General features: G+C 59.0%; 63 protein-coding genes, 1 tRNA gene, 1 pseudogene and 1 riboswitch (2 of these 66 running past the window's edge). Of the genes and pseudogenes, 31 read left to right on the top strand and 34 right to left on the bottom strand.

Annotated elements, in window-relative coordinates; translation table 11 throughout:
• The 3 genes from M5B98_RS00890 to M5B98_RS00880 form a co-directional block, all read right to left on the bottom strand.
• Positions 1-464, bottom strand: partial view of an MdtA/MuxA family multidrug efflux RND transporter periplasmic adaptor subunit gene (locus M5B98_RS00890; protein ID WP_248741452.1) — the start only. 844 nt of this gene lie to the left of the window's left edge; the window shows 464 of its 1,308 coding nt (coding positions 1-464); its start codon is at positions 462-464; the stop codon falls past the left edge of the window.
• A gap of 175 nt (positions 465-639) precedes the next feature.
• On the bottom strand, positions 640-1,140 hold the full coding sequence (tpx, locus tag M5B98_RS00885) for a thiol peroxidase (RefSeq protein WP_102621372.1): 501 nt from the start codon (positions 1,138-1,140) through the stop codon (positions 640-642).
• Positions 1,141-1,272: 132 nt separating this feature from the next.
• Positions 1,273-1,716, bottom strand: coding sequence for a polyketide cyclase (locus M5B98_RS00880; protein WP_248741451.1), 444 nt, complete (start codon positions 1,714-1,716; stop codon positions 1,273-1,275).
• A gap of 131 nt (positions 1,717-1,847) precedes the next feature.
• Between M5B98_RS00880 and M5B98_RS00875 the strand changes: the two genes are divergently transcribed.
• Positions 1,848-2,273, top strand: a complete 426-nt coding sequence (locus tag M5B98_RS00875) for a YciI family protein (RefSeq protein ID WP_085708233.1) — start codon at positions 1,848-1,850, stop codon at positions 2,271-2,273.
• Between the two features lie 60 nt (positions 2,274-2,333).
• On the opposite strand, the gene M5B98_RS00870 is transcribed toward M5B98_RS00875, so the two are convergent.
• The 4 genes from M5B98_RS00870 to M5B98_RS00855 all read right to left on the bottom strand — a co-directional run bounded on the left by M5B98_RS00870 (position 2,334) and on the right by M5B98_RS00855 (position 6,399).
• Positions 2,334-3,005 carry a DUF3313 domain-containing protein gene (locus tag M5B98_RS00870; RefSeq protein WP_248739542.1) on the bottom strand — a complete coding sequence of 224 codons (672 nt, stop codon included), beginning with the start codon at positions 3,003-3,005 and terminating at the stop codon, positions 2,334-2,336.
• Between the two features lie 140 nt (positions 3,006-3,145).
• Positions 3,146-4,120, bottom strand: coding sequence for a hypothetical protein (locus tag M5B98_RS00865; protein WP_085708235.1), 975 nt, complete (start codon positions 4,118-4,120; stop codon positions 3,146-3,148).
• Positions 4,121-4,249: 129 nt separating this feature from the next.
• Positions 4,250-4,729 carry a DUF934 domain-containing protein gene (locus M5B98_RS00860; protein ID WP_248741450.1) on the bottom strand — a complete coding sequence of 160 codons (480 nt, stop codon included), beginning with the start codon at positions 4,727-4,729 and terminating at the stop codon, positions 4,250-4,252.
• On the bottom strand, positions 4,726-6,399 hold the full coding sequence (locus tag M5B98_RS00855; RefSeq protein ID WP_248741449.1) for a nitrite/sulfite reductase: 1,674 nt from the start codon (positions 6,397-6,399) through the stop codon (positions 4,726-4,728). Before M5B98_RS00855 ends, M5B98_RS00860 begins: the two co-directional genes overlap by 4 nt.
• Before the next feature lie 326 nt (positions 6,400-6,725).
• On the opposite strand from M5B98_RS00855, the gene ccoN reads away from it, so the two are divergent.
• On the top strand, positions 6,726-8,153 hold the full coding sequence (gene ccoN / locus M5B98_RS00850) for a cytochrome-c oxidase, cbb3-type subunit I (protein WP_248741448.1): 1,428 nt from the start codon (positions 6,726-6,728) through the stop codon (positions 8,151-8,153).
• A 15-nt stretch (positions 8,154-8,168) separates the two neighbouring features.
• Positions 8,169-8,390, top strand: coding sequence for a cbb3-type cytochrome c oxidase subunit 3 (locus tag M5B98_RS00845; RefSeq protein WP_248741447.1), 222 nt, complete (start codon positions 8,169-8,171; stop codon positions 8,388-8,390).
• Positions 8,391-8,437: 47 nt separating this feature from the next.
• On the opposite strand, the gene M5B98_RS00840 is transcribed toward M5B98_RS00845, so the two are convergent.
• Positions 8,438-8,929: a hypothetical protein gene (locus M5B98_RS00840; protein ID WP_248741446.1), complete on the bottom strand. Its 492-nt coding sequence runs from the start codon at positions 8,927-8,929 to the stop codon at positions 8,438-8,440.
• 115 nt (positions 8,930-9,044) lie between these two features.
• Complete coding sequence (locus M5B98_RS00835) at positions 9,045-9,554, bottom strand: GNAT family N-acetyltransferase (protein ID WP_248741445.1); 510 nt, start codon at positions 9,552-9,554, stop codon at positions 9,045-9,047.
• 387 nt (positions 9,555-9,941) lie between these two features.
• Here M5B98_RS00835 and M5B98_RS00830 point away from each other — a divergent pair, with 387 nt between their 5' ends.
• The 4 genes and pseudogenes from M5B98_RS00830 to M5B98_RS00815 all read left to right on the top strand — a co-directional run bounded on the left by M5B98_RS00830 (position 9,942) and on the right by M5B98_RS00815 (position 13,869).
• A complete protein-coding gene (locus tag M5B98_RS00830) occupies positions 9,942-10,313 on the top strand; it encodes a DUF6124 family protein (RefSeq protein ID WP_248741444.1) in 372 nt (123 codons plus the stop codon).
• A 185-nt stretch (positions 10,314-10,498) separates the two neighbouring features.
• Positions 10,499-11,800, top strand: a complete 1,302-nt coding sequence (locus M5B98_RS00825) for a hypothetical protein (RefSeq protein ID WP_248741443.1) — start codon at positions 10,499-10,501, stop codon at positions 11,798-11,800.
• 426 nt (positions 11,801-12,226) lie between these two features.
• Positions 12,227-12,549, top strand: a pseudogene (locus tag M5B98_RS00820) (DUF6124 family protein).
• Between the two features lie 186 nt (positions 12,550-12,735).
• A complete protein-coding gene (locus M5B98_RS00815) occupies positions 12,736-13,869 on the top strand; it encodes a hypothetical protein (protein WP_248741442.1) in 1,134 nt (377 codons plus the stop codon).
• Positions 13,870-13,975: 106 nt separating this feature from the next.
• On the opposite strand, the gene M5B98_RS00810 is transcribed toward M5B98_RS00815, so the two are convergent.
• The 13 genes from M5B98_RS00810 to M5B98_RS00750 form a co-directional block, all read right to left on the bottom strand.
• Positions 13,976-14,953, bottom strand: coding sequence for a LysR family transcriptional regulator (locus M5B98_RS00810; RefSeq protein ID WP_248741441.1), 978 nt, complete (start codon positions 14,951-14,953; stop codon positions 13,976-13,978).
• A gap of 69 nt (positions 14,954-15,022) precedes the next feature.
• On the bottom strand, positions 15,023-15,955 hold the full coding sequence (locus M5B98_RS00805) for a peptidylprolyl isomerase (RefSeq protein WP_263859836.1): 933 nt from the start codon (positions 15,953-15,955) through the stop codon (positions 15,023-15,025).
• Between the two features lie 11 nt (positions 15,956-15,966).
• A complete protein-coding gene (locus M5B98_RS00800) occupies positions 15,967-16,434 on the bottom strand; it encodes a YbjN domain-containing protein (RefSeq protein WP_248741439.1) in 468 nt (155 codons plus the stop codon).
• 29 nt (positions 16,435-16,463) lie between these two features.
• A complete protein-coding gene (locus tag M5B98_RS00795) occupies positions 16,464-17,093 on the bottom strand; it encodes a DNA repair protein (protein WP_248741438.1) in 630 nt (209 codons plus the stop codon).
• A 17-nt stretch (positions 17,094-17,110) separates the two neighbouring features.
• A complete protein-coding gene (locus tag M5B98_RS00790; RefSeq protein WP_248741437.1) occupies positions 17,111-18,808 on the bottom strand; it encodes a putative porin in 1,698 nt (565 codons plus the stop codon).
• A gap of 39 nt (positions 18,809-18,847) precedes the next feature.
• Entirely contained in the window at positions 18,848-19,552 is a 705-nt protein-coding gene (locus M5B98_RS00785; protein WP_248741436.1) for an energy transducer TonB, read from the bottom strand.
• A gap of 3 nt (positions 19,553-19,555) precedes the next feature.
• Complete coding sequence (locus tag M5B98_RS00780; RefSeq protein ID WP_007955109.1) at positions 19,556-19,981, bottom strand: ExbD/TolR family protein; 426 nt, start codon at positions 19,979-19,981, stop codon at positions 19,556-19,558.
• Between the two features lie 11 nt (positions 19,982-19,992).
• The gene (locus M5B98_RS00775) at positions 19,993-21,792 is read right to left on the bottom strand and encodes a DUF2341 domain-containing protein (RefSeq protein WP_248741435.1); all 1,800 of its coding nucleotides are present in this window, start codon (positions 21,790-21,792) and stop codon (positions 19,993-19,995) included.
• 15 nt (positions 21,793-21,807) lie between these two features.
• Entirely contained in the window at positions 21,808-23,403 is a 1,596-nt protein-coding gene (locus M5B98_RS00770) for a ShlB/FhaC/HecB family hemolysin secretion/activation protein (RefSeq protein WP_248741434.1), read from the bottom strand.
• A 73-nt stretch (positions 23,404-23,476) separates the two neighbouring features.
• Entirely contained in the window at positions 23,477-24,088 is a 612-nt protein-coding gene (locus M5B98_RS00765; protein ID WP_114882629.1) for a transposase, read from the bottom strand.
• Between the two features lie 205 nt (positions 24,089-24,293).
• The gene (locus M5B98_RS00760; protein WP_248742148.1) at positions 24,294-25,502 is read right to left on the bottom strand and encodes a DSD1 family PLP-dependent enzyme; all 1,209 of its coding nucleotides are present in this window, start codon (positions 25,500-25,502) and stop codon (positions 24,294-24,296) included.
• Between the two features lie 74 nt (positions 25,503-25,576).
• On the bottom strand, positions 25,577-26,905 hold the full coding sequence (locus M5B98_RS00755) for a D-arabinono-1,4-lactone oxidase (RefSeq protein ID WP_248742147.1): 1,329 nt from the start codon (positions 26,903-26,905) through the stop codon (positions 25,577-25,579).
• 76 nt (positions 26,906-26,981) lie between these two features.
• Positions 26,982-27,335 (bottom strand): c-type cytochrome, encoded by a 354-nt coding sequence (locus M5B98_RS00750; RefSeq protein ID WP_248741433.1) that lies wholly within the window; start codon positions 27,333-27,335, stop codon positions 26,982-26,984.
• A gap of 266 nt (positions 27,336-27,601) precedes the next feature.
• Between M5B98_RS00750 and M5B98_RS00745 the strand changes: the two genes are divergently transcribed.
• A complete protein-coding gene (locus M5B98_RS00745) occupies positions 27,602-29,227 on the top strand; it encodes an NADP-dependent glyceraldehyde-3-phosphate dehydrogenase (RefSeq protein WP_248741432.1) in 1,626 nt (541 codons plus the stop codon).
• Between the two features lie 46 nt (positions 29,228-29,273).
• Positions 29,274-30,314, top strand: coding sequence for an FUSC family protein (locus M5B98_RS00740; RefSeq protein WP_248742146.1), 1,041 nt, complete (start codon positions 29,274-29,276; stop codon positions 30,312-30,314).
• Between the two features lie 3 nt (positions 30,315-30,317).
• Here the strand turns inward: M5B98_RS00740 and M5B98_RS00735 are convergent, their stop codons facing one another.
• Positions 30,318-31,211, bottom strand: coding sequence for a DMT family transporter (locus M5B98_RS00735; protein WP_248741431.1), 894 nt, complete (start codon positions 31,209-31,211; stop codon positions 30,318-30,320).
• 139 nt (positions 31,212-31,350) lie between these two features.
• Between M5B98_RS00735 and M5B98_RS00730 the strand changes: the two genes are divergently transcribed.
• Entirely contained in the window at positions 31,351-31,788 is a 438-nt protein-coding gene (locus M5B98_RS00730) for an Lrp/AsnC family transcriptional regulator (protein WP_007955121.1), read from the top strand.
• A gap of 40 nt (positions 31,789-31,828) precedes the next feature.
• Positions 31,829-32,155: a YceK/YidQ family lipoprotein gene (locus M5B98_RS00725; RefSeq protein WP_248741430.1), complete on the top strand. Its 327-nt coding sequence runs from the start codon at positions 31,829-31,831 to the stop codon at positions 32,153-32,155.
• 72 nt (positions 32,156-32,227) lie between these two features.
• On the opposite strand, the gene M5B98_RS00720 is transcribed toward M5B98_RS00725, so the two are convergent.
• Complete coding sequence (locus M5B98_RS00720) at positions 32,228-32,899, bottom strand: Bax inhibitor-1/YccA family protein (protein WP_027613775.1); 672 nt, start codon at positions 32,897-32,899, stop codon at positions 32,228-32,230.
• A gap of 122 nt (positions 32,900-33,021) precedes the next feature.
• Here M5B98_RS00720 and M5B98_RS00715 point away from each other — a divergent pair.
• Positions 33,022-33,109 (top strand) — tRNA-Ser (locus tag M5B98_RS00715).
• A gap of 35 nt (positions 33,110-33,144) precedes the next feature.
• A complete protein-coding gene (locus M5B98_RS00710) occupies positions 33,145-33,918 on the top strand; it encodes a hypothetical protein (protein WP_248741429.1) in 774 nt (257 codons plus the stop codon).
• Positions 33,919-34,056: 138 nt separating this feature from the next.
• Here the strand turns inward: M5B98_RS00710 and M5B98_RS00705 are convergent, their stop codons facing one another.
• Positions 34,057-35,367 (bottom strand): ArnT family glycosyltransferase, encoded by a 1,311-nt coding sequence (locus M5B98_RS00705; RefSeq protein WP_318654170.1) that lies wholly within the window; start codon positions 35,365-35,367, stop codon positions 34,057-34,059.
• A gap of 335 nt (positions 35,368-35,702) precedes the next feature.
• A complete protein-coding gene (locus tag M5B98_RS00700; protein ID WP_248741427.1) occupies positions 35,703-36,224 on the bottom strand; it encodes an AidA/PixA family protein in 522 nt (173 codons plus the stop codon).
• Positions 36,225-36,590: 366 nt separating this feature from the next.
• Here M5B98_RS00700 and M5B98_RS00695 point away from each other — a divergent pair, with 366 nt between their 5' ends.
• From M5B98_RS00695 to M5B98_RS00675, 5 genes are all read left to right on the top strand, one after another.
• Positions 36,591-36,980, top strand: a complete 390-nt coding sequence (locus M5B98_RS00695) for a hypothetical protein (RefSeq protein ID WP_248741426.1) — start codon at positions 36,591-36,593, stop codon at positions 36,978-36,980.
• Between the two features lie 29 nt (positions 36,981-37,009).
• Positions 37,010-37,660 (top strand): SMI1/KNR4 family protein, encoded by a 651-nt coding sequence (locus tag M5B98_RS00690; protein WP_248741425.1) that lies wholly within the window; start codon positions 37,010-37,012, stop codon positions 37,658-37,660.
• Positions 37,661-37,737: 77 nt separating this feature from the next.
• Entirely contained in the window at positions 37,738-38,091 is a 354-nt protein-coding gene (locus M5B98_RS00685) for a hypothetical protein (RefSeq protein WP_248741424.1), read from the top strand.
• 87 nt (positions 38,092-38,178) lie between these two features.
• On the top strand, positions 38,179-38,364 hold the full coding sequence (locus M5B98_RS00680) for a hypothetical protein (RefSeq protein WP_248741423.1): 186 nt from the start codon (positions 38,179-38,181) through the stop codon (positions 38,362-38,364).
• Between the two features lie 77 nt (positions 38,365-38,441).
• Entirely contained in the window at positions 38,442-38,822 is a 381-nt protein-coding gene (locus tag M5B98_RS00675; RefSeq protein ID WP_248742145.1) for a c-type cytochrome, read from the top strand.
• Positions 38,823-38,838: 16 nt separating this feature from the next.
• On the opposite strand, the gene M5B98_RS00670 is transcribed toward M5B98_RS00675, so the two are convergent.
• The 5 genes from M5B98_RS00670 to M5B98_RS00650 form a co-directional block, all read right to left on the bottom strand.
• Entirely contained in the window at positions 38,839-39,336 is a 498-nt protein-coding gene (locus M5B98_RS00670; protein ID WP_248741422.1) for a hypothetical protein, read from the bottom strand.
• Between the two features lie 97 nt (positions 39,337-39,433).
• Positions 39,434-40,138 (bottom strand): alpha/beta fold hydrolase, encoded by a 705-nt coding sequence (locus tag M5B98_RS00665; protein ID WP_248741421.1) that lies wholly within the window; start codon positions 40,136-40,138, stop codon positions 39,434-39,436.
• Positions 40,139-40,246: 108 nt separating this feature from the next.
• Positions 40,247-40,765 (bottom strand): G/U mismatch-specific DNA glycosylase, encoded by a 519-nt coding sequence (gene mug, locus M5B98_RS00660; RefSeq protein WP_248741420.1) that lies wholly within the window; start codon positions 40,763-40,765, stop codon positions 40,247-40,249.
• A gap of 73 nt (positions 40,766-40,838) precedes the next feature.
• Positions 40,839-41,738: a pirin family protein gene (locus M5B98_RS00655; RefSeq protein ID WP_248741419.1), complete on the bottom strand. Its 900-nt coding sequence runs from the start codon at positions 41,736-41,738 to the stop codon at positions 40,839-40,841.
• 84 nt (positions 41,739-41,822) lie between these two features.
• Complete coding sequence (locus M5B98_RS00650; RefSeq protein WP_114882599.1) at positions 41,823-42,260, bottom strand: DoxX family protein; 438 nt, start codon at positions 42,258-42,260, stop codon at positions 41,823-41,825.
• A 169-nt stretch (positions 42,261-42,429) separates the two neighbouring features.
• Between M5B98_RS00650 and M5B98_RS00645 the strand changes: the two genes are divergently transcribed.
• From M5B98_RS00645 to M5B98_RS00600, 10 genes are all read left to right on the top strand, one after another.
• On the top strand, positions 42,430-43,338 hold the full coding sequence (locus M5B98_RS00645; RefSeq protein WP_248741418.1) for a LysR family transcriptional regulator: 909 nt from the start codon (positions 42,430-42,432) through the stop codon (positions 43,336-43,338).
• A 34-nt stretch (positions 43,339-43,372) separates the two neighbouring features.
• Positions 43,373-43,579, top strand: a riboswitch (cobalamin riboswitch).
• A 91-nt stretch (positions 43,580-43,670) separates the two neighbouring features.
• The gene (locus M5B98_RS00640; RefSeq protein WP_248741417.1) at positions 43,671-45,608 is read left to right on the top strand and encodes a TonB-dependent receptor plug domain-containing protein; all 1,938 of its coding nucleotides are present in this window, start codon (positions 43,671-43,673) and stop codon (positions 45,606-45,608) included.
• Positions 45,608-45,967: a (2Fe-2S) ferredoxin domain-containing protein gene (locus tag M5B98_RS00635; protein ID WP_248741416.1), complete on the top strand. Its 360-nt coding sequence runs from the start codon at positions 45,608-45,610 to the stop codon at positions 45,965-45,967. Before M5B98_RS00640 ends, M5B98_RS00635 begins: the two co-directional genes overlap by 1 nt.
• On the top strand, positions 45,964-46,881 hold the full coding sequence (locus tag M5B98_RS00630; protein WP_248741415.1) for an ABC transporter substrate-binding protein: 918 nt from the start codon (positions 45,964-45,966) through the stop codon (positions 46,879-46,881). The genes M5B98_RS00635 and M5B98_RS00630 overlap by 4 nt, the downstream gene beginning before the upstream one ends.
• Before the next feature lie 199 nt (positions 46,882-47,080).
• On the top strand, positions 47,081-47,275 hold the full coding sequence (locus M5B98_RS00625; RefSeq protein ID WP_248741414.1) for a hypothetical protein: 195 nt from the start codon (positions 47,081-47,083) through the stop codon (positions 47,273-47,275).
• Entirely contained in the window at positions 47,272-47,598 is a 327-nt protein-coding gene (locus M5B98_RS00620; RefSeq protein WP_248741413.1) for a low molecular weight protein tyrosine phosphatase family protein, read from the top strand. The genes M5B98_RS00625 and M5B98_RS00620 overlap by 4 nt, the downstream gene beginning before the upstream one ends.
• Positions 47,599-47,644: 46 nt before the next feature.
• Entirely contained in the window at positions 47,645-48,076 is a 432-nt protein-coding gene (locus tag M5B98_RS00615) for a bleomycin resistance protein (RefSeq protein WP_114882586.1), read from the top strand.
• 18 nt (positions 48,077-48,094) lie between these two features.
• Positions 48,095-49,132: an alpha/beta hydrolase family protein gene (locus tag M5B98_RS00610; RefSeq protein WP_248741412.1), complete on the top strand. Its 1,038-nt coding sequence runs from the start codon at positions 48,095-48,097 to the stop codon at positions 49,130-49,132.
• Between the two features lie 66 nt (positions 49,133-49,198).
• Positions 49,199-49,522, top strand: coding sequence for a gamma-glutamylcyclotransferase (locus tag M5B98_RS00605; RefSeq protein ID WP_248741411.1), 324 nt, complete (start codon positions 49,199-49,201; stop codon positions 49,520-49,522).
• A complete protein-coding gene (locus tag M5B98_RS00600) occupies positions 49,497-50,186 on the top strand; it encodes a phytanoyl-CoA dioxygenase family protein (protein WP_248741410.1) in 690 nt (229 codons plus the stop codon). The genes M5B98_RS00605 and M5B98_RS00600 overlap by 26 nt, the downstream gene beginning before the upstream one ends.
• Before the next feature lies 1 nt (position 50,187).
• Here M5B98_RS00600 and M5B98_RS00595 read toward each other — a convergent pair whose 3' ends face one another.
• Positions 50,188-50,631 (bottom strand): hypothetical protein, encoded by a 444-nt coding sequence (locus tag M5B98_RS00595; protein WP_248741409.1) that lies wholly within the window; start codon positions 50,629-50,631, stop codon positions 50,188-50,190.
• A gap of 130 nt (positions 50,632-50,761) precedes the next feature.
• Here M5B98_RS00595 and M5B98_RS00590 point away from each other — a divergent pair, with 130 nt between their 5' ends.
• On the top strand, positions 50,762-51,685 hold the full coding sequence (locus M5B98_RS00590) for a helix-turn-helix domain-containing GNAT family N-acetyltransferase (protein ID WP_248741408.1): 924 nt from the start codon (positions 50,762-50,764) through the stop codon (positions 51,683-51,685).
• Positions 51,686-51,756: 71 nt separating this feature from the next.
• The gene (locus M5B98_RS00585) at positions 51,757-52,206 is read left to right on the top strand and encodes a hypothetical protein (RefSeq protein ID WP_248741407.1); all 450 of its coding nucleotides are present in this window, start codon (positions 51,757-51,759) and stop codon (positions 52,204-52,206) included.
• A gap of 166 nt (positions 52,207-52,372) precedes the next feature.
• Here the strand turns inward: M5B98_RS00585 and M5B98_RS00580 are convergent, their stop codons facing one another.
• Positions 52,373-53,917 (bottom strand): hypothetical protein, encoded by a 1,545-nt coding sequence (locus tag M5B98_RS00580; protein WP_248741406.1) that lies wholly within the window; start codon positions 53,915-53,917, stop codon positions 52,373-52,375.
• A gap of 167 nt (positions 53,918-54,084) precedes the next feature.
• Between M5B98_RS00580 and M5B98_RS00575 the strand changes: the two genes are divergently transcribed.
• Positions 54,085-54,579 carry a metallophosphoesterase family protein gene (locus M5B98_RS00575; RefSeq protein WP_248741405.1) on the top strand — a complete coding sequence of 165 codons (495 nt, stop codon included), beginning with the start codon at positions 54,085-54,087 and terminating at the stop codon, positions 54,577-54,579.
• Positions 54,580-54,978: 399 nt separating this feature from the next.
• On the opposite strand, the gene M5B98_RS00570 is transcribed toward M5B98_RS00575, so the two are convergent.
• A protein-coding gene (locus M5B98_RS00570; protein WP_248741404.1) for a hypothetical protein crosses the window boundary here: on the bottom strand, positions 54,979-55,130 show its final stretch. The gene runs 1,714 nt beyond the window's last position; 152 of the gene's 1,866 nt are visible here — the last part of the coding sequence; the start codon falls outside the window, past its right edge; its stop codon occupies positions 54,979-54,981.

Below are 55,130 nucleotides of genomic sequence, written 5' to 3'. Positions count from 1 at the left end.
ACCTGAGCGTTTTTCAGCTGAGCCTGATTCTGCAGCAAGGTGCCTTCAGCCTGAAGCAAGGCGTTCTGGTACGGACGTGGGTCGATCTCTGCCAGCAGGTCACCGGCCTTGACCATCTGCCCTTCTTCGAAATAGATCTTCACCAGCTCGCCGCCGACCCGACTGCGCACGTTGATGGTATTGAGCGCGGTCACGGTGCCGAGCGCCTTGTAGTACAGCGGGAAGTCACCAGTCACCGCCGGCGCCACGCGCACCGGGATCGGGCCTGCCGCCCCGCCGAAGCCCGGACGCATCATCCCCGAACGACCGGTATGACCGGCCGCGGCTTTCTCGCCGCCCTCCTTGTGGGTCGATCCGGCAGGCCAGAATTTCCAGCACAGGCCGGCGATGACCAGCAGGACAAGCAGGCTCAGCAGCCAGCGACGGGAGTTTCGGGAAGACGATTGCATGGAGTGATTAACCATTGGGCGCGTGGGCTTCTTTTACGGGAGGCTGAACGATAAGCACTGGTGGGGGTAAAGCAAAGCAGCTTTACCGGCAATTTACCTTCAACTTACGTTTCAAGGTGTGAGCCAAAACACTGATACACAAATGAAAACGGCCTGGACAGGGCCAGGCCGTTAACAATTGTAAAAGCGCTTATTTCAGAACGGACAATGCCGCTTCGTAGTTAGGCTCTTCTGCAATTTCCTTGACCAGTTCGCTGTGCAGGACGTTGTCGTTTTCGTCCAGAACAACCACCGCACGGGCAGTCAGGCCTTTCAGCGGGCCGTCAGCGATGGCCACGCCGTAGTTCTGGATGAATTCGGCGCCACGCAGGGTCGACAGGTTCTGTACGTTTTCCAGGCCTTCGGCGCCGCAGAAGCGGGCCTGGGCGAATGGCAGGTCAGCCGAGATGCACAGCACCACGGTGTTGGCCAGTTCGTTGGCCTGAGCGTTGAACTTGCGCACGGAAGTGGCGCAGGTCGGGGTGTCGACGCTTGGGAAGATGTTCAGCACTTTGCGCTTGCCGGCGAAGTCTTTCAGGGTGACGTCGGACAGATTGCCGGCTACCAGGGAAAAGGCTGGCGCCTTGGAACCGGCTTGTGGCAGTTGGCCGTTGACTTGAACCGGGTTGCCTTTGAGAGTGACTTGAGCCATGAACGGAGTCCTTCTTAACGTTGTTGGGAAAGCATGCAAGAGGCGGAAGTTAACCACGAAATTGTCCGACGACCTATGCCTGAACTGAAATTGTCATGTGTAACCCCGCAGGATTGGATACAACCCTGAGCGCTAACCGAGCAATTGCAGCATGTTGCGATGCCGGGCCTCGAATATCCGCCGCATATAGCCGTTCACCAACAATGCTTCGCTGAACGCCCCGCCAATCGCCGAATACGTCACGCGGTCGGTGTACAGCGTACCGCCCTCGCCCGCTGCCACTCGATGTTCGTGACGAAAGGCCCGCAGCGGCCCCTTGAGCATTTCATCGACAAAATGCGTGTCGCCGACTTCGCGGATCGTCACCGTCCAGTTCGACGGGATCAGGTTGAACATCCAGTGCCGGAAACGGAATTGCCGCCCGGCTTCGATACGCAGGTTGTTCAGGTCGATATCACCCAACGGCGTCACGCGTTCGGGGAAGATCTTCGGGAAATTGACGCCCTCCAGACAGAAATCGAGCACTTCTTTCGGGGTGCGATCGGGGATCAGGGTGGTGAGTTCCAGGGTGGGCATGGCGGACACATTCCGTATGAAGGCGATGCTTGTTAAAACGCGGTTCTGCATCTTTTCTTTAACGAGCTGTCGATTCAAGCCCTGGCCGTTCGACAAAGCAGTGAATCCCCCATCTCTCAAGGAGAAACACCATGCGCTTCATGATCATTGTCAAAGCCAGCCAGGATTCCGAAGCCGGCGTGATGCCCAGTGAACAGTTGCTGACCGACATGGGCAACTACAACGAAGAACTGTCCAAGGCCGGCATCCTGGTGTCCGCCGACGGCCTGCACCCGAGCAGCAAAGGCGCCCGGGTACGTTTCAGCGGCGAAAAACGCAGCGTGATCGACGGTCCGTTCGCCGAAACCAAGGAGCTGATCGCCGGTTACTGGATCTGGGACGTTAAGTCGAAGGAGGAAGCCATCGAGTGGGTCAAGCGCTGCCCTAATCCCATGCCGGGCACCGAGGCCGAGATCGAGATTCGTCAGATATTCTGCCCCGAAGACTTTGGCGCCGAGTTCACCCCGGAACTGCGCGAGCAGGAAGAACGGATTCGCGAGCAGGCGAAAAAGCACTGACGGCCCCGCTCTCGTAAACCGGCCTCCACGACTCACGCCGTGGAGGCCATCAGGTTCACCTTATTTTGACTTCATTTTCAGATAGGACTGGTGCATGTCCGACGCCCAGCCATCGATCACGGCTTTCACGTCATCGGCCTTCATGACCTGAGAGTCGTTTTCCAGAGGTTTGCCGGTGCCCTTGCGCACGACCTGCGCCACCACCTTGTTGTTGCCGCCATCGAGGAACACCGCTTCGGTGGCCAGGGTGGTTTCCTGATCGCGACTGCCGCTGGCGGTCGTGACCGCTGCCGCCACCAGGGCAATCGGGATCACTTCATAGGCATGCAGGCCTTCGGTCTTGCTGCTGACGGCGGTGATGGCCGCGCGCACGACGATCACACCCGGGCCGGGCCCGCTGGCCAACGGCAGGGATTTGCCCACTTCACGCTTGAGCGCCTGATCATAGTAAGCCGTGATGCCGTTGAGGGTCTGTTGCGGGATTTTCACCGTTGGCTGAGGCTTGGGATAGAGCTGGGTCGGTTCGATGTAGACGCTGGTGAACTTGTTGATATCGAGTTTGGGATCGACCCAGCGCATCACCTCGGCACCGGACGGTGACTTGGCCTCCTTGAGTTGGCTGTAGTCCTTGAGGAAGCCTGAATACTCATCCGGAGCGACGGTCTTGCTGGAGCAACCCACCACGCCAAGCGTGGCAATGCACAGGGTGCTCATCATTAGGGCTAGCTTCATGCTGTAACTCCTGTCAGAAGGCCTGATTTATTGCATCGGGGAGTTACAGGTATAGCTAAAACCACAGGCTTTGCGCTTGCCGGACGGGAAATCAATCCCGCCCCGGCCTGAAGCACGGTGAACCCGATTTCAGATCAGATTCACCAGGTCGACGTCTCCCCGCTGCGCAACGCCATCTCCCGCCGACTGTGAAGCCGCATGGCCTTGATCAGCGACACCGTGCCCACCAGCAACAGCGCCGCACCAAACAGGAAGTCGATGTTGTACAGCTGGAAATCCTGCACCGGCCCCACCAGCACCGTACGCACTACGCCGATGCCCACCAGGGTGGCGAGGAAGTCGATCCCCGGCTCGTCGCGGTAGAACACCAGCAGCAACGGCAGGCACAACACCAGCAACATCAACAGCACCACAACCTTGAACGCGCCTTTGCGCTCGACGCTGAATGCGCACTCGTGGTGGCCGTAGGCTTTGTAGTCCTCGTCGCGGACCATCACGTTTTTCTCGTTGATGTAGTCGGCGCGGTTGTACTTCTGGATCGGCGTGAAGGTATTGGACATTTCCATCAGCGTGGTGATGTTCTTGAAGCGCAGGTCGACGCGCTCGTTGCCCTTGACGTAATAAAGGACGGGCTTGTAGCCATAACGATAGGTGTCGAAAGGAAACTCGGTGACACGACCCTGAACGCCGATCGGGCGCGATTCGAGCTGGGCGAAGGCGCTCTTGTCGGTCGAGGCGAGGTTGCGGCTCAGGGGCAGAACCTTCACTTGCTCAAGGAAGATCGGTGTGACGCCGTAGGACCACTGCAACGGTTCCAGGCGCAGACGCAGTTCGTTGCGGCCCAGGTCATAGCGGTTGAAGGTGCGCTCGGAAACCACCACCGCACCGCTGAGCATGAACTCGCCGCGCAGGTTGTTGGTGATGCGCAAGGTCAGTTGATCCTTGCCCAGCAGCGCCGCATCCGAGGACGGCGGCGTGCCGCACCACGCGGTGCTTTCGCCGACTCCGCCGAGCTGACCGCCACGGTTTTCGTTGAATACGTAGATGTAACCGGCCCACAGCGTCAGCATCAAAAGCAACGCGGTGAGGCCCAGAATCTTTTTGCCCGGACCCACTGATCAGACTCCCTTCTTCGTTCCGTCGTCCAGCCGAAAACCCGCTGGCGACGGGGACTCTACCAAAAGGCCAGCATCGACCCAAGGAAAAATCCCCGATTCATCAGGGTTCTAAGGGTTTCCCCTGCATCACCTGCGCCGAAACAAGGGCCGTGGCTCGATCACCGAACGCCCGTACAACACGCTCATCCCCGCCAGCCCCTTGAGCGCATCCTCGGCGGATTTGTCCTCGCGCACGGCGAAGCTGTCGAAACCGCACTGGCGCATGTGGCTCAGTTGATCGCGCAGCACATCGCCAATCGCCCGCAACTCGCCTTTCCAGCCGAAGCGGCTGCGCAGCAGATAGGCCTGGCTGTAGGCGCGGCCATCGCGGAAGCTCGGGAAGTCGAGGGCGATCAGTGGCAGCGAGGTCAACCATGGCAGCAGGCTTTCGACGCTATCGTCCGGGCCCAGCCAGACTGCGTGGGTCGAGGGCGATTCGAGCCAGTGGGACAGCGGAAGTATCAGCATTCCAGCGCCCTGTTCGGTTTCAGGTGAGCGGATCAGCGTCCACGGATCGTCGAGCACGATCCGCGCCCCGCCCTCCTCCATCCGCAGCAGATTATTCATGCCGACACCTCCAGCGCTTTCGGGTAGACCCGTTCCTTGAACGGCTCCAGGCCGATGCGCGCCACGGTATCGACGAACAGTTCTTCGGCCTCGCGATAGCGCACGAAGGTGCCGATGATCCGCTCGATCACCTGCGGCACTTCGGCGGCACTGAACGACGGGCCGATGACTTTGCCCAGTGCGCTGTTCTTGCCCTGTGCCCCGCCGAGGGTGATCTGGTACCACTCGCTGCCGTTTTTATCGACGCCGAGAATCCCGATGTTGCCGATGTGGTGATGACCGCAGGCGTTCATGCAGCCGGAGATGTTCAGGCTGATGTCGCCCAGATCATGCAGGTAATCGAGGTTGTCGAAACGCGCCTGAATCGCCTGGGCAATCGGGATCGACTTGGCGTTGGCCAGCGCACAGAAATCACCGCCGGGGCAGGCAATGATGTCGGTCAGCAGGCCGACGTTGGCGGCGCCCAGGCCTTGCTCTTTCGCCAGTTGCCACAGCGCATACAGCTCTGACTTGGGCACATCCGGCAGGACGATGTTCTGCTCGTGGGCGATGCGGATTTCGCCAAAACCGAAGCGCTCGGACCAGTCGGCCACGGCCAGCATCTGCAGACCGGTGACATCGCCCGGTGCGGCCGCAACGCCCGGTTTGGTCGACAGCACGACGCTGGTGTAGCCCGGCATTTTGTGCGGTTGCACGTTGCGCGCGACCCAGCGGGCGAACGCCGGGTTGTCGGCCAGGTGTGTGCCGAAATCCAGATCGGTGCCGGCCAGCGTGCGGTAGCTCGGCGGCACGAAGGCATTGGCAACCCGCAGGTATTCGTCCTCGGTCAGTTGCGCCGGGCCGTCCTTGAGGTGTTGCCATTCTTCTTCGACTTCCTTGGCGAACGCCTCAATGCCCAGCGCCTTGACCAGAATCTTGATCCGCGCCTTGTACTTGTTGTCGCGCCGGCCGTGGCGGTTGTAGACCCGCAATACCGCCTCGACATAGGACAGCAAGTGCTGCCACGGCAGGCCGTCGCGGATCTGCAAGCCAAGGATCGGCGTGCGCCCCAGACCGCCGCCGACGATCACTCGCAGGAGCATTTGCCCGTCACGACCGGGGTAAAGGTAGAGGCCGATGTCGTGCATCATGATCGCCGCGCGGTCTTGCTTCGCCGAGCAGATGGCGATCTTGAACTTGCGCGGCAGGAACAGGAATTCCGGGTTGATCGTCGACCATTGCCGCAGGATCTCCGCCAGCGGACGCGGGTCGATCAACTCGTCCGCCGCGACCCCGGCGAAGGCTTCGGTGGTGATGTTGCGCACGCAGTTGCCCGAGGTCTGGATCGCATGCATGTTGACCTGCGCCAGACGTTGGAGAATGTCCGGCACCTCGTGCAGTTCGATCCAGTTGAACTGCATGTTCTGCCGGGTGGTGAAGTGGCCGTAGCCACGGTCGTAGTCACTGGCGATGCTCGCCAAAGTGCGCATTTGTTCGGCACTCAGGGTGCCGTAGGGAATCGCCACCCGCAGCATGTAAGCGTGCTTTTGCATGTACAGGCCGTTCTGCAGGCGCAGCGGCAGGAACTCTTCTTCGCTCAACTCCCCGGCCATGAAGCGCTCGACCTGATCGCGAAACTGCGCAACGCGCTCGAACACCAGCGCCCGGTCGTAATCATCGTATTGATACATCGGCCTACTACCTCATCAGGGATTTCCTGTGGGAGTGGGGTTGGTCGGGATAGCGCCAGATCCGTCTGATCTGGCGCTATCCCGACCAACCCCACTCCCACAGTTTTGTAAAAGCACTATGACGTTGCAGCGCAGCCCGTTACAGATTCACCTGAACGCATAAAAACCGTATCAGGGCGCGGCAGATGGCCGCAGGCAGCGCTTCGATCTGATCCGCATAAATGAACAATTCCTGAGCCTGTTTTGTTTCTGGCGGGGTTTCTACAGTGCAGCTCGTGCCAGACCGGGTGGCCTGGCAAGACTTTGCAACCGTGGAAGAATTGACCATGAGCACAGCAACAATCGGACAGGCTTATAACTACAAGGTCGTCCGCCAATTCGTCATCGCGACTGTTTTCTGGGGTGTCGTGGGCATGGCGATGGGGGTATGGATCGCCTCGCAACTGGTATGGCCGGACATGAATCTGGACTTGCCGTGGACCACCTTCGGCCGCTTGCGACCGTTGCACACCAGCCTGGTGATTTTCGGCTTCGCCGGCAGCGCGCAATTCGCCGCCAGTTACTACGCGGTGCAGCGTACCTGCCAGGTGCGGCTGTACTCGGACAAACTCGCAGCCTTCACTTTCTGGGGCTGGCAATCGGTGATCGTGATCATGCTGGTCACCCTGCCGATGGGCTACACCACCACCAAGGAATACGCCGAGATCGAATTCTCCGGCGCGGTGTGGATGGCGGTGGTCTGGGTCGCGTATGCCGTGGTGTTCTTCACCACGGTGGTGCAGCGCAAGACCAAGCACATCTACGTCGGCAACTGGTTCTTCGGCGCGTTCATCCTGGTGATCGCCATGCTGCACGTGGTCAATCACCTGTCGATTCCAGTGGACTGGTTCAAATCCTATCCGGTGTATTCCGGCGCCACTGATGCCATGGTGCAGTGGTGGTACGGGCACAACGCAGTGGGGTTCTTCCTGACCACCGGGTTCCTCGGGATGATGTATTACTTCGTGCCGAAACAGGTCAATCGGCCGGTGTATTCGTACCGGTTGTCGATCGTGCATTTCTGGGCCCTGATCACCCTGTACATCTGGGCCGGCCCGCACCACTTGCACTACACCGCGCTGCCGGACTGGGCGCAGTCATTGGGCATGGCGATGTCGCTGATCCTGCTGGCGCCGAGCTGGGGCGGGATGATCAACGGGATGATGACGCTGTCCGGCGCCTGGCATCAGTTGCGCACCGACCCGATCCTGCGCTTCCTCGTCCTGTCGCTGGCGTTCTACGGTATGTCGACCTTCGAAGGCCCGATGATGGCGATCAAGACGGTGAACGCCCTCTCCCACTACACCGACTGGACCATCGGCCACGTACACGCCGGCGCCCTCGGCTGGGTAGCGATGATCACCTTCGGCGCGACCTATCACATGGTGCCCAAGGTTTTCGGCCGCGAGCGGATGCACAGCACGCCGCTGATCAACCTGCACTTCTGGCTGGCGACCATCGGCACCGTGTTGTACATCGCGTCGATGTGGGTCAACGGCATCACTCAGGGCCTGATGTGGCGGGCGATCAACGAGGACGGCACGCTGACCTATTCGTTTGTCGAAGCGTTGCAGGCCAGTCATCCGGGGTTCGTCGTGCGCTTTGCCGGCGGGGTGTTCTTCCTGACGGGCATGTTGCTGATGGCTTACAACGTGTGGCGCACGGTGCGGGTGGCGGACATTGCGATTGTCCACCGTGAAGCGCAGATCGCCTGATCAAGGGAGCCGGTCATGTTCGAGTTTTTTTTGAATGTGTTGGGCGTGCTGTTTTTGTGGCTGTCGGTGGAGTATTGCTTGCGCCATGAAACGGCTGAAAGCCTGGATGATGCGAGCCTGACGCCGTTTGCGGATGATCCGGAGGTGGCGCGGCGGGTTGAGCTGGCCACCGGCAAGACTGTGAAAGCGGTGGCGCCGGAGGTGGCGAAGCCGGGGTGGGTCAACCTCGAAATGTAGTTGCACCCGATGATCGATCCCACACTGGGTGTGGGATCGATTTGGCCCTAGGTGCGATCGCGTGGAATCAGGCTTTGCAGTTGCTGAGCCAGAAAATTCGCATCAAACACAAACGTATCCGGATCCTTCAAACCATTGGTCTTGCGCCACTGCCAATCACCATTGGGCAGCCCCACCAGCGAAACACTCCCGTAACGCGCCGCCGTCAACCCCATCACCGCCAGCGAAATCTGCCCGCCACTGCCCATCACATCCGGCACAAACTCCACCGGTTTGCCGGCAATCACGATGCTCAGTTTCTCAGTCCTGAAGGTTGACGTCTCAACCGGAGTGCTCGGCCCGAACGCCACATACGCCTCGCGACTCACCTCCAGCAACCCCGGCGCTTGCACCGGTTCCAGCCACTGCTGAATCTGCCCGAACAACTCAGTGATCCGTGTGGCCCAGGTCGCCGATTGCGTCTCGAACAGTTGCTTCTTGTGCGCTTCGCTGTCGGCATAGTGGCGAAGCATTTCGCCCAGTTGCTGTACGTCGTCCATTGCGGTGTTCCTTCAAGGAGCGGTGCTGCGGACTACGAGCATGGCAGATGCCGATGGCGACCGTGCAAGTCATTTGCCTGCACGCTCGCCACTTCGGTCATGGACTGACAAAAGGTCAGCGCTTGCGCAGACGCGCCATGCTCAGGGTGTCGACCCATTGCCCGTCACGCACCGCGTAGTCGCGGAACAGACCTTCGGTTTCGAAGCCGAACTTGCGATAGAGGCCGATGGCCGCCTCGTTGTCGGCGTACACCGAGAGCTCGACCCGGTGCAGGTTCATCCAGTTGTCCGCAATCTCCAGCGCCGCTGCCAACAACTTCGAACCGACACCCTTGCCCTGCCACGCCACCGCAACGGCCATGCCGACACTGCCGGCGTGACTGCGGCGAATCCGCGAGAACTGCTCCAGCCCCAGATTGCCGATCACCACCCCCTGATGCAGCGCCACCAGTTGCACCACCCGCTCATTGTCCGGCGCCAGGCGTTTGCGCCAGACCTCGGTGGTCTGAAACGGCATCTGCAACACCTGCCGGGTCACGGCCGGGTCGTTATAGAGCGCGGTGATGCCCTCGATGTGGGACTCGTTGAAACGTTCGAGGTGAATGGCGGGGTTGTGCTCAGGCATGAAAGATCCCTCCTGGATCAGTGCGTGGCCGGTCACTGTAAACCGCTTATTCACGGATTCGCCATGACTGTTTAAAGCCGTTGACCGAAACGTCCGGCAAGCTACAACGCCTTGCGCCATTGCCTACGCATCCGCCAGAATCCGCCGGCTTGTGTGCCTTGGGGGCCGGCTCTATCGTTTCCGGGTCGCTGATGAATCAGTGATCGGGTTTAGCAGCTCGGCAATTCTCAAGGCACGCTGGTTTCGCCAATTCTGTTTTATGGCGGCTTGCGTGGGGCACTTCGGTGCGCCGGGATCCTTGAGCCTGGTCTGCTAACCCGCGTACAGCCGCCACCTCATTCGTTTAGCAGCGATAGGTGACGGCTCCATTTCTCAAGGAGCTTCACCATGATCAAACCAACGCCAAACCCACCTGAAACCGACCCGACCTCGCCCTACGAAACCCTCGATTCAAAGAAATTCCACGAAGCCGCCGACCGCGCCCTCGATCACTACCTCAATCCGTTCCACCCCAGAAAACCGCTGCTCAAACCCAACACCCGCTACCTCATCGCCCCCGGCATCCCGAATGAAGAACTGCTGGCCGACGCCTGCGAAACCCTGACCTCGGCCAAAACCATGGCCAGCGATTTCGCCGGGATGATCGATGCACCGCAGCGGCATGTGCTGCTGGGCATCGGGCAACTGATCATGCTGGCGGAACTGGCGGTGAATCGGGTGCTGGATAATCTTGAGGTCGCGCCGGAACCACGACCCTGAGTGTTGAAACGGAAACGGCCCCTTTACGGGGCCGTTCTGTGTCTGCAGGAAAACCGTTCATTGATGACCATTCGTCTTTGAAACCACGCTCACCTGTCAGATCTGACAGGTGACGGTTCTCTCCTTTCGCGGTGTCATGAGCTTCGCCCCGAAGATGGCTATTTACTGCGCGCCAGGAGAACAACATGAGCATCAACGTCAATTCGACACAGATCAGCGCCTTGCTCCGGCTATATCCGATGGCCATCCCGGGCGCAGTAGAAAACCTGCAACCGCCAGGGGCCTACCATCTCGGCATTCCCGAAAGCATTTATTCGCCATCCACCAAACTCTTCATGGTAATCGACCCGGTCACGTTGTTTTCCACTCCCTTTGCAGCAGGTGACTCCGTAAGGCTGTGGGTCAACAGCCTGGCGACATCCGTGATCAAGCCTATCAAGCCGGGCGAAGAGAACGACCGCATTTTTATGGAGGCTCCTTGGGGAGTGTTGAAGGATGGCCTCAATACGCTGTACTACGAAGTCACCCGGGTCAGCGGTAATAAAGATCAATCCAATCCGATACTGAACGTGCTGTTCAACAACCCGATAGCGAGTGTCACTGTCACTCATCCAGCCAGCATCGTTTTGGGACAACCAGCGGTCGTGACTATCACCGTCAGCTATGCGCGGCCTTATGACGAAGTCACGCTGACCATAGGAACCTGGAGCATCACGTTTACCAACTTCGATCACACCCAACCGATCACTTACCCCCTGACCGCCGCCGACCTCCAACAGATTGGCGTTGGAAACCACCCTGTCAGCGCCATAATTCGCGATCAACTCAGTAACAGCAACGTGTCGCCGACGACGTACATTAATATTTCGGCTACAGCGCCCGACCTGACGATCGATCCAACCCCGATGGTTCTGGATGGCGTCAAGTTTTTTCAGAATTACGGGTGGGCAAGCAAGGTCGTCCAGGGCAACACTGCCATTCGCCAAGCCCAAGGCGGGACAGGAACGCTTGTATACAAGCCGGATAATCCGTTGTTGGTTGCAGTTACACAGTCAGGAGAAGTGTCAGGACTAAGAAAAGGTACAACTACCGTTCGAGTCTCTGATCAGAATGGCAAAGAGGTTTCTTTCGATGTCACCGTATCCAATACATTTGACGTTATTCAATCGCCCCAGAGTTATGCAGCCGATGTGAATGGTAAGGCCTTGGCAATGCAATGGATTCGCAACCAGGGAGGGATTCTGTATGCGGAGTTCTTTGCGAAGGTGATTGGTGGGGATGCAATTAACGCCAATTTCATTTCTGCTTTGGGAGATTTATTTGGTGGTTTCACGTTTGGTCAACCTGGAGGATGCCGTTTTTGCACCGCTGATTCGAATGTGGATTCCGGCCTGCAAATAGCCATGGATTCCCAAAGCCAAGTGACTTACACATTAGTTATAACCGGGCCGACTCCATATGGTGCTACCGCGATTGTTCCGAGGTGACTCATACCAACGGCAAATAGTGAGTGGCAGGGTTGTGCTCAGGCATGAAAGATCCCCCCTGGATCAGTGCGTGGCCGGTCACTGTAAACCGCTTCTTCACGGATTCGCCACGACTGTTTAGAGCCGTTGACCGAAACGTCCGGCAAGCTACAACGCCTTGCGCCATTGCCTACGCATCCGCCAGAATCCGCCGGCTTGTGTGCCTTGAGGACGGCCCCTATCGTTTCCGGGTCGCTGATGAATCAGCGATCGGGTCTCGCAGCCCGCGATCTCTAGACGCACAACACCCTCCAGTTTTATGGCGGCTGTACGTGGGAGACCCTCGGGTCTGCCGGTTCTAGAGTCCCGGTCTGCGACCCGCGTATAGCTGCCACCTCTTCGTATCGCAGCGAATCGTGGCGGCTCCATGACTCTGGAGATTCAATCATGATCAAACCAACGCCAAACCCACCCGAAACCGACCCGACCTCGCCCTCGACCACTACCTCAATCCGTTCCACCCCAGAAAGCCGCTGCTCAAACCCAACACCCGCTACCTCATCGCCCCCGGCATCCAGAACGAAGAACTGCTGGCCGACGCCTGCGAAACCCTGACCTCGGCCAAAACCATGGCCAGCGATTTCGCCGGGATGATCGATGCGCCGCAGCGGCATGTGCTGCTGGGGATTGCGCAGTTGATCATGCTTGGGGAACTGGCGGTGAACCGGGTGCTGGATAACCTGGATATGGCGGCAGAGCCTCGGCCCTGAGTGCTGAAACTGAAACGGCCCCTTCGCGGGGCCGTTTTTAACGTCTGTGGGAAATCCTGTCGTCGAATACCGTTCGTCTTGAAACCATGCTCACCTGTCAGATCTGACAGGTGACGATTTTTTCCTTTCGCGCTGAGATGAGACCTGCCCTTAAATGGCCCAAGCGCGGCGCCCGAGGAGAAAAAGATGAATATCAACGTCAATTCGACGCAGGCTGATAGCGCGCTTGCGCTCCTGCCCATGTTCGTTCCCGGTGCGCTTACTTCAGTGCAGCCGACGGGGTTTGCCCACCTCGGTGTGCCTCTGGTCATCTACGCGGCGACCACCGGGCTGGCCATGGTGATTGATCCGGTGACAACGCTGTCCACCACGCTGGCCGCTTTCGATACCGTGGTGGTATGGCTCAATGGTCAACCCACTTCGGCAATCAAAATCATCAAGCCGGGCGAAGAAAACGACCGCATTCTCATGTATCTGCCGTCGGGGCTGCTGGTGAACGGTATCAACACAATGTTTTATCGGGTGACCCGACCCAGCGGTAACTTCGAGGACTCCACACCGATACTCAACGTGCTGTTCAACAACCCGGCCCCCACTATCACCGTCAGCCATCCGGCCAGCATCGGCCCGGGACAGCCAGCGGTCATCACCCTTACCGTCGGTTACGCACGGCCTTACGACACGGTCACCTTGACCATTGGCACCTGGAGCATCACGTTTACCAACCCCGACCCCACCAAACCGATCACTCATACCTTGACCGCCGCCGAACTCCAACAGATCGGCGATGGCACTCATTCGGTGAGTGCCCGGGTGGTCGATCAACTGACCAACAGCAATGTGTCGGCGACGAGTTCTATCGTAGTTGGAGCTACATCACCGAAAGAGCTCATTGAAAACTGGGAGAATGAAAGCGTTCAGACTTTCTTGCTCAATGTCCCTAAAACGTTTCAGAGCGGCTTAAGCATGCAGCTAACCACTACGGGGACTTACCCTACACATATCTGGCAGTCAAATGGGTTTGCCGATATGGGAAATAGAAACCTCATTATTGGTGCTCGCTCCCGCTGCAGATTCTCCTGGACTAGAAACGCTAAAAAGGTCGAATTCATTTACCGCAACACTGTACACACCGGCAACTTCGTTGATTTCTTTAACGTCAGTGCATTGATTGGCCAAGCACCTCTCCAAGTGAGTCTTCACCAGAACACGATCATGTCGTTCATCGGAACAGGCATACGAGCTTTTGAAGTGAACAGCCTGGCTGAAATTACAAGTACGGGATTTCACGTGGATGAGATAGTGGTGACTTTTGAGTAAGCCGTGATTTAAAAAACAAAGCAAAAACAAAAAACCAAAGGAAAATCAAGATGGACAAAATCAAGAGGGACGGATTTATTAAATTAAGTCCGTCCTTTTTAATCGGCTATTCAAACCACTCCTGCCGCTCATTGAACGTCCGTTGAATCAACTCAACCAACGTCTGCACTTCAGCCACATCCCGCGATGCGGAATTGACCGCCAACCACGCCTGCAACCTCATCGCCTCGTCAAACAACCCCGGCAACGCCACCAACCCGCGATCAAACCGGCTCATGTACATCGGCAACAAACCAATGCAAGCGCTGCACCGGATCATCTCCAGCATCAGTTCATAGGACTGCATCTGCACCACCCCGGCCAAGCGCTGTTCCACGAGATTGTTCCAGGGCCGAAAGCTGTCGATCTGCCGATCATGCTGCCATTGCACCAGCATGAAATCGGCAAGATCATCCGGGCTCTCTGGCCGTGCAGTCACGCGCGAATAGCGTTTGGCGATGTGCGGCTGATATTCCAGTTGCGCCAGACGTTGCGGTTCGCTGGTGGCGAAGGTCGGGCCGGGGTGCGGGGTTTCGCCGTGGGCGAGCCACAGCACGATGTCTGCACTGACCGCGCGCAGGGCCAGTTCGCTGTCGAGGGCGATGATCTCGAGGCGCACGCTGGCGTTGCGGCGCAGCAGTGCGATGAGGTCGCGGCCGAGGATGTCGTGCAGGATCGATTCGGCGACGGCCAGCCTGATCAGGGGTTGCTCGATCACCGGGAGTTTGCGTTCGTGGGCCAGGGCAACCAGTTGCGCCTGCAATTGCTGACCTTCGCGGGTCAGCGTCAAAGCACTGCCCTGAAAGCTGAACAGTGCGCATTGCAGTTGCTGTTCGAGCTGCGCCAGTTGTTTGCGCAGCAGGGTCGAGCGCACGTTGAGGCTGCGGGCGGCCTGCATGAAGCAACCGCAACGGGCGCTGACCAGAAAGTATTGCGCGATTTCGCCCTCGATCTTCGCAACCTGCGCCAGCCAGGGTTCGGCCTTTTCCTGCGGCCAGCGAAAATCGGGGTTGCCCTGTCGTCCTGCGGGTTCGGTGAATGACATCGATGACTCCCTGTCGATCTTTGTTGTTTGCCTTTGCACACATCTCCTGTGGGAGCTGCGGTGTCCGAATTACAGTTTTTCCTCCAGCACCTTGTTGAGTTCGGCCCCGTCGATGCTCAGGGTCGCGGTATTGAGCATGCCGTCCAGATACGCCTGGGCGATCTGTTCCTGACGCTGGGCCCGCAAGGCCTGGGTCAGTTGGTCGCGCAGTTCGTCGAGGGTCGCGGTGCGGGCCGGTTGCTGTTCGGTGAGTTTGATCACGTGAAACCCGGCGCTGCTTTGCACGGGATCGGACACCGCGCCGACCTTGAGCCGAGCGACGGCGCCACGTACTTCCGGCACCAGTTGCTGCAACGGTTGCAGGCCGGTGTCACCACCGCGTTCGGCGGTGAGGCGATCCTGAGAAAACTCCTTGGCCAGCGCTGCAAAGTCCGCCGGGGTTACCTGGGCTTTCTTGCTCAACTCCGTCGCCTGCTTGCGCACGGCCTCAAGATTCTGCGGCTCGTTCACGCCGAGGAAGATCTGGCTCACCCGATACAGCGCCGGCGTCTGCCAATTGGCCTTGCCCGCGTCATAGGCCTGCTGCAATTCGGCGGCGCTCGGATAGTCCGCCGGCACTTTGCTCACCGACTGCAAATAGTCGCGAAACACGATCTGCTCGGTGGCGGCGCGGGTTTGCCGCACTACGTCCGGACGCTGCGCCCAGCCTTGGGCGTCGGCCTGTTCCAGCACGGCTTTTTCGGCCAGGCGTGAACGTATCCAGCGCTCCAGTGCCTCACGATTGCCGCGCAGTTGCTCGCGGGTCTGCGGTGGAACAGCCGCCAGCAACGCCTGCAATTCCTCCGGCGTGACTTGCTGATTGCCCAACCGCGCCACCGCCGGCCCGGCAATGGCGCCCACGACCGGCGCCGGTTGCTGGGCGGCGACCGGGTCATTGCCCGGCCGCACCACCAGCGCCACGGCCACCACCAACAGCGCCACCGCAGCGGCGCTGATCACCATGGCAGGTTTCGTCACAGCGCGACTTCCTCTTGCTCAACCTTTGGAGTCTGGGCGGCAGCGGTGTTCTGGGTGAAATCACGCAGGTACACGATGAATTCCTGCAACAGGCGATCCCACAGTTCCAGATTGCCGCGCAGGTAATCGCTGCTGACGCCAGCGGCCACCACCACGTCCATTTCCATCACCAGAAACTCGCCCTGCAACGACAACCGGGCAAAGCGGCGGGTCGCGTTCCACTGCTCGGCCACACCCGCCGGCAACTCACCCTGTACGCGCAGTGCGCAGCTGAAGGTGAAGTCGACGTAGCTGCCCTGCTCCACCACCGCCGGGTTGCCGAAACGCACCGCGTAACCGATGCCCTGGCTGGCGCTGAGCAGTTGAACGATGCCGTTCTGTTCGGTCTGGTTGACGCGGTAACCGGCGGCTTGCAGCACTTCGGTCAGGGATTGCGGGGATACGTGGGAGATCAATTGAGTCATTACTTCTTCCTTGTCTATGAGTCTTTTAATCAGTGCGCGATCGCGGCTTGCGGCGCATCGAATTGTGTCTTGTACAGGTCATCGCCGAAGCCCTGAGCCAGTTCATCGAACTTGACCCGGGCGCTGCCGGCGAAGGGCTGGCGGATCTTCATCACCTCGGCCACATCGATGTTTTCGTAGGCGGTGAGGATCTGCTTGGCCACGCCATACATTTGCTGATTCTTGACCGAACATTGCTGCACTTGTGTGTCACGTTCGGCCAATTGCGCTTGAAGCTTAGACCGTTCTGCCTCTTTGGCACGGGCCATGACCAGCAACTCGTCATAGGCCTTCTTGAACTTGCCGGTCTGTTCGTTGCTGGCCGCCACCTGCGCCTGGGCCTGGCTGTGCAGGCTCTGTTGCTGCCCGGCCAGTTGCTCGGCGAGGCCTTTGGCCTTGGCCAGTTCGGCGGTCAATTGCTTGATTTGCGCCTGGGCTGCCTTGGCTTCGTTCTGCGCCGCCAGTTGCGCGGCGCTGGCCTGAGCCTGTTGGCTCTGCAGGGTTTGCAGTTGCTGGGTGGTGCTGCGCAACTGGGTGCGCAGACGCTCTTCCATGCCCTCGGCGCTTGTCCCGCTGGCAACGATCAAACCCAGACCCAACAACAAGATTCGCGTGTGCATTTGCCTCTCCCGGCGCCTTAGAAGCGCGTGTTGATCTCGAGCTGCAAGACGTCGATGTCGAACGGCGCGCCATACACCGCCTCGGTGCTCATCCAGCGGCCGGTGGCGTAGACGTTCTTCGCCAGGCCGTAGTTGCCCCCGAGGATGTAGCCCTTGGCGTTGGTGCCGCCGAGGTGGAACGACGAGTCGTTGAAGCCGTCCGGCAAGGCATCCGGCTGGATGTACTTGTAGCCGGCGAACAGGTTCCAGTCGCCCTGCTTCTTCAGGTCCAGCGCGTTGCCGAGGGTGAACTGCACCATCCACGCATTGGCGCCGCTTTCGATGTTGCCGCTGCTGTCGAGGTTGTTGACCAGTTGCCCGGCCGCACGCTTGCGCATGTCGCCTTCGTCGTAGCCGAGGTTGTGGATGTAGTTGCCCTGGCTGCGCAGTTTGAAGTCGGCAGGCAGGTCCGCGTCCCAGACCAGGTTCAGGTCCAGCAGGTTGAACTCCGACGCCAGGCCGACGAATTGCGGTTGTGGCGTGGTGCTCGGATTGAGCGGGTTCGGCGTGATGTCGCGCAGCAGGAATACGCTGTTGCCCTTCTGCATGAACGCCGCGCGGGTGCCGTCGCTGTCGCAGCCCGGCGCGCCGGCCCACGGCTCGCAAGGGCTGGAGCGCTGGCCCTGGATGTCCTGGAAGCGGTAGTAAGCCAACGCACCTTTCAAGCGGTTGTTGCTGTTGATCGCCCACTTGGCGCCGACCTGCGCGCCGTACAGCCACTTGTTGTCGCTTTCTTCCTTGTCGAAGCCGTTGCTGGTGGTGGTGTCGCTGGTGTAATCCACCGGGAACGCACCGACGGTGCCGAACACGCCCCAGTCGCGGCTCAGTTTGTGGTCGAAGATCGCCGCCACACCGTCGAAGTTCAGGTCGTTGGAATACAGCATGTCGGTGGACATGAACGGGTTGCCGAAGCGGCCACCGGTCAGGGTCAGTTCATCCGACGGCTTCCAGGTCAGGTAACCCTGATCGAGCCAGATGTCCTTTTTGGCAAAACCGCCGCCAAGGCTCTGGGTGGTCGACACCGGGTTGTTGTCCGAGCCGGTGCCGATGCGGATGCCGGCGGTCCATTCGGGCGAAATCTCCGCTTTCATGCCCAGCCGCGCGCGCAGGCGGAACAGGTTGGTGCGGTCTTCACGGGTGTTGAGCAACGGCGGCAACGCGGTGCTGCTGTTGGGGTTCACGTCGTACGGGCCGTTGTTGTTGAGCCGGGCGAAGTCGACGATTTCGTTACTGTTGCTGCCCGAGTAGTAGCGCGATTCGTCACGCAGACGGATGTCGCCGTCGAAGCTGATGCGCGACGCCCAGTCCGGGAAAGTGTTGGGCGCGGCCCAGTTTTCCTGCTTGGCGGTGGCCATGACTTCAGCCTTGACCTGATCACGAATCTGGTCGCGTACCGCCGCCGGCACGTATTGCACCCGCACATCGCCCGGTGCGGCGACCGGCCCGGCCGCCACAGCGGTAGACGCCGCAGCCTGTTTGGCCTGGGCCGCTTCGTTCTGGGCCTGAGCGATCAAAGCGTCGGCCTTGTCCTGTTTCAGAATGCCCTGCTCGACCAGCAAGCGGATCAGATTGATCGTGGCGTTCTCCGAGGGCGCAGGCGCTGCCGCGGCCTGACCGACCAGGGTCGCGATGACCATGCCGACCGCCAGGGACAATCGATTCACGTTGGAAATCATCTGCACACAACTCCTTTTCATACAGCTTTATGAATTCGGTTAACCCGGACGCCGCCCTTGCAGGGACATGCGCACAGGCAAAGTGATGGAGGCCGGTGGCCGTTCGCTCAGATGGGGCGCGTTACGCAACGCGGCCAGCACCTGACTGTCGATCTCGGGGTTGCCGCTGGACTTGACCAGTTCGACCCGGGTGATCTCGCCGACGCCGCTCAGCCACACATCGGCCTGCAGCGAAAACGCGAGGTTGCGCAGGTCCGGGTTCTCACGCAGCAGCTTCTGGAAAGTGAACGCGAGGAACTGGCTGTAGGTGCCGTTGCCCACACGCCCCCCACCGGCGCCGGCCATGCCGCCGCCCTTGCCCGCGCCGATGTTGAAGGCGTCGTTGCCGCTCTGGGCGTCGCCGTCCATTTGCATCGGGTTGGCCAGGTCGTCCGCCGGCGATGGCGGCGCTTCTTCCTCGGGTTTCACTTCCTGTGGCTCGGGCGTCGGCTCCGGCTCGACGATTTTTTCCTCGACCGGGGTTTCCGGCTCCGGCGGTTTTTCCGGCGGCGGAGGTGGCGGTGGCGGCAACGGAATGATCGTCGGCACCTTCGGCGCTTCCCGGCGGATGCCGCTCATGTCGTTGGCCCACTGCCACAGGAACCACGCGGCGAGTGCGCCGAGGATCAGCCCGGCGCCCCACTTCACGTAGCGCACTGGCGACTTCTTCACCGGCAGCGGTTCGATTGGCATCTGTGCAGTCATGACTCAGCCCTGCGTCGGTTTGCCGGTGACGAGACCGACCTGGGACAGTTCGAGCCGGCGCAACAGATCCAGCACTTCGATGACCTTCTGGTATTGCACCGTGGCGTCGCCGCGCACGATCACCGGGAAGTCCGGGTTCTGCGCCTTCTCGATGCGCAGGCGTTCTTCCAGCTCCGGCAGGGTCACCGGGTAAGCGTCGAGGAACACCTGGCCGCCGTCGTTGACCGAAATCGCCTTGGTCTTGGCCTCGGACAGCGACACCGCGGCGCTGGCCTTGGGCAGGTTGATCTGGATCCCGGAGACCTGCGCGGTGGCGGTGAGGATGAACATCACCAGCACCACCATCAGCACGTCCACCAGTGGCGTGATGTTGATGCTGTCTACCGCTGCATCTTCATCATCGTCGTGGGAGGCATTTACGGACGCCATGTCAGTGCTCCTCAGGCCGGTACGGAGTGGTTGGCGTGATGACCGCGCTGATGCGCCGCTTCACTGGACTGGCCTTCGCCGTGCATCTCCGCCAGACGGGTGATGAACTCGTCGACGAACACGCGCATGTCTGCGCTGACTTCCTTGTTGCGGGTGATCAGGCGGTTGTAGCCAAACAGCGCCGGGATCGCGACGAACAAGCCCATGGCCGTGGCGAGCAAGGCTGCAGCCATACCCGGCGCAATGGCGTTGATGTTCACGTCGCCGGCCATGGCGGTGCCGAGGAACACCACCATGATCCCCAGCACGGTGCCGAGCAGGCCGATGTACGGGCCGCCGGCGATGGCGTTGGACAGGGTCGAGAGTTTCGAGCTCAGTTGCTGGTTCTCCCGGGTGCGCACGCCGTCCATGGAGCAGCGGATGGCCTCGATGGTCGCCGCCGAAACCGACGAGGTATCGGCGCCTTGTTCGCGGCGAGTGCGGATCTCTTTCACCGCCACCTGATACAGGCGCCACAGCGGCGAGTGCTGCAAACGCTGGGCGAGTTGCGTGTCGTCGGCGAACATTTCCAGGCGAGTGCCGACCTTGGCGAATTGCACGCGGAAGTCTTCGTTGGCAGCGGTGACACGGCTCAGGGTGCGGTTCTTGCGCAGCATGATGATCCACGACTGGAACATCATCAGCACCAGCACCGCGATGATCACCCAGGCGTCCACCGGCACCGCGTTGAGCAGGAAGCCGAGGCTGCCGAAACCGAAGCCGGACTGTTCTTCATCGACGCCATAGGCCACCAGTTTCGACTCGGCGCCCTGGGAAGTGGCGTCGGCCAGCAACAGCGGCGCCGGACGGGCGACTTTCGACAGGCGCAGTTCATCGATAGCGCCAACGAATGGCTGGAAAGGACCTTCGTGCAGGTCGGCACCGATGGCCATGACCGAGTTGAACGCCGGCATCGCTTGAGCCAGCGTCGCACCTTCGCGACCGTTGATGTACAGCGTCACTTTCGCGCCTTCAGCGGTCAGGGCAACGTACTGCCACTGGCCCGGATTCAGCGGTTGCGTGGCCACGGCGCGCTGGCCGTCGATTTCCACGAACGGTACGCCCTGATTCACACCGACCAGCAGGCTGTTGGCGCCTTCGCGGCGGGCCAGGATCAGTTGCTCGCCGTTGGCCTGATCCAGTCGCAGCCAGGCGCTGAAGGTGAACGCGCTACCGGCGTTATGCTGCAGCGACGGACTGGCCGGCAACAGCAACGGCTGACCGCTGAACTGCAAGGCCCGCCCTACTACGCCGTCAATCGCGGCGCCGGTGGCGCTCTGCGCAGTGTTGCCGTAGGCGGTGGTGTCTTTGGCCGGGGTGCCGGTGGCGCCGTCGAAGTGATAGAGCGCGGTGTAATTCGGATCGAATGTGAGCTGACCGTTGCCGGTGGCCGGGGCTTTCTGGTTGCCGTAATACATCCAGATGTCCTGGCGCTGGCCGCCCTCGACATTCGGCACATCGACCCAGATCAGCGCCATGCCCATCAGCGCGTCGAAGCTTTCGATCTGGTGGTTGAGCACGGTCTTGTCGTCGGCTGCGACGAAGCGCAGGTCCGAGCCGTCCTCTTTCACGCCGTCAAAGGTGAAGTTGCCGGTGTGCAGGCGCACCAGCAGCGCGGTGCGGCCGAGGGCCTGATTGATCCCGGCGCCTTGCGGCGTAGTGTCGACGGCGATCTGTTTGCGGTAGTGCCAGTCGTCCTGCCACCAGGCCTGAGCCGTGGCCGGGAGCACGAAGCCCAGGCAGATCAACAACGAAAGGAATAGGCGCTGCATGGAAAGTGCTCCTTGTTAGAAAGTGGCCTGTAGGTTGAAGTGCAGGCGCGATTCCTGTTTCGAGGTGTTCGGCCCTTCGAGTAGCGGGTAGCCCCAGTCGACGCTGCCGGACAGCCATTTGCTCAGGCTGGCGCGGGTGCCGAGGCCGACACTGGCCAGGGCGTAACTGGCGTCCTGGTCCGGCAGTTCGTCGCGCAGGTACAGTTGCGCGCCTTCGGCGAAGGCGTAGAAGCGCCAGTCCTGCATCCAGGTGCCGGCGTACCTGGCCAGCGACGGTGTGCGGACTTCCTGACTGAGCAATACGCCGTCATCGCCGGTGCGTTCGGCGGCCAGATAGCCGCGAACCGAGGTCGCGCCGCCGGCAGAGAATTGCTCGTTGGAAACCAGTGGCCCCGACGCCAGCTGGAACGCGGCTTTGCTCGCGCTCTGCCAGTCGTTGTCGAAGGTCCAGGTGAAACTGGTGTCGCCCTTGAGCACGGCAAAACTCGGCTTGGCGCGGTAGCGCTTGTAGTCGAATTCTTCGTCGGAGCTGCCGTAGCCGAAAATGCTGCGGGTAGCCGCAACGAGGCTCAGGCCGAGGCCGAGCTGGCTTTTTTCGGTGTAGCGATAGCCGTTGTAGGCGAAGGTGAACGGCGCGTATTTCAGCGGCACCTTGTCGCTCTCGCCGGACAGGGTCAGGCGTTCGTCGAAATCCTTGAAGTCGATGCCGGCCGACAGCGAGTTCGACCAACTGCCACTGGACGGGATGGTGTAGATCGCCGACACGCCGTAGGAGTGACCCTTACCGAGCACGTTGCTGCCACCGATGGTCGCGACGTTGCTGTCGGACTGGTAACCAGAGAGCTGCACGCTCCAGCGGTCGGTCAGCGGCGCGGTGTACGAGCCGGACCAAACCTTTGCGTTGTCGGTGTCCTGCGGTGCGGTGAAGTAGGTCAGGTTGATGCTGTGGCCGAGTTGCCAGAGGTTGTTGTAACCGAGGCTGGTGACGGCGCGCAGCTTTTCGGTGTCGGCGCTGTAGTCGTTGTTCAGACCCACGCTGGCAGTCCACGGGTTCTGGTCTTCGACTTGCAGATCGACGTCCATGGTGCCGGGGCGCTGACCTTCGCGCACCAGCGGCATCACCTGCCGGCCCGGGGTCTTGTTGAGTTGCGCCAGTTCGCCCTGGACCTTGGCGAAGTCCGGTACTTCGCCTTCCTTCAGCGCCGGGACGTTGTCGCGGATGTCCAGCGGCGAATAGTGTTTGGCGCCGACCACCCGCACCCGGCCGACCTTGGTTTCGCTGACTTGCAGATAGACGATGCCGTCGGCCACCGCCTGTTCCGGCAGTTCGACGAACACCGATTGATAGCCGCGTTCCTGATAGACCTTCTGCAAGGCATCCCGCGCGCCTTCGATGTCGCTCAGGGCTTTTTGCGGGCCGAGGAACGGATACACCGCTTCTTCGATCGCCCGCGCATCGAGCACGGTGTTGCCGCGCACGAAGTATTCGTTGACGTCCACCAGACGCTGCGCCGCTGCGTTTTCGGCTTCATCGGCGAACGCCGGCTGCGCGCCGGCCGTCACCAGCAGCCAGCCCCACAGCGCCAGCCGTGACGTGAAAATCTGCTCCACACTACCCCCTGAAATTCGCGATGACCTGTTGGCGTCTCGGCGCCCTGTGTATTGCGTCGGTTGCTGGCCGCCGTCAGTTGCTGACGTGCGGGGCGCAGGCGTGTTTGCCGAGCCAGGTGTGCAGCAGCGCGAAGTTCAAGGAGAACTCGGGCATTTGCAGCAAGGCACCGCAGAACACTTCGCCAATGATTTTCTGAATGAGCAGCACCGCACGGGGCTCGTTGAGCAGCGTGGCGATGTCGCGACTGAGGACGTTGTAGCTCCAGACTTTCTGGTTCAGGCCCAGGCCGACGAACCAGCGGAACAGCAGGTTGTAATTGAGTTGCTCGAACAGCTGCTGCTCGCTCGGCACCGAATACAATAGTTGCAGGAGCAGGATGTGCATGACCGTTTGCGCCGGGATCAGCATGCCGGGCTGGGCGTTGAGTTCGTGCAGGAGATCGGCGTGGGCGTCGAACAGGTCGTCGATCTGCGGGCGCAGCAGCACCAGCGAATGACCCGGCGGAATGTAGCTGGAGACCTCTTTCAAGGCGCCCTGCCAGTCATCCTGCGACACGATCCAGACCCACGGCGCGCCGTAGCGATACACCGAAACCGGCTTCTTGCGCGCGGCTTCGACGATCTTCGACAGGCGTTGATCGAGTTCCTGCATGCCCACTTTCGAGTAGCGTTCCATAGTCCCCATTGCCTCACTCCCGGCGTCCCGCCTCGGCTTGTGAAAAGCGCCCAAAGGGCCCCTCAAGCGCGTTACATAGGCATGACCGGACTGGCGATGTGCTACCGAACTTTTGTCATAAAAGCTTCATTACAGAATTTGATCGGGAAACGGCGGGCATAAAAAAACCTGTGGGAACTGGCTGGTTCCCACAGGCTTTCGTCGTGATTTAACGTCAGGAATAAACCGGCCAGGTATCGACGATCTTGCCGCCACGCACCGCCAGCAAGTCACCGAATTGCAGAAGGACGGCCTCGGTCTGAGTTGGCCGCAGAAAGACTTGATCCTCCACCGTCAGCCCCACGGCATTCGAACCATTGACCATCTCCTGATTCGAACTGCGCCCATAAACACCATTGCTCTGCAACCCCGGCGGCGATTCGAACTCGGCCATCCAGTTGCCGCCGTAGATGAAGAAGGTCTGCCGCTGGTTGGCGTCCCACCATGAAAACAGCTTGGACTTGTCGTCCAGTGCCGGGATGTTCACCGCGCCGGTGCTTTTCAATACCGGCGTGGCGATGTACGTGGCAGGCACATGCTCCACCAACGACGGCAGATCGTAGTGCGTCGGCTTGAGCATCGCCGTGCCCACCGACACTTCACTGCTCAGGGTTTCGTTTTCATGCATGCGATAACTCGGGCTGCCGGCGGTGTTCAGGCACAAGCCGTCATGCCACAGCGCCGGATACTGCTGCCGGGTGAAGTCGACGCAGCGCTGATAAATCACCATCACCTTGGCGAACAGCTCCTCGGGCGAACCGAGAATCCCCGGCACGCCCATGCCCACGAACGGGTCGTAGCCCATGAAGCCGGCGAATTCCAGGTGCTGCAGGTTGGCGGCGATCAGCGCGAACATCTGCCCGAGCACGTTCAAGTCACTGACCCCACCCCGGTGCAGGCCGACGTCCAGTTCGATGTTGATCCGCATCCGGGTGCCCAGTCCCTGAGCCAGCGCGAGGTATTGCTGCAGGCGCTCGGGGTTGTCGATCAGCCATTGCAGTTGTTTCGCCGGGTCGAACGGGCCTTTGTGGGTCTGGTAGAACAGCTCGGCAGAACGGACCGGCAACGGCTTGCCGAGCAGGATGTCGGACTGCGGATAGACCTGTGCATCGTGATTGAGAAACGGCTGATGAAACGACATCAACCGTTGCGTCCCGGCCCTTTGGCCGATGTAGCTGAGCAGCCCCGGCGACGGCAGCGATTTCTCCACCAGGCGCAGGTGTTTGCCGCTGCGTTTCACCGACCCCATCACCACGTCGATGTTGTGGTCGAGGCGATCCAGATCGATCAACAACACCGGGCGCATCGGGCCTTTGGTCTTGAGCTCGTTGTTCAGCGCCCGGAAATATTCACTGTAGGGCCCGCCGCGATCCCCCGGCCGCAGCCATGCGCCAACGCCCACCAGCAAAGCGCCGACACCCAAAGTCCCGAGCACGAAATTACGTCGATTGACCGCCATCAGCTCACCCCCAGAATCGACGACAGATGCCCGTTGAGAAACTTGCCGCTCGGGTCCAGCGCCTGGCGTACCTGAATGAATTCCTGCCAGCGCGGGTACAACGTCTGCAAGGTCCGGGCGTTGAGCGTGTGCAACTTGCCCCAGTGCGGGCGGCCGTTGTACTTCCAGAAGATCGGCTCGACGGCGGCGAAGAAGTTGTGATGATCCATCTGATAATGCTGGTGGACCGAGATCGAGCAGCTGTCGCGGCCCTCGAACATGCTCAAAGGAATATCGTCAGCCTTGACGTAGCGGTACTCGATGGGAAACCAGGTGCGCAAGTCCTTGTCGCGGATCAGCTTGAGAATCTCGCGCAGGCACGCCGGGCCATGTTCGGCGGGCACCGAGTATTCCATCTCATTGAAACGCACGGTGCGCACGTTGGCGTAGATGTCGAACGAGTCGCCCACCCGATCCTCGAAACTCGCCAGATGCCGCAGGCTGTTGAGCAACGAACTGCGCAGGCCAGGGAAATCGCTGCCGTACTTGTCGATCTTCTCGATCAGGGTCACGAACTCGTTGCCGCCCTCTTCTTCAGGCGGAATCGGCGGCGTGGCCGGGTCGGTGGTTTCGTTGAGGGCGATGGACAAGGCGTAGTCGGAATGGGTGACGACGAGCATTTCCCAGTGCTGGTTTTCCGATGTGTTCTTGTCGATGTCTTCCAGCAGTTCTTCGGTCTTGGCGATCCACTGGCGTTCGCGCAGGCGGTAGGCCGGGCGGTTTTGCAGGCGGACTTTGGTGGCCACACCCAATGCGCCGAGGGACACCCGGGCGGCGTTGAACACTTCGGGATGACGCTGGCTGTCGCAGTCCAGCACCTCGCCGCTGGCGGTCACCAGTTGCATGCCGCAGACGTGGGCGGAATAGGACTGGAAAGTTTTGCCGGTGCCGTGGGTGGATGTGGAAATCGCGCCGGCGAGAGTCTGGTAGTCGATGTCGGCCATGTTTTGCAGGGCCTGGCCGACGTCCTTGAGCGGCGTGCCCATGCGCGACATCGGCGTGCCGGCGGCGAATTCGGCTTGCAGGGTTTTCGGGTCGTGATCGAGCAGGCCGTTGAAGTAGCTCAGCGACAGCAATGTGCCGTCGGTGGGCACCAGCGCGCTGAAGGAATGCGCCGAGCCGACCGGACGGATCTTGCCCGGTGCCTGCCGGATCACCGCCGTCAGTTCATCCAGATTCTTCGGTGCCACCCGCGCCGCCGGCAGGCAACTCTGGCCGCCCGACCAGTTGCGCCACGGGATCAACCGGGGTGCGCGCATCAATTGGCCCAAGGCCGGATTCGTCGCCAGCGCACTGAAAGCGCCGACGATGCTTGCCCGTTGCAACAGCTGACGTCGAGTCAGATCCATCGTCATGCGCGCACCCTTATTGTGGCAGCGGCTGATCGGCCATGAAGCCGATCAACTGGAGGAATTGTTCTTCCGAGCATTCGACGCACTGGCCCATCGGCGGCATGCCGTTGTAGCCATTGATGGCGTGGTCGAGCAGCGTGTCGGCGCCCTGCTGGATGCGTGGTTCCCAGGCCTTGCGGTCACCGGTCAGCGGCGCATTGGCGGCGGGGTTGGCGTGGCAGAGCTGGCAGCTGTTGGCGTAGATCTGCGCCAGCGCCGGGTCTTTGGGAATGGCGTTGTTGGTGCTGGCCGGGGGTTTGGGGTCTTCGCCACAGCCGGCCAGTACAGCGGCCAGCATCAGCGGCAACATGATTCGGGATGCCCGCATAACGATCCTCGCGTGGGGTGCCACTTATTGTTGTGATCACACCTTAAGGCAGCGACGCCAGCACGTTGAGGGCATTGCGGGCCAGTGAAGGGGGCAAACGGGGACAGTCGGGATGCGGCTCGGCATCGGCTAAACGGTGGCAATTTTGCTGAGCCCTCTGCCCTGCGCCTTTGCGTGACATTCGCGTGACATTTGCGGGTTTAAATTGCAGCGCGTTCAGGCGTATAACCTGTACAGACTTTTCAATTGGCAAGCAGGGTAGCGACATGACCACAGCAAACATCCTTGGCAATCTGTTCCCTTCTGTCAGCGACATCCCGGAAAAATACCGCCTCGACGGTCAGGTCGAACAACGCGAATACCTGGTCGATGGCCAGTTGCGCCGCTGGGACGGCCCGCTCGCCACCGTGCGCAGCCCGGTCTATCTGCACGGCGAAAACGGCGATGAACAAGTGATCCTCGGCAGCACGCCGCTGCTGGACGCCGACACCGCCCTCACCGCCCTCGACGCCGCCGTGCGCGCCTATGACCGGGGCCAGGGCCTGTGGCCGACCATGCGCGTGGCCGAACGTATCCAGCACGTCGAAGCCTTCCTCGGACGCATGCGCCAACAGCGCGACGCCGTGGTGAAACTGCTGATGTGGGAAATCGGCAAGAACCTCAAGGACTCGGAAAAAGAGTTCGACCGCACCTGCGACTACATCGTCGACACCATCAATGCGCTGAAAGAACTCGACCGCCGCTCCAGCCGCTTCGAGCTTGAACAGGACACCCTCGGCCAGATCCGTCGCGTACCGCTTGGCGTGGCGCTGTGCATGGGCCCTTACAACTATCCGCTGAACGAGACGTTTACCACGCTGATCCCGGCGCTGATCATGGGCAACACCGTGGTGTTCAAACCGGCCAAACTCGGTGTGCTGCTGATCCGGCCGCTGCTCGAAGCGTTCCGCGACAGCTTCCCGACCGGCGTCATCAACGTGATCTACGGCAGCGGCCGCGAGACCGTCAGTGCGCTGATGGCCAGCGGCAAGATCGACATCTTCGCCTTCATCGGCACCAACAAGGCCGCCAGCGACCTGAAGAAACTGCACCCGAAACCACACCGTTTGCGCGCCGCACTGGGGCTGGATGCGAAGAACCCCGGCATCGTTCTGCCGGAGGTGGATCTGGACAATGCCGTCAGCGAAGCCGTCACCGGCTCCCTGTCGTTCAACGGCCAGCGCTGCACCGCATTGAAAATCCTGTTCGTGCATGAAGACGTGGTCGAAAGCTTCATCGAAAAATTCAACGCGAAACTGACCAGCCTCAAACCGGGCATGCCATGGGACAGCGGTGTGTCGCTGACGCCACTGCCGGAGTCGGGCAAGGTCGATTACTTGCATGGTCTGGTGGCCGATGCGCAAAGCAAGGGCGCCCAGGTGGTCAACCCGAATGGCGGCGAGTCGCGGGAATCGTTCTTCTATCCGGCGGTGCTGTACCCGGTGACGCCGCAGATGCGCGTATATCAGGAAGAGCAGTTCGGCCCGGTAGTGCCGATCGTGCCGTACCGTCACCTCGATACCGTGATCGACTACGTGCTGGAATCGGACTTCGGCCAGCAACTGAGCATCTTCGGCACCAACCCGGTGGCGGTCGGCCGCCTGGTCGATACCTTCGCCAACCAGGTCGGGCGGATCAACCTCAACGCCCAGTGCCAGCGCGGCCCGGACACCTACCCGTTCAACGGGCGCAAGAACTCCGCCGAGGGCACGCTGTCGGTACACGATGCGCTGCGGGTGTTTTCGATCCGTACGCTGGTGGCGACCAAGTTCCAGGAACCCAACAAGGATCTGATCAGCGAAATCATTCGCGGGCGCGATTCGAATTTCATCGCCACCGATTACATCTTCTAAGGAGGAATCACCGCTGAGCACTTTCAGCCCCCACCGCTGGCCGCCGCTGTTGCGGCGGATCCTGCGGCCGCTGCTGGACCCGTACCGTCGCTATCGGCATGCGCGGCTGATTCATGCGGTGCGGGTAGCACTGGGACTGCTCGCGACAATCCTGCTGACCACCGGCATCAACCTGCCCCACGGCGAGTGGGCGTCGGTGACCATGCTGGTGGTCATCGGCGGTTTGCAGCATCACGGCAACATCGGCAAGAAAGCCGCCGAACGCGCCACCGGCACCTTGATCGGTGCCGGCGTCGGTCTGTTGCTGGTGGCGCAACAGGCCTGGCTGGGAATGCCGTGGCTGACCTATTTCGCGATGGCGGTGGTGTGCGGATTCTTCTCGTATCACGCCATCGGCAAGGGCGGCTACACTGCCCTGCTCTCGGCCATCACCGTTTTCATCGTCGCCGGACATGGTGACAACCCGATCACCGACGGGCTGTGGCGCGGGGTCGATATCCTGATCGGTATCGCCCTGGCCCTGGCCTTTTCCTTCGCCCTGCCGCTATACGCGGTGTACTCGTGGCGCTACAACCTGGCCGATGCATTGCGCGATTGCGCCACGGTGTACGGACGGATCATCAGCGGTGAGCCGGTTTCCGCCGATGAACATCTGACACTGATGGGCCGGTTGAACACGGTGATGGTGCAACTGCGTTCGCTGATGCCGTCGGTGTCCAAGGAAGTGAAGGTCTCGATGACCGAACTGGACGCGATCCAGCGCAACCTGCGCATGTGCATCAGCACCCTGGAAATCCTCGGCAATACCCGGCCGGACACCAACGACCCTGAAGCGATGGCGCATCTGCAATCGGCCTTGAAGGCCGAGCATCGGCAGATCCGTGTGCAACTGATCGGCATGGCCCGGGCCCTGAAAACCGGTGCGACTCAGCGCCTCGGGCGCCCGGTGGAAATGCCGGACGCCAGCCTTGATGCGCCGGTCTACAGCCCTCTCGACGGTTACCGTCTGCTGACCCGGCAACTGGCGTCCAACATCGGCGAAATGCGCCAGCGCCTGGCGAAGACCGCACCGCGCTGGAACATCTGAGGATCACTGCGCCGCCAGACGCCGCGACTTGAAGCCCCAGCCCTGTTGCATGCCGGCGGCGGCCAGCAGGATTGCCGCTACGCCGATCCATTGCAGGGTCTGCAGTTGATGTCCGAAGGCAAACCAGTCGACGAAAATCGCAGCAATCGGGTAGATGAACGACAGTGCGCCGGTCAGTGCCGTCGGCAGTTTCTGGATCGCGCCGTAGAGCAACACGTACATCAGACCGGTGTGGACGATGCCCAGCGTCACCAGGCTGGCCCAGGCACTCGGCGCCTGTGGCAGCGCGTTCAAGTGGGCGAACGGTGCCAGCAGCAACACACCAGTGCAGACCTGAATCAGCGCGATCAGGTGTGGCGGCGTGCCAGTCAAGCGCTTGATGATCAGCGCAGCGATTGCGTACAGGAATGCCGCCCCCAGTGCCAGCGCAATGCCCATCAGGTAATCATTGCCGCCCTCGCCCTGCCCGCCGTGGGCACTGACGATGGCCAACATTCCCATAAACGAAATCGCCAGCCAGAACAGCTTTTGCAAGGTGATCTTCTCGCCCAGAAACAGCGCCGCCAATCCCACCAGCATGAACGGCTGCACGTTGTACACCGCCGTACCGATGGCAATCGAGGCCCGTGAATAGGAGGCGAACAGCAGCACCCAGTTGCCGACAATCGCCACACCGCTGAGCACGGCCAGCAGGAACGTGGTGCGGGTCAGAATGTCCGGACGCAAGAAGCCGAAAGCGGCGCAAATCAGCAATAACGTCCCGGCACCGAATACGCAGCGCCAGAACACCACATCCAGTACAGGCTGCCCGGACACCAGCACAAACCAGCCGATCGTCCCGGATATCAGCATGGCAGCGGTCATTTCGAATGAGCCGCGACGGATTGTTTTGTCCATCATCAATCTCCTTAATGTGTGGCAAAAGTATGCCAAGCGAGACAGTGGCTTCTCCAGCGCAAAAAGCAGGCTAAACTCGATTTCCGCCTTTTTTATCAAGGGTGGTTTGCGTCATTCGCCTAATGCGGGAGTTGTTTGTATGACCGACGATATTGACCAGATCCTGATCGGGGCCTTGATGGAAGACTCCCGACGTTCGCTCAAGGCCTTGGCGCAGATCAGCGGGTTGTCCTCGCCGAGCGTGGCTGAGCGCTTGCGCCGACTGGAAGAGCGCGGCGTGCTCAAAGGCTATACCGTGGAGATCGACCCGAAGTGCTTCGGCTACCAGTTGCAGGCCATCGTCCGTGTGCGGCCATTGCCGGGGCAATTGCAGGAGGTGGAGCGGCAGATTATGTCGATTCCCGAGTTCACCGAGTGCGACAAGGTCACCGGCGAGGACTGTTTCATCGCCCGCCTGCATGTGCGTTCGATGGAGCAGTTGGATACCTTGCTCGACCGCCTCAATACCCTGGCCGAAACCAACACTGCGATCGTCAAGAAGACCCCGGTCAAACGACGATTGCCGCCGATGGCGTGAGCGGCGTAGATTGAGTTTTTTCCAGCGAAGGATTCGCGGCATGAAAATTCAGGCGGTGATACTGACGGCATTGATGCTGGCGGGTTGCGGGACCATACAGACCGTGGCGCTCAGCGATAAAACGAACGTCGATCAGTTGAAGGCAAACAAAACCTACTGTGGCGCCGTACCGCGTATCTACAGCGGCGTGACGTACGACTTCTGCATGTTGCACGCCGAAAAACCGGATGACGTCGATGCCTTCAACTACAAGAACCCGTCCCTCGGGCTGGTGGTCGACGGAGCCGTTTCCGGGGTGCTGGATACGCTTCTGCTGCCCTACACGATTTACAAGCAGCACGCCGATGGCAGCATGGTCATCAACTGATTGCCTGATCACGTTTTTGCAGACAACAAAAAACCCGCTCTCGCGGGTTTCCTGTTTATAGCGGTGTAGCAATCAGTCGTCGCGGCTCATGATGCCGAAGATCTGCAACAGGCTGATGAACAGGTTGTAGATCGATACATACAGGCTGATGGTCGCCATGATGTAGTTGCGCTCGCCGCCGTGGATGATGGCGCTGGTCTGGAACAGGATGCAGACCGACGAGAACAGCACGAAACCTGCGCTGATCGCCAGTTGCAGGCCGCTGATCTGGAAGAACATGCTCGCCAGCGTCGCACCCAGCAACACGAAGAAACCGGCGGTGATGAAGCCACCGAGGAAGCTCATGTCCTTGCGGGTGATCAGCACGTAGGCCGACAGGCCACCGAACACCAGTGCAGTCATCGCGAACGCGGAGCTGACCACTTCAGCGCCGCCCTGCATGCCCAGGTAACGGTTGAGGATCGGGCCGAGCAGGAAACCCATGAAACCCGTCAGGGCAAACGCCGACACCAGGCCCCAGGCCGAATCACGGAGTTTGTTGGTGAGGAAGAACAAGCCGTAGAAACCGATCAGCACCACGAAAATATTCGGGTAGCCGACGCGCATCTGCTGGGCCACGAAAGCCATCACACCACTGAAAGCGAGGGTAAGCGCCAGCAAGCCGTATGTGTTGCGCAGGACGCGGCTAACCTCTAGCTGCTCAGCCTGCACGCTGTTATGAACTGCGTAATCCTGTTCGCGCATGGCGACACTCCTGTTGGTTTGAAACGTTCAGTCGCAAAGATCATAACAGACGCTCTGTAACAAGCCATGCACAGAGTTTGACAGTGTGTTTCATTCAGGTATTATGGCGCCCGCAACGCAACGGAGGTGTGGCCGAGTGGTTTAAGGCAACGGTCTTGAAAACCGTCGACTGTAACAGGTCCATGAGTTCGAATCCCATCGCCTCCGCCATATTTGATACGACAAAGCCCTGATTATTCAGGGCTTTGTCGTTTCTGCAACTCGTGTTTTCCGGTCCTCCCTTTCCGGGTGGTTTCCGCATCTTTTCGGTCATTTCCGTAAACCTGCCCTTCCGACAGTACCGGGTCGACCTCGAAACACTGGAGGATATGACTGTCGTCAACAGGCAACTTTCCAGCAGCAAAGGACGCTTAATGAGAACACCGCTACTCGCTATTGCCCTCGCAACTCTATTGAGCGCATGTGCCATCCCTTACCAAACCCCGGAAGCCCGCGCCAATATTGAACGCGATTTGAAGCTCGGCGCGGATGAAATCGTCACTATCACCGAAACCAACTGGTGCTTGTTTCCCTATGGTGATTTGCAGGTGTGCAGGCCCACGCAAGGCCTGGGAGTGCTGACCAAAAGCAAGCTGGTGCTGGCTCTCTATAAGGGCGGCATCTACCAGCAGGCTGAAGTCATCAAGGCCAGCGATGTGCAGTGTGCCCACCTGCAAAGTGGCAGGGCCGCAGCCGATACCTTCTACCTGTTCAGTGAGCGTTGGGCCGCCATGCTGGCGCCGATTACCGTGGGAGGAGCCTTGGCCCTCGACAAGAAAACCCAGTTCCTGAGCGTTTTGGTGCCGCCAGGCACTGAGAGCTTCACGGCTGGCCAGGGAAATTTTATTCGGGTCACCGATCGCAAGAATTACTCGGCTGTGGCAGTACCGGGTACCAACACCTATGTAGGAACCAGCGAGAGTATTCACCAGATATTCAATCCGTGTACGCAGGAAAAGAAGCTCTCTACCGGATCATGAGTCCTGGCCTTTCGAGTGAAACAGTCCCGGCAGCAATTGCAGCGCAAGTAATTCAATGCAGGCCCGAAGCGCCGGGCCTCGCAGCATGACTATCGAAACGTTGCAGTAGAAGCAGTCGATGGCTGCTTCTACTGCTGTTTACCAAAACCAATACGGCAAGAACTTCGGCGTGGGCTCGATCATCAGTTCCAGGTGATAAGTGACGGGATTGAAGAAAAACATATCCAGAATCAAGAACGCCCCTACCCCAAACGACAGCGTCATGAACTCGCGATAAGGATGTTCGGAGAAGTACTCGCGTCTGGTGTGGTAGAAGCTCAACAGCGCAAGCAACCCCAGGCCTGCGCCGAGATAGTTAGGCTGCAACGGAATTTCGGAAAAGTTGTTGTAGACCAGAACCGACACCAGCATCCCCAGCCCCAGTACGGGCAACTTCAGGCAGAACTTCAGCAGGCCGTTTTTGGCGCGTACGAAGGCGGCTTCCTTGCTGACAAAAAGGTACGCGGCCAGAAGTGAAATAGCCGGGGTAATTGCCAGGATGTAACGGGCTTTCTTGGAGCTCGGGATTGTGAACAGTACCAGCAGCACCAACAGCCACCCGGTCAGATAGAGCAGCAGGTCTATGTCCTTATCGCGGGTCGAACGGAAGAACAGTTTGTACTTCTTCAGAATCACGTTGATGGCGTAAAACACCGTAAAGCCGTAGGTAAACAGGCCTGCGGAGAAGTAAAAGTAATAACGCGGCGCATGATCGGAGCCGAAGCGTCCAATGCCCTGCATGTTCAACACTTCTTCCAGAAACAGTTGTCCCCCTTGCAGGTAGGCCGCCCAGGCCAGCAGCACAACCCCGGCGGCCAGAATCAGACCCGAGAGAAATGAAAAAAGCAGCAACATGCGCCATTGACGGCTCAGGAAGTAGTAAGCCCCGATGACACAGGCGGGCCCGATCAAACCGATAGGCCCACGAAACGCAAATCCAAGCGCCAGCCCTACGAACAAAAACACCAGACGGCGCGGATCCTTTTTCAACTCGGCCGAATAGGCCACATAGAAGCAGATCAACGTAAACAGGGCCGGATAGATATCCAGTGCCAGTGAGTTCACACCGTCCAGAAAGGCCCAGGTCAACAGGCTGAAAAGTACACCGTATGCGCCCCACTTCTTGCTGTGCAAGGCCCCGAGCCTATAAATGAACACCAGCATCAGGGACGCGGCAATGCAGGAAGGCAGGCCCATTGAAAGTATGGAAACACGGCCGAACGGCAAGGAAACCAGATAGACCAACAAGGTATTGAGGACCGTGTAGTCGGGATAAGGCTTGAGGTCGTCGGCAATGGGAAACAGCGTGACGCCGTGCAGCAACATGTACTCGGCAAAATCGACAAAGCGCGTTGTGTAGTTGAGGACTGCAGGTTTGTACTGCAACATCATGAACACGGCCAGTGTCATGAAGAAAATGCTCAGGCATGGATTTCTTGCAATCAATCCTTTCAACATGCCTGCCCGCCAAGTGCGCTCTACAACAAGCGGGGCATCAAATCGATCCATCGGTAACCCTTTAGTGAAGTTGTTCTTTTTGGCCAGAATCCTGAATGTCCGGTAACGCTGGAATTGGCTTCCTGCTTCCCGGAAAGTTGAATTTGAGACTAGCCCACGGCGGGGACTATTCAAGCATTACGCGCCCCAACATTCCCTGAACGAGACTGATGAAAGTCGATAAAAAAGCCCGGCCAGACACCTTCGTCACTGACGAAGAGTATCTGGCCGGGCTTATGGCTGTTCAGTTATTGGTTATTGACGGTGATGTAGGGATCCCAGGTGTGGTCTGTGCCAATCTGGTTAAGGTCGCGGTCGTACAGGGCGAAGTTGATGGTGTACCAGAGTTTTCCGGGATTCAGAGCAGTGGCTTGCCACAGGGAGTACGTCACATCGGTTTTGGAAATGCCACCGGGAGCCGCTTTATTCAAATAGATCACTACACCGGGCACGTTGAAAGAGACCGGTGTCGAGATGGTGCCTTTGTAATCGCCACCCTGATGAGGGTCGCCGGGCTGGACGTTCTTGATCTGTGCAATGCGGTCGAAGTTGCGCGACAGCGTGGTGGCGCGCCAGCGGATGTTGTCGCCGGTTTTGACATCGATCCACAACTCGTTGCCGCCTTCGCCGGTGTTGCCGCTGGCATGGGGATCGACGGCATCGCGCGTTACCAGCATGGAAATCGCACCACCGACGTCACCGGGATGGGCGATCAGGTAGTCGGCATCGATATTGACGAGCACGTCGTAAGTATTAGTCGCACTGGACATTTTGCTGCTCCTTGTTGGAATGGCACAAACGACCGCGCCCGCAAAGGCTGTCCGGCTCATCCGGTCCCTGGATGCGGTCTGCGAAGAACGATAGGAGATGGCTTTATGGTGTCAACGTGCGATCAGTTGACGCGGGGTAAACGCGGTGTGATGTGGCGCGAACAAGGCTTTGATTTGCTTCTCTGCTGGCCAATCTCGTCATGGTTTACTGGATGTACGCTGACTGTTTGAGTTGGCAAAGGCGCACACTCAACGTCGGTAAATGCTGGCGAAGCACCCTCGACAGGTAACGACAGCGGCTTAAAACATCGGTAGTATTTCGGCTTTTTTTACCAGCATTCAACTCGGACGAAAGCTAATCCAGACATGAAAAAACCACCCGCTCTTCTTGCGCTAATTATCGCTTTGTATGTCACATATTCTGTATGGCCATTCCTGTTTGGGCCTACACCTGACAGCCTGGGCCATGTCGCATTTTCATTGACTGTTTCGCTTTTTGCTTTTTACGGAAGTGCGATTGCTTGCAATATTCTGGCGATCGTATGTGCCATTGCTGCTCAGAGTGTTCTCGGCACTGCCATAGAGATCGTAGAGAGCAATATCTACTTGAGCGCATTCTTGATTGCTGCTGCGCTGTTTCTGGCGCGCGGCGCTCACTATTTGCTTTTTAGCAAGCGAATTCACGAGTTCCAAGGAAAGTATGCGCAAGTATCCGAGGGGCATTCCGGCCTTTCACAAAACCTGAAGCTACGTTAGCGTGCACGTTTTTAAACCGGGAAGCTTTGATGAAAGCGGTGATGGAACGACTTGAAAAATGGTTGGAAGCCAATATTCCTGAAATACGCGAAGATTTGGCTCCGGGATGTTCGAACACTGCAATCGCCGAGTTCGAAAACCTGGTTGGCAGGCCTTTTCCAGAGAGCTTGAAGGATCTCTACAGGTGGCATGACGGGCAACGCGGTGCTACGAATTCAGGCCTTTTCTATGGTCTTGAGTTTCTGTCGCTGGCAAAGGCCAGAGAGAATTGGGAGTCCTGGAACGACATTATCGATGGGTGGTCGCCCGAAGAAATGACCGAGGCGAGCAGGTTCTGCACATCAGGAACTCCCGACGCTGTCCAGGCACTGTATGCCAACCGATACTGGATTCCTTTCGCCTACGACTACGGTGGCAACCATCTCGGAGTGGATCTGGACCCGGGAGCGCGCGGAACCGTAGGTCAGGTCATCAACTTTGGAAGTGACGAAGAAGATAAATACGTTGCGGGCAGCTCCGTTGCTGCGTTTATGGAATGGTTCGTTGATGAGCTCGAAAGTGGCAACTTCGCAATCAGTGAGGAAGATGATGGTTCTCGAAGCTTGAACACCAAGGTGCCCGAGTTGTTTCATTTTCTGGATGCGGTTCCCGTTCTGTTCGGGGCGCAGCGTGCTGAGTGAGTCGGAATAAACGCATAAAAGGGGACTGATTTTCAGATAATAAATCAGTCCCCTTTTTGAGACGCAGGAGAACGGCCATGTACGCTTTCGCGATCAGAGAAGGCTATGGCAGCAAAGAACTGCTGATTGAGTTCTGTCCACAGCCATCGGATATCGGGTTCCAGGAGGCGCTCCGCCTGGTACTGGCGCCATTGGGATTCTCGGTCAGCACCACGGAGCATGGCATATGGGCATCCCACTCCCATTCAGAAAGCAAGTTTGGAACTGTCCGAATTGACAGCGACGCCTGGACCGTTTTCGGAGAAGCCGACCAGTGTTCCGACAATCCCACCCTCAACGGGCAACTCATTTATGAGCTCGGCTCAATACTGATCACTAGCGGGGCGTTCCAGGAAGTTCCGTGGCATGGCGCTGGCAATTCGGATGACTAAATTTCTGCAAAGCGCTAGTTGGCGAAGACATTGGCACTTTAGATCCAGCACGCCCAGGGAGGCATCGGATCAAAAATGGATTTCATCATGGATTTCTTGTTCAACCTGCTGGCGTACAAGGTAGGCGTTTTCGTGCTGCAATTGCTGAGTGGCGGCCGCTTCAAGGGAGAAAGCGGTTTTGCCTGGGGCTGGGCACTCGTCGTCGGCGGTTTGGTGCTTTACACACCTTTTGTGGTGTTTATCGCCCTGCTCATTCATTACAGCGGCGGGTAGCTGTCCGTCGCTCGCATCATCTTCGGAAGTACACGATGCGCTTCATCGTCAAAACTCATCAAGATCGACCTATAAAAATGAAAACATCGTTCACGGCTTTACTGGCCACGTTGTTCATCACTCAAACAGCACCCTCCTTCGCAGACAACACCAACGGAAAGAATCTCTACTCACAGAGATGCGCCGTGTGCCACGGGCCCGATATCAAGGGAAACGGCCCATTGGCCCATAAAAGCGATCCGCCAACTCCCGACCTGACGACGCCCGCCTTCAAGAAACGACTCAGTGATTACCCGGGCGTGATCGTCTCCTCGATCATCCTTCGCCCGAACGGTGACCTGATCCCGAAAACCTTGCGCGAAAATGGTGTAAAGATCCCGCCGCACGCCTGGAGCGTTAACGACTTTCGCGATTTGAATCAGTACATGGTCGGTGTGATTTCTAAGAAACAGCCCTGAGCCTCCCTCTTCTGCTTCAGTCAGTCTTTTTGTCGCTCCCTTTTATGTTTTCAATCAGGTCAACGACATAGTCCTGATTGAAGCCCGCGACAAATGACCAGAACAGCAACTTGGCGTAGGCCGAATATCCTTCCGCGTGCTGGCAAAAAATGTCATTGAAGATTTGCTTCAGGCATTGTGGATCCTCATCCGGAACGATCACCGGAAACAGATCGCCCCTGATAACGCCGGAAAGGAACAAGAGATACAACAGCCCCGCCAGTATCCCGCCTATGAATGAAGGCAGGATCAGAGCGAACCATGATCGGGAGAGGTTTTCGATTTCCGGGTCGTCAAGAATTGAAAGTCGTCGGTGAAACCCGACATAGCCCCCGACATTGCCGGCGATACAAACGATAAACGGCACTTTGTAGTCGGGCAGGCTGTAAGTAACGGCAATTGCCAGCACCAACAGGGCTATGAAAATCCAGAATATCCGCTTCCAGATAACGTTGAGGTCTTCCTGACGATTCATGATCAGCTCCCTGATCCTGGCCACATGTTGATCTTCTTGACGATAGACGAATTCCGTCGCACGAATGGAAGATCAGACGGCCCTCACAAGCTTGCATTTAAACACTCGACGCCAGTCCCGCAGTGATCGCGGCCAACCACTCGGGATTCTGCAACACCAGCGGCAACAAACCGTTGTGACCGGCATCCGGAACAACCCACAACTGCCGGTCCTGTGCCTGAGTCGCAGCGGCCAGAAGACGCTCTGGAATTTCCAGCGGTATGACCTCGTCCCGTTCCCCCGCGATCACCAGCAGCCGGCCCTTGAACCGACCGAGAATGTCCCAGGCGTCGCTCGCCAGCCAGCTGCGGGGCTGGCGAATGATCGCCGAGAACTCAGGGCCGAACGGCACCTTGTACGCCTGCGGGGTGTAGATCCCGGGCACGACCAGGATCAGCATCCGGACATCCAGGATTTCGCTCAGGCGCACGGCGTTGTAGGCACCCATGCTGATGCCGATCAGAGCGGTCGGCGTGGTTCCACTGTGCTCGATGACCGATAGCGACTGCTGTTCGCGCCGCTGCAGGGAAGACTCGGCGAATACGCCGCCGGTTTGTCCATGCCCGATGCAGTCCAGCGCGGTGGAGCCTATCCCCTGCCCGTGCAATATCTGCCGAAGGTCTGCAAACACTTCTCGGCTGCGGGCACCGCCACCGTGGATGCAGAACAAATGCGGGCGACCGCTGGCCGGCAGCGTATCGGCGTAAAGCTTGTGGCTTTCGAACGGGACGGTGAACTCGTTTGCGGTTTGGAGCGAATGCATGAATTGCGGGTTTCCTGGACGACAGACCGGGTGCCATTGGGGCGATTGCTGCCCAGTGCGGGATTATGCCTGAGCGCACAGCACCGTTGATGAAAGTCACGCGGCGCTTTATCCCGATGCGCTCGACGCCAGATAAAGCGCTCGATACGCCGTCACCAGTTGATCCTGTTTGAACGCCAGATTGCGGCCGCTGGGGTTGGGCAGAATCCACACATCGGCCCCGCCGAACGTGCTGTCCTGCGCACCCCATTCAAGCGCTTTTTTCCCGGACAACCCGGCATAGGCAGCCTTGCCGAGAAATGCCACATAACGCGGGGCATAACGTTTGATCTTGCACTCGAAGTCCCCCGCTGCTGCGGTGAATTCCTGCGCCGTCAGTTGATCCGCCCGTGCCGTCGGCCTTTCCACCACGGCAGTCAGCCCGCAGTGGTAATGCAGGATCGAGCGATCGTTTTCCGGGGCCACTTCAACAGGCGTGAACCCGGCCAGATGCAGCGTGCGCCAGAACCGATTGCTGCGCCCGGCAAAATGATGCCCCTGCTCCGCCGCCAACAGACCGGGATTGATCCCGCAGAACACCACGGACAGGCCTTTAGTCAGGATGTCTTCAAGTCTCTCGCCCGCCATAAAAGCCTCTGCCAACCATGTTGTCGACAGTTATAGCCGTAGCGCCCGCATCATCAAACGACTTTTTACTGGACTACTTGAACACCGGCACCGCCCCCACTCCATCCGCCTGCTTGAGATACTCGCGCAACCGCCCGCCGATTTCCGCGATCTTCTCTTCGCCCTCTTGCAGAGCTTGCGGGTTGGTGTGCACGGAGTAATTGCCCAGCGCCAGCTCATGAGGATGAGGCTGCGCCGAGCCGATCACGAATACCGTGCCATCGCGCAGGGCCTTCAGGGTAACGGCACCGTTGCCCGGCTCGAAGACGGCCATTTCGCCCGCGCTGACCAGATCCGGTGTCGCCAGCAATCCACGGCTGACGCTCAGCCACAATGACTCATGCCCTTTTGGTGGAGCGTAAGTCCAGGTTTCGCCGGCATTCAGCGTGACCAACAGATAGTTGATGCCGGCAGGCGCCCGAACCGGGCTTTGCACGCCTTGATGGACGCCGAGAATCACCCGCGCCGGCCCCGTTTCAGGCATCGCGGAGGATTCCAGATACTGGCTGTCGACACTGGCGTTCTCCAGCTCCGGCGGCAAAGCCACCCACAGTTGAAAGCCCTGAATCCGCTGCGACGTGCCGACCGACATTTCCTTGCCGTGCCAGACCCCGCCACCGGCGCGCATCCACTCGACACCGCCGTAATCGATCATGCCCTTGCCCGATCCGGCGTCCTCGAAACGCAGGTTGCCTTCGGTAATCACCGTCACGGTAGCGATCCCCGAGTGTGGGTGCATCGGCATGTTGTGAATGAACGACGCCTCGCCTTCGAACAGGTCGAGGAACACGAAGGGTTTGATCAACTGGCCCAGATCCGAAGGGCTCATCAACCGCACGATCGAGCCGTGTCCGCTGCCGCTGGTGCGGTAGTGCAGAGTGCGGTGAGTGACAGGTTCGCGGGTGTAGCCAGAGAGATGTTGCTGAACGGTCATGATGATTACTCGATTCTGATGCGGGGAACGGCCAACAAACGGCAAAGCGCCGCGAGGGAACCTGTCCCTCGCGGCGCTCGGCTTTCAGCGGCGACGGGCGTCGAGGCTGAAGCGACCGGCACCGAAGGCCACGACTTGCAGCAGGCCACCGGCCATGGCGATGTTCTTGAAGAAGTGGATGAACTGGTTCTGGTCAGCCAGCGCATTGTGGAAGGCCAGTGCTGTGACCACGCTGAATGCGGCCAGCACAGCGGCGACGGTGCGGGTGCGGTAGCCGGCGATCAGCGCCAGGCCGCCACCGATTTCGACGATGATTGCCAGTGCCAGCGCCACTTGCGGCAGCGGCAGCCCTACCGAGCCGATGTAGCCGATCATCATGGCCGGCGCGGCGAGTTTGGAGAAACCGGAGAGGATGAAAATCACGCTGAGCAGGACGCGGCCAATCAAGGCAGCCGATGCTTGCTTGGTGTCGGAAGCGTTCTGTACAGCAGTTGCTTGGGCGATGTTTGCAGAAGTAGCCATGGGAGTATTTCCTTCAATGGGGTCCGGTTCGACTTGAACCGTCCGGATGAAGAAATGTTGCGCCTCGGCAGCTAATCTGAATAGCCGACTAATTTAGATCGTTACGTTCGATAAAATAGGTAAGCTGTTCACCCAGTAAAGGCCTCCATGGCGACTTAAGGACACCGACATGATCTCCGACCCAGGCACACCGACACTCGATCAACTGCGGGTCTTTCTGACCGTCGTCGAAGTCGGCAGCTTTGCCGGGGCAGCGCGCAAGCTTCATCGGGCGACCTCGGTCATCAGCTACTCGATCGCCAACCTTGAGATGCAACTGGGCGTCACCCTCTTCGATCGTGAAACCACCCGCAAGCCGCAACTCACCGACGCCGGCCGCACCGTGCTGGCCGAGGCCCGGACCATCGCCAACGGCGTGCATGGCTTGCGCGCCAAGGTCAAAGGCCTGCTGCAGGGGCTGGAAGCCGAAGTGCATGTGGTGCTCGATGTGATGCTGCCCGCCGAGCGCGTGGTCGATGCGCTGAAATCCTTTCGCGAAGAGTTCCCCACCGTTGCCCTGCATCTGCACATGGAAGCGCTCGGCGCCGTGACCGAGTTGGTGATCAATCGCGGCGCGGTGGTTGGCGTCAGCGGGCCGATGAACGACGGCATCAACGGCATCGAGAGAATCGGCATCGGCAGCGTCGAGCTGATTCCGGTGGCAGCGCCGAATCATCCTTTGGCGACCGCCGAAGGCAATGTTCCGGGTGCCGGGCGCGAGCACACACAGCTGGTGCTGTCCGACCGCTCACGCCTGACCAAGGACAGGGAGTTCGCCGTGCTGAGCAACCGCACCTGGCGCCTGGCGGACCTGGGTGCCAAACACATGTTGCTGCGTGAGGGCATCGGCTGGGGCAACATGCCGAAGCCGATGATTCAGGAGGATCTGGACAGCGGCCGACTGGTACAACTGGATTTATCGGAGTACGCCAGCGGGCAATACACCTTCGACGCGATCTACCGCACCGATGTACCACCGGGCCCGGCGGCGCGGTGGTTGATCGAGCGCTTCGTTCAGCAGAACACGCACGAGGCTTGACCCGGAAAGTTGACGAGCGGTCATCCGAATGTTCAGATGCCGCCCTGTTTCAGGTGTCCCATGCCGCCGTGCATGGGGTGAAACGGGAAACCGGTACGTTCTTTTCGAACAAGTCCGGTGCTGCCCCCGCAACGGTAGGCGCGTGATGCTTTCGACACACCACTGTGGCCAGACGGCCATGGGAAGGTGAAAGCGTCCAGACGCGCGAGCCCGGAGACCGGCCTGAAATGCTGTTTGGCAAACTCCTGCGGTGGGCGGGCATGGGCCGGTGTCGGCGTGTGCGCGATGCCTTCTCCTGCATGCTCTTCTGCGAAGATCCTTTCGAGAAGACGATGATCAAACCTTTCAACACCAAGGCTCCATCCCTGTTGTTCGGCTGTCTGTTCAGCCCGCTGTTGCTGGCCGATGACGCGCCGCTTGAACTCACCCAGCAAATCGTTTCCGCGCCGTCCGTGGAGTCCACTACCGTCGCCGACATGGCGCAGTTCGGCAGCAAGGTCGAGATCGTCACCCGCGAGCAGATCGAACGCGCCGGCCCCAGTGCCGATGTCAGCCGCGTGATGCAGATGTTCATTCCCGGCCTGTACGTCGCACCGAAAAACGGACCGTTCGACTACGGCACCTATTCCCTGCTGGGCGGACGCAACGACGACACGCTGATCCTGCTCGACGGCGTGCGCCTGAACAATCGCCTGTACGGCGGCCTGTACCTGGACACCCTGCCGGCCAACGCCATCGAACGCATCGAAGTGCTCAAGGGCGGGCAAAGTCTGCTGTTCGGCACGCAAGCCGTGTCCGGCGTGATCAATATCGTCACCCGCAGTCCGCAGAGCCGCAAAGCCTCCGGCGAAGTGAACATGGGCGTGGATACCTTTGGCGGCACCACCGAGGATGCGCGGGTCGAGAACATCTTCACCAACGGCTTCGGCGACCTGGGCCTGCTGGCCTACGTCAGTCATAACGTTTCGGACGGCTATCAGCCGTTTCGCAATCGTGACATCCGGAACAGCAGCGAAAAGGACCGCGCCTACGAAGTCACCACCTTCGGGGCCAAGGCGATTCAGTCCTTTGCCGATGACGCGCGCCTGGAACTGTTCTACCAATACGCCGACGCCAACCTCGACTTCGCCCGCCCGGTGGACAACCACAAGACCACCAACGACCGCATCCAGCAGATCGCCACGGCCACCTTCGAACAGAACGTCAACGAACGCCTGAGCTATTTCGTCAAAGGCCACATCAACGACTGGGACACCCGCTACACGCGCATCAACAACACGTCCGATGGCGGTGTAAAAACCATCAACCACAACGACTACTGGGGGTTCACCGACTGGGGTGTGCAGGCCGAGGGCAAGGCCGAGTTGCCCGGCGGCCATGTGCTGGTGTTCGGCACGGACAACCAGTGGTTCAAGGGCCAGGACGATGTGCTGATTATCGACAATGACAAGGCTGAAGCCCACGCCTTCTACACCCAGTTGCGTCCGAAGATCGATGCCCTGCCCGACTGGCATCCGAGCATCGGCATCCGCCACGAAGCCATGAGCGGCGGCGACAGCGCCACGGTCGGCATGCTCACTTCGCTGTACGACCTCAATGAAAACTGGTCTGTGCGTGGCCAGTACGGCACGGCCTACAAACTGCCGAACGCCGAGCAACTGTTCGTCAACGAACCGGGTGACGAACTGGGCAACCGCAATCTGAAACCGGAGAAAAGCCGCAACGCCGAACTCGGTCTCGATTACAAAGGCTTGCTGATCGACCGCGAGTTCAGTGCCAGCGTCACCCTGTTCAAGCGCAAGATCGATGACCTGATTACCCTCGACGACATCCAGTGGGTCAACGGCCAGGGGCGGATCCAGATGCGTGGTTTCGAGGCCGATGCCAAACTGGCGCTCAACGATCAATGGAGCCTGCAGGCGGACATGACCCGCAACCTGACCGAGTCCCGCGCGGGGGTGACGATCAATGATGTACCGAGCTTCTTCGCCCGTTCGCGCATCGGTTACGAGTCGGTTGACCGGATGTGGGGCGCCGGCAGCGCGATCCGCTATATCCGCGATGTGATCAGCTCGAAACAGGTCGAGTACGGCCACTACTCGGTGGTGGATGCCGACGCTTATCGCTATCTCGACGGTGCCCATCAGCATCGCCTGAGCCTGTTGGTGGAAAACCTGTTCGACCGCGACTACGTCACCAGCCGCTCGAACAACGTCGGCAACCTCGGACGGCCGTTCACCTCCGAAGTCCGCTACACGTACCGTTTCTGATGGCAGACATCATCACCACCGACGGCGTCGATTCGCACCCGGACTGGTCGCACGTGCCCGAGCATTCGCGGCACGTGTTCCTCTGCACCGGCCCGCGCTGCACCCAGCGCGGCGCCTTGCAGCTATGGAAAACCCTGCGCCGGCACTTGCTCGCGCATGACCGCATCGAGACGCCGGGCGGGGTTTTGCTGACCCGGACGCATTGTCAGTTCCCGTGCAACCTCGGCCCGGTGCTGACGGTGTACCCGGAAACCTGCTGGTATGGCGTGCGCAGCCACGCCGATGCGCAGCGACTGGTCGAAGTGCATCTGGTGGGCGGTGAAGTGGTCGAGGATCTGCTGATCAAGGAGCGTTCGTGAAAAGGCTGTGTTTTCTGGCCGTCGCCCTGTTTTGCGCTTCTCCGGCTCTGGCAGTTGACTACCGCAATTGTGGCGAAACCTGGCACCTGCGGGCATCACCACCGTCGCGGATTGTTGCGCTCAATCAGCATGCGGCCGATCTGGTGTTGGCGTTGGGCGCAGGCCCGGCGCTGGCGGGTGTGGCCTATCTGGATGATACCGGCGCGCCTCAGACCGAGTACTTCGGCGTGCCAGTGATCTCGCACCGCTATCCGTCGAGCGAAGTGCTGTACGCGCAGAAACCGGATCTTGTGGTCGGTGGATTTGCGACGGCGTTCGGCAACGGCGTGACGTCACGCAGCGGACTGGGGCGCAACGGCGTGGCTTCGTATCTGCTGGAGTCGGCCTGCAACGGACACTCGCTGGATTATTTCGAACACATCCGCCGCGACCTCTTGACCCTTGGTGCCCTGCTGCACAAACAGCAACGCGCTCGGGAACTGAGTGATGCGATGGATGCCGATCTGGCACAGGCCAAGGCTTCAACCCGCTCGGGCAGTAAACCGCCTTCCGTGTTCTATCTCGACAGCGAAGTCAAAGGCCTGGACAGTGAAGGCGCACGCGGATTCGTCACCACATTGCTCGCCGCCGCCGGCGCGCGAAACCTGTTCGCCGACATTAACCAATACCGTGTGACCGTCAGCCGCGAAACCCTGCTCGCCAGTGACCCCGACGTGATCCTGCTGGCCGATGCGCAATGGTCGCCAGCCAGACGCAAACGCCAGTTGCTGATGCAGGATCCGGTGCTGTCGACCCTGCGAGCCGTGCGTGAGGACCGGATGATCGATATTCCGTTTACGCATCTGTTGCCAACGCCAGGCAGTGGCCGGGTGGTGCTGGAGTTGGCACAGCAGCTCAGTGCCTCGGGATTTTAAATGGGGACAGATTTATTTTTTCTGCCTCCGGCGCAGAGACGTTTGAGGAGATCCCGGTGAGAACCCCAACCGCCTGCCATTGACGGCGGCATATGACGATTTTCAATGCTTGCAGCTTTCGGTACTCCCGATTCGCGTTTACCATACGCCCAACTCGTATTACCGCGGCTGCTGAACCCGGTATTCACGAGGAAAGAACATGAACAGAACCCGCGCCTGGAGACGCAACCAGGCCCGTAAACACGGCAGTGATAAAGCGGTTCGCCCGCCAACCTTCAAGCCGGAAAAGAACTGGAAGTTGATGTACATCCGGTCCACCAAGCTGGTCAGGGCTCGCCAACTCGGCATGAGCTATCCCATTCGTTCCACCCGCCAACTGCTGGATCAAGAGTGACGAATCTACTGTTCATTTGCAGTCGTAACCAGTGGCGCAGCCCGACGGCGGAAGAAGTCTGGCGTCGTCGTCCCGGCTTCAATGTCCGTTCAGCGGGCACCAGCCCCAATGCACGCAAAACCATCGGCCCGGCGGATATTCGCTGGGCCGATTTCATTTTTGTGATGGAAAAAAAGCACCTGAATCGCCTGCGGGCCGAGTACGCGCGGCTGCTGGAGCACAAGCGGATTCACTCGCTGGATATTCCGGATGACTATCAGTACATGGATCCTGAGTTGGTAGAGCTTCTTGAAAAAACGGTGAAGCCCTACCTCACCACTTGACCCTCTGCGTTCCTGGCAACGCATCCAATGAAATGGAATTCACCTTATGTTTGTACGAAACAAACTGGTTCCAGAACTAATGGTCACGGATATACAGACCAGCCTCGCTTTCTGGGTCGGTTGCCTGGGATTCAACATCGCTTATCAACGCCCTGAAGATGGCTTCGCCTATCTCGATCTGAATGGCGCTCAAGTCATGCTCGAGCAGGTTGAGCCGAATGCAGGTCAGTGGCTGACGGCGGAACTGAGCAAACCCTTCGGCAGAGGTATCAACCTGCAGATAGATGTTGAGACCGTCGCCCCGCTCATCGAACAACTTGGCGTCGCGCAGCTTCAACTCTACAAAGCATGTAAAGACACCTGGTATCGCGCTGACGATGTTGAAGTCGGCCAAAGAGAATTCATCGTCCAGGACCCGGACGGTTATCTTGTAAGACTGGTAGAACGTCTGGGTGAACGTCCCGTTTGCTCACTTTGATCATGGAAGATAAAAACAATGAAAAACGCTTTTGGCCTCCTGCTTCTGATCTGCCTTTCGGCCAACGTACACGCTGACGAAAACCCCATCGGCTTCCGGACCGCCACACTACCGGACGCGCAAAACGAACGTCCGCTGGAGATGGTCGTCTGGTATCCCGCCAGGACCACCGCCACCCCCCAATTGATTGCCGACGATATCGTGTTTGTCGGGACGTCCGCCGTGCGCGATGCACCACCGACTACCGGTGAGCATCCGTTATTGGTGCTCTCCCATGGTTACCGAGGGAACTGGAGCAACCAGGCGTGGCTGGCCACCGCATTGGCCCGGCAGGGTTACATCGTGGCGGCGGTCAATCATCCCGGTACCACGACGCATGACCGCAGCCCCCAAGCCGCTGCACAGTTGTGGCAACGACCTGCCGACATCAGCCGCGTCATCGATGCAGTCATCGCTCGGCCCGAGCAAACGGGTGCCGTTTCGATGCGTCGAATTGCGGTAGCCGGCCATTCACTTGGCGGCTGGACTGCCCTCGAACTCGCCGGTTCACGTTTCGACCCCGAGCGTTTTGCCAAGGACTGCGCAGCCCATCAAAAACTGGCCAGTTGCTCGGTCTACAAGACGATCAACGTCGCCGACACGCCAGAATCGAAGAGCCGGATGAGCGCGGACTTGCGCGACAAACGCGTCCGCGCAATCGTGTCACTGGACCTGGGCCTGTCACGTGGGATGACCGACGCAAGCCTCGCTGCGCTACCGATTCCGACAATGGTAATTGGCGCTGGCGTGCCATCCGAAGACCTGCCCGCCCAACTGGAGTCGGCCAATCTCGCCAAGCGCCTGCCTTCGGTATCGTCGCAGTATGTCGAGATCAGCGACGCCAGCCATTTCAGCTTCGTGGCATCGTGCAAGCCAGGCGCAGTGGGGTTGCTGGAAGAAGACTCGCCGGGTGACGGCATCATTTGCGGGGATGGCGGCGGTCGTTCGCGTGAGGTGATCCAGCAGCAGGTTGTGGCGTTGATCGACGGGTTTCTGACCCGGTCACTTCCCGACTGATGACGGTGTTGCCTGTGCATTCGTGATACATCAGGATCCCTCCTTTTTTGATTATCAGGAGCAATCGTGGAACGTCTCTTCGTTTATGGAACCCTGGGGCCCGGCCGGCCGAACGAGCATGTGATGCTCAACATCGGCGGCATCTGGCAGGCGGCTTCGTTGAAGGGGCGTTTGTCGCACGCCGGCTGGGGTGCGGCAATGGGTTTTCCCGGGCTGGTGATTGCTGAAGATGGCGATGTCATCGAAGGCTATATTTTCTCATCAGAAAACTTCCAGCAGCACTGGGCGGCACTTGATGAGTTTGAAGGGGCCGAGTATCAGCGGGTTTTGACCAAGGTGATTCTGGATGACGGGACGGCAACGGATGCCTGGGTCTACGCCCTGCGCTAGGCAACTTCACCAAAACGGCTATGCCCTGCTGCGCCAGGCAATCCCGGCTGCATGGCTGGCCGGACTTCGGAACACGTTCGACTCCGGCGTAAGGCCCTCAAGCGAATGGCCCGTACCTCGGGGAGTCGATTGGCGCCATTCGCTGCTGGACACCGACCCGACGGTTCAGGCCGTGTGCCGGTTGCCACCATTGCTGGCGGTGGCGGGCGAATTGATTGGCGAGCGCTTCTTTATTTCCCAAGTGGAAGGCCGCGAACCGCTCGCCAACGGCGGCCACCAGCAACTGCACCGCGACTTGTCGGCGCAACGTCCCGGCGACACCGCCATCGCGCTGGTCTACCTCGACGATTACGGCCCCGGGAACGGCGCAACCCGCATCGCTCCCGGCAGCCATCTTTCTGCGCCCGACGATCCTCCGGTCGACTTCGCCGACGAGTCCAGATCCGTGCAATTGACCGGCAGCGCGGGCGACATCCTGATTTTCGATGCCGATCTCATTCACGCCGGCAGCCTGAATTCCATGGGCGCCCGTCGTCGCACACTGTTGATCACTTATTTTTCGGAAATGCTCTACAGATCACACCTGGAAACTGTGGGTCTCAGAAACATTCGAATGGACACCAGCGAACGGTTTGATCCAGAGGATTTCCCCCTCCGGCCATAGCTTATTGCACGCTGATGAACTGAAATTTCGCCCGGGCTTTTTCGACGGCGCTGCGCACCGCCTCTTTCTGATTTTCACCGCCTGCGTAGTAGATGCGCATGCCATTCAGATCGAGCGACTCAAACGCATTCTTGATGATGGTTACGTCGAGTGACTTTCCGGCACCAATGATCAGGAATCCGGTACCGTCAACCGTTTTGGCAATCAGTAATTGTTGCTTGAGTTGCGTGACATTGGCCCCGCCTCCCACGGCTATCGCCAGATTGTCACCGATCAGGCCGTGACTCAGGATTTTGGTGGCGACCAGGCTGACCTTGTTCTGCCCGGCGGGAAGCGTCATGACGTGGGCGTCGGCGGCTTCGCGGTAAATGGCTTCGTCGCTTTTACCGTGAGATGCACAACCAGCCAGAACGGCCAATACAGACGCAGCAATAAGTAATTTCACGCTATTTCCTTATGAGTGTGGCTCCATGAACACGCAGGATAAGGGAGGCTGCCGTTGGTCAGCAATTCATTTGACTTGATTGCTTTAGGCAATTATATAGTTGCTCAAGGCAACCATTTGAGCACCTATCATGTCCACGCCTCCTCTCATCGAACGCGCCGACATCGTCCGGCAATTCAACCGTTTCTACACCCATCAGATCGGCGTTCTGCAGGAACACCTGCTGCAAAGCGACTACTCGCTGACCGAGCTGCGCATCCTTTACGAACTCGCCTCCGGCGGCGATCTGACCAGCGCCGACCTGCGACAGATGCTGAGCCTGGATGCCGGTTACATGAGCCGGATCATCAACGGCTTCGACAAAAAAGGCCTGATCCAGAAAGTCCCCTCCGCCACCGACGCCCGCGCCAGCCTGTTGCACATCACCGACCTCGGCCGCTCGATCCTGGCCCCGCTTGAACAGGCCTCGCGACAGGAAGTCATCACCCTGCTCGAACGCATGGCCGAGCCGCAGCAATTACAGTTGATCGAGTCCATGAAACAGATCCAGACCTTGCTCGAGGGCGGCAAGCAATCCGCCTACCTGTTGCGCGACCCGCAACCCGGCGACATGGGCTTGGTGGTGCAGCAACAAACCGTGATCTACACCCGCGAATACGGCTGGAACTGGGAGTTCGAAGCGCTGGTCTCCGAGATCGTCGCCAAGTACCTGCGCGAGTTCGACCCTGCCAGCGAGCGCTGCTGGATTGCGGAAAAGGATGGCAAGGTTGTCGGGTCGGTGTTTGTCATCCGGCACGACGCAACCACGGCAAAACTGCGCATGCTGTTTGTGGACGCCATCGCTCGGGGGCTGGGGATCGGCAACCGACTCGTCGAGGAATGCCTGAGGTTTGCCCGGGATGTCGGGTATAAAAAGATGATTTTGTGGACGACCAGCAATCTGGTGGATGCGCGCAAGTTGTATCAGCGGGCGGGGTTTGAGTTGGTTGAGGAAGAGTCGATATTCAGCTTCGGGAAAGAGCTGGTGAGTCAGACGTGGGCGATTGAACTTTGATGCTCTGTTTCGCCCTTTCGCCCTAGTTGTAGTCTACGCTCGACACATTGGCTGAGTAGGGGGCTCCGGAAATGGTAGCCAATATTGATGCGACGCTTTTCATCACAGAGAACCGCTTTGACAGGCAAATTCTATTGCTTTCCAAACTCTCGAATCAGACGCGACTTGAACTGGTGATTTGGCTTTATCCAGAGTCCAGGGTCGATAATATAATTGGTTATCGTGTCAGCTCCCCCACCACTGTCAATGCTACACCGGTGACAACGTATGCCGGTCATCTTGCCGGCAGATGCACTCAGCGACTGCCAATAACCGATGATTTGATTAGAGCGATTGCCCTTAATGAAGTCGACTTTATCAACGAGTGCGACAGTTTGTGCGTTTATCACCCCTCACAGGCTGAGTGGGTTGCAAGCTTTATATCGCACGAAGGCGTTATTTTGATTAAGGATGGCTCTCTACTCGTTGACCTGGAGGCTCTTGATTTCAAGGCGTCACCGCACGCCCCGGCTTGGTGGTGAGCGGCCTCTCACCTCGAAACGTTTCGAAAAGAAGGCTGATCTATTGTTCAATAATAAATCAGTCCCCTTTTCACACACTTTTCACAAGTCCCCTTTTCACTATTTTCTCCTTTCTCCGGGGCTCGCTACATCCCCCAGGCTCTGCAAGGCTGAGCGCCTCTTCAAATCATAGGTAGTCATCATAGACGCGCATTTCATAGGTCAGGCTTTTCAACAACTGGGGATCAAACGACAGTTGGAAAATGCTTTTTGGCAAGTGCTGCGGGGAATCAATGACGCTTGCCGATATCCGCCCAGTATCCGCATCGCGCCAGGTCGCGCTAAGCCGATGCCCCCCCGGAACGGCTTCAACCCTCAACCACACCTGGCCACGCACGTCGCTGGCACCGACGGCACCCTGTTGCGTCAGCAGGCGCTCCTCGCCTCGAAGCGTGAGTTGCAGCGTCGCTAGTTCGTAACCATGGTCTTCGACCTGAAAGAACGAGACCACCCTGGCCAACCAATCAGGTGAAAGTGACTGACGTCGGATAATTGCACCAATCACTCGTGGCTCATTGAGCCAACGGCCGGGCTCGATCAGTTCCGAGTAGCCTCCATCCAATTCAAGTGCCAAGCGTCTGTTACCTAGCAGGTCAGTCAAACGAATGCCCGCCCCCAACATCACGCTATCACCGATCAGGGCGCTGACATCCTCCAGCGGCAACTCGCCAGTGTTTGGCAAGATTCCACCCAGGCCTCCCACCAGTTCCAGAAGATTGGACTGCCACCGCTCTGGCTTTGTCTCGCGCAGGAACTGAGCATATTCGTTCACCGCAGCATAAGACCCTGTCTTCTGCGCGATATAGAACGCCAGCTTGGAACGATAGTAGAGATCCACCTTTGCCACATTGGCCTGTGCGAATACCAGGGCGTTAGGATCCTCGAATAGTTTGAGGTTATCGAATGCCAGCATTTTCATGGACCAATCATAATCTGCGTCAGCGATGAGGTTGCGCGAGAAAGGCAGGAAAGCACGGTCGAACTTCATCCGCTCCAGCAGCAACACTCGCTTGCGCTGGCTCAAAGACGAGTCGTTTACCAATTGGGCAAGGGCCTTACTGGTTGGGTCGTCCGTCCAGGCCGGCGCGAAGAGCCCACGACTACGGGTAATGATGTTCAAAGCGTCGGAAAACTGCCCAAGGTCCGATGACGGATTTTGAAGGATCGCGAGCAGGCGCTGCCGCTCAGCTTCTGTCAGAGACAATGAACCACTGCGCCCATGCAGACGCTCACGGGCGAAACGCACCATGTAGGCGTCCAGCAGTGCCTGGGTGCGCATTGCATCAAGCGCCTTGCTTTCATCGCTATCACCCTCCTCGAAGCGTAACCACCGATCAACCTTGTTCGTGAAGGTGTTCGTCAGGCTGTCGGTAAGGTTCTTGTAGCCAACGAATGCTCCCACGGCCAATGCCAGGGTAATGAAGGTTCCGACCGCGAGAATCCACTGCTTGATATGCTGAAGAATCGACAGTGTTTTCTCAATGGCCCGCTCGGAGACCTTCGCCTCGGCATTGCCCATCTGGCTCTGAACTTCGTGGAGCAGACGAGCGCTGGACGCCTTCAGCTCTTGTAACTCCAGATGGAGAGCCCGATTTTGCTCAAGCGCCTCGGCACGCAGTTGCGCCGAGGCCTTATCTAAGTGCAGGGAAATGAATTCCTTGGTAGCAGACAACAGCATTCTTCCTTATAAATTCGGAGCGACCAATGACTCCATATCAAACACTTCATTGACACCCTGTAACCAGCAGCGGTTATTCAGTGTCGGCTAGTCTAGACACATCGAATGACTGCTTTTGGTCGAAAACAGACACTCCTGCCCGTAAACGCCACAGTGCCCCCATGAAAACCGCCCTGATCTCCGACACCCACAACCTTCTCCGCCCCGAAGCCCTCGCCACGCTCCAGGGCTGTGACCAGATCATCCACGCCGGCGACATCGGCAACCCGGACATCCTCGCCCAACTGGTAAAAATCGCCCCTGTCCACGCCGTGCGCGGTAACAACGACCTCAACAGCCCGTGGGCCGAAAACCTCCCCGACCTCCTGACCTTCACCCTCAACGGCTGGCCAACCCTCCTCGTCCACGATATCGCCGACGTCCCCGCCGATCTCGATCCGGGCATCAGGCTCATCATCACCGGCCATTCCCACAAACCCCGCATCGAATGGCGCGGAGACCGTATATATGTGAACCCCGGCAGCGCCGGCCCTCGGCGTTTCAAATTGCCGGTCACGCTGGCGATACTCGAGATACAACCCCACAGCATCGAACCGCGTCTGATATCCCTGCTGGATCCCCAGCCTGAAACCGCTACCGTTCCCCCCTTTTTCTGATGCTATTAAATCGCCGCCGTATAGGTATTGATATGGGTTTTATTGCAGTTGGTCTGCCGCCCCCAACAGCAAGCATACGCTCGAGCTCTTTCAACCCCGTTTGAATAAAACACAATGACCGGCTCTCCTACTCGGTCTCCCCGGCGTGTGAGACGCGCTTGCGCAGTGAACGCCGTACCATTTCCAGTGGTGAAGTAGGATGTTCCTGGCGAGGCGCCGATACGATTGAAAGCGTTCGTGAACGTAAGCTGGTTGTTCACTGTACCTGCATGAGCACCGATGTTGGGTTTGACAGTCATATCGATAATTTCCATTAAAAAGTCGAAAATCGGATCATCTACGCTCTCTTTTACTTAGTTGTCTCGAACAAATAACTCGCCATCAAATTTCAATAATTTTTTATACAACACTCTGATTCACGTCATCTTCGGAAATGCTTTTAAACATGAAATTCGACTTGTTTTGATCAAACACATAAATCGCAGCCAGCGGAACCGCCGTTACCAATACACCGGAGAGCACATCAGCAACCGAGTGATTGAACAAATTCA

Origin of the sequence: Pseudomonas sp. MWU12-3088, assembly GCF_023242405.1 — a bacterium.
Taxonomy (GTDB): domain Bacteria; phylum Pseudomonadota; class Gammaproteobacteria; order Pseudomonadales; family Pseudomonadaceae; genus Aquipseudomonas; species Aquipseudomonas kribbensis.
This window is presented reverse-complemented; position numbering and strand designations above follow the sequence as displayed.

Bases quoted from the DNA above. Each gene is read 5' to 3' on its own strand.
- M5B98_RS00720 (WP_027613775.1), bottom strand. From the start codon at position 32,899: ATGCGCGAACAGGATTACGCAGTTCATAACAGCGTGCAGGCTGAGCAG.
- M5B98_RS00655 (WP_248741419.1), bottom strand. From the start codon at position 41,738: ATGACCGTTCAGCAACATCTCTCTGGCTACACCCGCGAACCTGTCACT.
- M5B98_RS00765 (WP_114882629.1), bottom strand. From the start codon at position 24,088: ATGGGGACTATGGAACGCTACTCGAAAGTGGGCATGCAGGAACTCGAT.
- M5B98_RS00830 (WP_248741444.1), top strand. From the start codon at position 9,942: ATGATCAAACCAACGCCAAACCCACCTGAAACCGACCCGACCTCGCCC.
- M5B98_RS00610 (WP_248741412.1), top strand. From the start codon at position 48,095: ATGAAAAACGCTTTTGGCCTCCTGCTTCTGATCTGCCTTTCGGCCAAC.
- M5B98_RS00825 (WP_248741443.1), top strand. From the start codon at position 10,499: ATGAGCATCAACGTCAATTCGACACAGATCAGCGCCTTGCTCCGGCTA.
- M5B98_RS00745 (WP_248741432.1), top strand. From the start codon at position 27,602: ATGACCACAGCAAACATCCTTGGCAATCTGTTCCCTTCTGTCAGCGAC.
- M5B98_RS00795 (WP_248741438.1), bottom strand. From the start codon at position 17,093: ATGCACACGCGAATCTTGTTGTTGGGTCTGGGTTTGATCGTTGCCAGC.
- M5B98_RS00800 (WP_248741439.1), bottom strand. From the start codon at position 16,434: ATGACTCAATTGATCTCCCACGTATCCCCGCAATCCCTGACCGAAGTG.
- M5B98_RS00855 (WP_248741449.1), bottom strand. From the start codon at position 6,399: ATGTATCAATACGATGATTACGACCGGGCGCTGGTGTTCGAGCGCGTT.
- ccoN (WP_248741448.1), top strand. From the start codon at position 6,726: ATGAGCACAGCAACAATCGGACAGGCTTATAACTACAAGGTCGTCCGC.
- M5B98_RS00690 (WP_248741425.1), top strand. From the start codon at position 37,010: ATGAAAGCGGTGATGGAACGACTTGAAAAATGGTTGGAAGCCAATATT.
- M5B98_RS00670 (WP_248741422.1), bottom strand. From the start codon at position 39,336: ATGAATCGTCAGGAAGACCTCAACGTTATCTGGAAGCGGATATTCTGG.
- M5B98_RS00810 (WP_248741441.1), bottom strand. From the start codon at position 14,953: ATGTCATTCACCGAACCCGCAGGACGACAGGGCAACCCCGATTTTCGC.
- M5B98_RS00635 (WP_248741416.1), top strand. From the start codon at position 45,608: ATGGCAGACATCATCACCACCGACGGCGTCGATTCGCACCCGGACTGG.
- M5B98_RS00735 (WP_248741431.1), bottom strand. From the start codon at position 31,211: ATGGACAAAACAATCCGTCGCGGCTCATTCGAAATGACCGCTGCCATG.
- M5B98_RS00585 (WP_248741407.1), top strand. From the start codon at position 51,757: ATGGTAGCCAATATTGATGCGACGCTTTTCATCACAGAGAACCGCTTT.
- M5B98_RS00680 (WP_248741423.1), top strand. From the start codon at position 38,179: ATGGATTTCTTGTTCAACCTGCTGGCGTACAAGGTAGGCGTTTTCGTG.
- M5B98_RS00750 (WP_248741433.1), bottom strand. From the start codon at position 27,335: ATGCGGGCATCCCGAATCATGTTGCCGCTGATGCTGGCCGCTGTACTG.
- M5B98_RS00615 (WP_114882586.1), top strand. From the start codon at position 47,645: ATGTTTGTACGAAACAAACTGGTTCCAGAACTAATGGTCACGGATATA.
- M5B98_RS00790 (WP_248741437.1), bottom strand. From the start codon at position 18,808: ATGATTTCCAACGTGAATCGATTGTCCCTGGCGGTCGGCATGGTCATC.
- M5B98_RS00575 (WP_248741405.1), top strand. From the start codon at position 54,085: ATGAAAACCGCCCTGATCTCCGACACCCACAACCTTCTCCGCCCCGAA.
- M5B98_RS00705 (WP_318654170.1), bottom strand. From the start codon at position 35,367: ATGACACTGGCCGTGTTCATGATGTTGCAGTACAAACCTGCAGTCCTC.
- M5B98_RS00835 (WP_248741445.1), bottom strand. From the start codon at position 9,554: ATGCCTGAGCACAACCCCGCCATTCACCTCGAACGTTTCAACGAGTCC.
- M5B98_RS00870 (WP_248739542.1), bottom strand. From the start codon at position 3,005: ATGAAGCTAGCCCTAATGATGAGCACCCTGTGCATTGCCACGCTTGGC.
- M5B98_RS00695 (WP_248741426.1), top strand. From the start codon at position 36,591: ATGAAAAAACCACCCGCTCTTCTTGCGCTAATTATCGCTTTGTATGTC.
- M5B98_RS00815 (WP_248741442.1), top strand. From the start codon at position 12,736: ATGAATATCAACGTCAATTCGACGCAGGCTGATAGCGCGCTTGCGCTC.
- M5B98_RS00645 (WP_248741418.1), top strand. From the start codon at position 42,430: ATGATCTCCGACCCAGGCACACCGACACTCGATCAACTGCGGGTCTTT.
- M5B98_RS00730 (WP_007955121.1), top strand. From the start codon at position 31,351: ATGACCGACGATATTGACCAGATCCTGATCGGGGCCTTGATGGAAGAC.
- M5B98_RS00665 (WP_248741421.1), bottom strand. From the start codon at position 40,138: ATGCATTCGCTCCAAACCGCAAACGAGTTCACCGTCCCGTTCGAAAGC.
- tpx (WP_102621372.1), bottom strand. From the start codon at position 1,140: ATGGCTCAAGTCACTCTCAAAGGCAACCCGGTTCAAGTCAACGGCCAA.
- M5B98_RS00700 (WP_248741427.1), bottom strand. From the start codon at position 36,224: ATGTCCAGTGCGACTAATACTTACGACGTGCTCGTCAATATCGATGCC.
- M5B98_RS00600 (WP_248741410.1), top strand. From the start codon at position 49,497: ATGCCTGGGTCTACGCCCTGCGCTAGGCAACTTCACCAAAACGGCTAT.
- M5B98_RS00785 (WP_248741436.1), bottom strand. From the start codon at position 19,552: ATGACTGCACAGATGCCAATCGAACCGCTGCCGGTGAAGAAGTCGCCA.
- M5B98_RS00685 (WP_248741424.1), top strand. From the start codon at position 37,738: ATGTACGCTTTCGCGATCAGAGAAGGCTATGGCAGCAAAGAACTGCTG.
- M5B98_RS00775 (WP_248741435.1), bottom strand. From the start codon at position 21,792: ATGCAGCGCCTATTCCTTTCGTTGTTGATCTGCCTGGGCTTCGTGCTC.
- M5B98_RS00650 (WP_114882599.1), bottom strand. From the start codon at position 42,260: ATGGCTACTTCTGCAAACATCGCCCAAGCAACTGCTGTACAGAACGCT.
- M5B98_RS00675 (WP_248742145.1), top strand. From the start codon at position 38,442: ATGAAAACATCGTTCACGGCTTTACTGGCCACGTTGTTCATCACTCAA.
- M5B98_RS00875 (WP_085708233.1), top strand. From the start codon at position 1,848: ATGCGCTTCATGATCATTGTCAAAGCCAGCCAGGATTCCGAAGCCGGC.
- M5B98_RS00860 (WP_248741450.1), bottom strand. From the start codon at position 4,729: ATGAATAATCTGCTGCGGATGGAGGAGGGCGGGGCGCGGATCGTGCTC.
- M5B98_RS00590 (WP_248741408.1), top strand. From the start codon at position 50,762: ATGTCCACGCCTCCTCTCATCGAACGCGCCGACATCGTCCGGCAATTC.
- M5B98_RS00840 (WP_248741446.1), bottom strand. From the start codon at position 8,929: ATGGACGACGTACAGCAACTGGGCGAAATGCTTCGCCACTATGCCGAC.
- M5B98_RS00805 (WP_263859836.1), bottom strand. From the start codon at position 15,955: ATGGTGATCAGCGCCGCTGCGGTGGCGCTGTTGGTGGTGGCCGTGGCG.
- mug (WP_248741420.1), bottom strand. From the start codon at position 40,765: ATGGCGGGCGAGAGACTTGAAGACATCCTGACTAAAGGCCTGTCCGTG.
- M5B98_RS00640 (WP_248741417.1), top strand. From the start codon at position 43,671: ATGATCAAACCTTTCAACACCAAGGCTCCATCCCTGTTGTTCGGCTGT.
- M5B98_RS00625 (WP_248741414.1), top strand. From the start codon at position 47,081: ATGAACAGAACCCGCGCCTGGAGACGCAACCAGGCCCGTAAACACGGC.
- M5B98_RS00780 (WP_007955109.1), bottom strand. From the start codon at position 19,981: ATGGCGTCCGTAAATGCCTCCCACGACGATGATGAAGATGCAGCGGTA.
- M5B98_RS00880 (WP_248741451.1), bottom strand. From the start codon at position 1,716: ATGCCCACCCTGGAACTCACCACCCTGATCCCCGATCGCACCCCGAAA.
- M5B98_RS00725 (WP_248741430.1), top strand. From the start codon at position 31,829: ATGAAAATTCAGGCGGTGATACTGACGGCATTGATGCTGGCGGGTTGC.
- M5B98_RS00845 (WP_248741447.1), top strand. From the start codon at position 8,169: ATGTTCGAGTTTTTTTTGAATGTGTTGGGCGTGCTGTTTTTGTGGCTG.